The sequence below is a fragment of the Pseudomonas sp. JC1203 genome, from assembly GCF_056175065.1.
Genome location: NZ_JBWCAM010000002.1, coordinates 61,821 through 117,721 on the forward strand (window position 1 = coordinate 61,821; position 55,901 = coordinate 117,721).

The 55,901-nt window shown below is 65.9% G+C and carries 49 protein-coding genes; 30 read left to right on the top strand and 19 right to left on the bottom strand.

All coding sequences use genetic code 11. The annotated features are described in order from the left end of the window. Window positions 1-178 precede the first annotated feature (178 nt). Window positions 179-2,293 (bottom strand): cytochrome-c peroxidase, encoded by a 2,115-nt coding sequence (locus AC0SZ7_RS03515; RefSeq protein ID WP_475503040.1) that lies wholly within the window; start codon window positions 2,291-2,293, stop codon window positions 179-181. Window positions 2,294-2,501: 208 nt separating this feature from the next. Next, the gene (locus AC0SZ7_RS03520) at window positions 2,502-2,672 is read right to left on the bottom strand and encodes a hypothetical protein (RefSeq protein ID WP_475503041.1); all 171 of its coding nucleotides are present in this window, start codon (window positions 2,670-2,672) and stop codon (window positions 2,502-2,504) included. Window positions 2,673-2,704: 32 nt separating this feature from the next. Here AC0SZ7_RS03520 and AC0SZ7_RS03525 point away from each other — a divergent pair, with 32 nt between their 5' ends. The 4 genes from AC0SZ7_RS03525 to AC0SZ7_RS03540 all read left to right on the top strand — a co-directional run bounded on the left by AC0SZ7_RS03525 (window position 2,705) and on the right by AC0SZ7_RS03540 (window position 6,106). Further along, window positions 2,705-3,361 (top strand): ABC transporter ATP-binding protein, encoded by a 657-nt coding sequence (locus tag AC0SZ7_RS03525; protein WP_475503042.1) that lies wholly within the window; start codon window positions 2,705-2,707, stop codon window positions 3,359-3,361. Next, a complete protein-coding gene (locus tag AC0SZ7_RS03530) occupies window positions 3,358-4,152 on the top strand; it encodes an ABC transporter permease (protein WP_475503043.1) in 795 nt (264 codons plus the stop codon). Before AC0SZ7_RS03525 ends, AC0SZ7_RS03530 begins: the two co-directional genes overlap by 4 nt. A gap of 556 nt (window positions 4,153-4,708) precedes the next feature. After that, window positions 4,709-5,038, top strand: a complete 330-nt coding sequence (locus AC0SZ7_RS03535) for a hypothetical protein (protein ID WP_475503044.1) — start codon at window positions 4,709-4,711, stop codon at window positions 5,036-5,038. Between the two features lie 48 nt (window positions 5,039-5,086). Next, window positions 5,087-6,106 carry a class I fructose-bisphosphate aldolase gene (locus AC0SZ7_RS03540; RefSeq protein ID WP_475503045.1) on the top strand — a complete coding sequence of 340 codons (1,020 nt, stop codon included), beginning with the start codon at window positions 5,087-5,089 and terminating at the stop codon, window positions 6,104-6,106. Here AC0SZ7_RS03540 and AC0SZ7_RS03545 read toward each other — a convergent pair whose 3' ends face one another. The 4 genes from AC0SZ7_RS03545 to AC0SZ7_RS03560 all read right to left on the bottom strand — a co-directional run bounded on the left by AC0SZ7_RS03545 (window position 6,107) and on the right by AC0SZ7_RS03560 (window position 9,888). After that, window positions 6,107-6,850 carry a PRC-barrel domain-containing protein gene (locus AC0SZ7_RS03545; RefSeq protein ID WP_475503046.1) on the bottom strand — a complete coding sequence of 248 codons (744 nt, stop codon included), beginning with the start codon at window positions 6,848-6,850 and terminating at the stop codon, window positions 6,107-6,109. 75 nt (window positions 6,851-6,925) lie between these two features. Then, on the bottom strand, window positions 6,926-7,387 hold the full coding sequence (locus AC0SZ7_RS03550; protein WP_475503047.1) for a YbaK/EbsC family protein: 462 nt from the start codon (window positions 7,385-7,387) through the stop codon (window positions 6,926-6,928). Further along, window positions 7,326-8,735 carry a dicarboxylate/amino acid:cation symporter gene (locus tag AC0SZ7_RS03555; RefSeq protein WP_475503048.1) on the bottom strand — a complete coding sequence of 470 codons (1,410 nt, stop codon included), beginning with the start codon at window positions 8,733-8,735 and terminating at the stop codon, window positions 7,326-7,328. The genes AC0SZ7_RS03550 and AC0SZ7_RS03555 overlap by 62 nt, the downstream gene beginning before the upstream one ends. 94 nt (window positions 8,736-8,829) lie before the next feature. Beyond that, window positions 8,830-9,888, bottom strand: a complete 1,059-nt coding sequence (locus tag AC0SZ7_RS03560; RefSeq protein ID WP_475503049.1) for a tartrate dehydrogenase — start codon at window positions 9,886-9,888, stop codon at window positions 8,830-8,832. Between the two features lie 123 nt (window positions 9,889-10,011). Between AC0SZ7_RS03560 and AC0SZ7_RS03565 the strand changes: the two genes are divergently transcribed. Continuing rightward, a complete protein-coding gene (locus tag AC0SZ7_RS03565; RefSeq protein WP_475503050.1) occupies window positions 10,012-10,911 on the top strand; it encodes a LysR family transcriptional regulator in 900 nt (299 codons plus the stop codon). Between the two features lie 61 nt (window positions 10,912-10,972). Here the strand turns inward: AC0SZ7_RS03565 and AC0SZ7_RS03570 are convergent, their stop codons facing one another. From AC0SZ7_RS03570 to AC0SZ7_RS03585, 4 genes are all read right to left on the bottom strand, one after another. Next, entirely contained in the window at window positions 10,973-11,431 is a 459-nt protein-coding gene (locus tag AC0SZ7_RS03570; protein WP_475503051.1) for a DUF1842 domain-containing protein, read from the bottom strand. Between the two features lie 15 nt (window positions 11,432-11,446). Continuing rightward, window positions 11,447-12,046 carry a DUF1842 domain-containing protein gene (locus AC0SZ7_RS03575; protein WP_475503052.1) on the bottom strand — a complete coding sequence of 200 codons (600 nt, stop codon included), beginning with the start codon at window positions 12,044-12,046 and terminating at the stop codon, window positions 11,447-11,449. A gap of 788 nt (window positions 12,047-12,834) precedes the next feature. Then, window positions 12,835-13,572, bottom strand: a complete 738-nt coding sequence (locus tag AC0SZ7_RS03580) for a response regulator transcription factor (RefSeq protein ID WP_475503053.1) — start codon at window positions 13,570-13,572, stop codon at window positions 12,835-12,837. Between the two features lie 16 nt (window positions 13,573-13,588). Continuing rightward, window positions 13,589-14,824: a GAF domain-containing sensor histidine kinase gene (locus AC0SZ7_RS03585; protein ID WP_475503054.1), complete on the bottom strand. Its 1,236-nt coding sequence runs from the start codon at window positions 14,822-14,824 to the stop codon at window positions 13,589-13,591. Between the two features lie 241 nt (window positions 14,825-15,065). Here AC0SZ7_RS03585 and AC0SZ7_RS03590 point away from each other — a divergent pair, with 241 nt between their 5' ends. The 5 genes from AC0SZ7_RS03590 to AC0SZ7_RS03610 are packed head-to-tail and all read left to right on the top strand — an operon-like array spanning window position 15,066 to window position 20,425. Further along, window positions 15,066-16,088: a substrate-binding domain-containing protein gene (locus AC0SZ7_RS03590; protein WP_475503055.1), complete on the top strand. Its 1,023-nt coding sequence runs from the start codon at window positions 15,066-15,068 to the stop codon at window positions 16,086-16,088. An 11-nt stretch (window positions 16,089-16,099) separates the two neighbouring features. Next, window positions 16,100-17,551 (top strand): sugar ABC transporter ATP-binding protein, encoded by a 1,452-nt coding sequence (locus AC0SZ7_RS03595; protein ID WP_475503056.1) that lies wholly within the window; start codon window positions 16,100-16,102, stop codon window positions 17,549-17,551. After that, complete coding sequence (locus tag AC0SZ7_RS03600; protein ID WP_475503057.1) at window positions 17,548-18,546, top strand: ABC transporter permease; 999 nt, start codon at window positions 17,548-17,550, stop codon at window positions 18,544-18,546. The genes AC0SZ7_RS03595 and AC0SZ7_RS03600 overlap by 4 nt, the downstream gene beginning before the upstream one ends. Next, window positions 18,543-19,499: an ABC transporter permease gene (locus tag AC0SZ7_RS03605; protein WP_475503058.1), complete on the top strand. Its 957-nt coding sequence runs from the start codon at window positions 18,543-18,545 to the stop codon at window positions 19,497-19,499. Before AC0SZ7_RS03600 ends, AC0SZ7_RS03605 begins: the two co-directional genes overlap by 4 nt. Window positions 19,500-19,513: 14 nt before the next feature. Further along, entirely contained in the window at window positions 19,514-20,425 is a 912-nt protein-coding gene (locus AC0SZ7_RS03610; RefSeq protein WP_475503059.1) for an SMP-30/gluconolactonase/LRE family protein, read from the top strand. A gap of 98 nt (window positions 20,426-20,523) precedes the next feature. On the opposite strand, the gene AC0SZ7_RS03615 is transcribed toward AC0SZ7_RS03610, so the two are convergent. Next, on the bottom strand, window positions 20,524-21,450 hold the full coding sequence (locus AC0SZ7_RS03615) for a LysR family transcriptional regulator (RefSeq protein WP_475503060.1): 927 nt from the start codon (window positions 21,448-21,450) through the stop codon (window positions 20,524-20,526). A gap of 129 nt (window positions 21,451-21,579) precedes the next feature. Here AC0SZ7_RS03615 and araD1 point away from each other — a divergent pair, with 129 nt between their 5' ends. From araD1 to AC0SZ7_RS03635, 4 genes are all read left to right on the top strand, one after another. Continuing rightward, window positions 21,580-22,578 (top strand): AraD1 family protein, encoded by a 999-nt coding sequence (gene araD1, locus AC0SZ7_RS03620; protein WP_475503061.1) that lies wholly within the window; start codon window positions 21,580-21,582, stop codon window positions 22,576-22,578. A 72-nt stretch (window positions 22,579-22,650) separates the two neighbouring features. Then, window positions 22,651-23,964, top strand: a complete 1,314-nt coding sequence (locus AC0SZ7_RS03625; protein WP_475503062.1) for an MFS transporter — start codon at window positions 22,651-22,653, stop codon at window positions 23,962-23,964. 29 nt (window positions 23,965-23,993) lie between these two features. After that, a complete protein-coding gene (locus tag AC0SZ7_RS03630) occupies window positions 23,994-25,547 on the top strand; it encodes a UxaA family hydrolase (RefSeq protein ID WP_475503063.1) in 1,554 nt (517 codons plus the stop codon). A 33-nt stretch (window positions 25,548-25,580) separates the two neighbouring features. Next, the gene (locus AC0SZ7_RS03635; RefSeq protein WP_475503064.1) at window positions 25,581-27,158 is read left to right on the top strand and encodes an aldehyde dehydrogenase (NADP(+)); all 1,578 of its coding nucleotides are present in this window, start codon (window positions 25,581-25,583) and stop codon (window positions 27,156-27,158) included. A 61-nt stretch (window positions 27,159-27,219) separates the two neighbouring features. On the opposite strand, the gene AC0SZ7_RS03640 is transcribed toward AC0SZ7_RS03635, so the two are convergent. Beyond that, window positions 27,220-30,282, bottom strand: a complete 3,063-nt coding sequence (locus tag AC0SZ7_RS03640) for a PAS domain-containing hybrid sensor histidine kinase/response regulator (RefSeq protein WP_475503065.1) — start codon at window positions 30,280-30,282, stop codon at window positions 27,220-27,222. A 61-nt stretch (window positions 30,283-30,343) separates the two neighbouring features. Continuing rightward, a complete protein-coding gene (locus AC0SZ7_RS03645; protein ID WP_475503066.1) occupies window positions 30,344-31,243 on the bottom strand; it encodes a LysR substrate-binding domain-containing protein in 900 nt (299 codons plus the stop codon). Between the two features lie 118 nt (window positions 31,244-31,361). On the opposite strand from AC0SZ7_RS03645, the gene AC0SZ7_RS03650 reads away from it, so the two are divergent. Both AC0SZ7_RS03650 and AC0SZ7_RS03655 read left to right on the top strand, forming a co-directional pair. After that, on the top strand, window positions 31,362-31,832 hold the full coding sequence (locus AC0SZ7_RS03650; RefSeq protein WP_475503067.1) for a CidA/LrgA family protein: 471 nt from the start codon (window positions 31,362-31,364) through the stop codon (window positions 31,830-31,832). After that, on the top strand, window positions 31,832-32,521 hold the full coding sequence (locus AC0SZ7_RS03655) for an LrgB family protein (protein ID WP_475503068.1): 690 nt from the start codon (window positions 31,832-31,834) through the stop codon (window positions 32,519-32,521). Before AC0SZ7_RS03650 ends, AC0SZ7_RS03655 begins: the two co-directional genes overlap by 1 nt. A gap of 6 nt (window positions 32,522-32,527) precedes the next feature. Here the strand turns inward: AC0SZ7_RS03655 and AC0SZ7_RS03660 are convergent, their stop codons facing one another. The 4 genes from AC0SZ7_RS03660 to AC0SZ7_RS03675 form a co-directional block, all read right to left on the bottom strand. Next, window positions 32,528-34,246 (bottom strand): thiamine pyrophosphate-dependent enzyme, encoded by a 1,719-nt coding sequence (locus tag AC0SZ7_RS03660; RefSeq protein ID WP_475503069.1) that lies wholly within the window; start codon window positions 34,244-34,246, stop codon window positions 32,528-32,530. Window positions 34,247-34,310: 64 nt separating this feature from the next. Further along, window positions 34,311-35,693, bottom strand: coding sequence for an AdeC/AdeK/OprM family multidrug efflux complex outer membrane factor (gene adeC / locus AC0SZ7_RS03665; RefSeq protein WP_475503070.1), 1,383 nt, complete (start codon window positions 35,691-35,693; stop codon window positions 34,311-34,313). Further along, complete coding sequence (locus AC0SZ7_RS03670; protein WP_475503071.1) at window positions 35,693-38,845, bottom strand: efflux RND transporter permease subunit; 3,153 nt, start codon at window positions 38,843-38,845, stop codon at window positions 35,693-35,695. The genes adeC and AC0SZ7_RS03670 overlap by 1 nt, the downstream gene beginning before the upstream one ends. 3 nt (window positions 38,846-38,848) lie before the next feature. Further along, window positions 38,849-39,988, bottom strand: coding sequence for an efflux RND transporter periplasmic adaptor subunit (locus AC0SZ7_RS03675; RefSeq protein ID WP_475503072.1), 1,140 nt, complete (start codon window positions 39,986-39,988; stop codon window positions 38,849-38,851). 305 nt (window positions 39,989-40,293) lie between these two features. Between AC0SZ7_RS03675 and AC0SZ7_RS03680 the strand changes: the two genes are divergently transcribed. Further along, complete coding sequence (locus AC0SZ7_RS03680) at window positions 40,294-41,208, top strand: LysR family transcriptional regulator (RefSeq protein WP_475503382.1); 915 nt, start codon at window positions 40,294-40,296, stop codon at window positions 41,206-41,208. Here the strand turns inward: AC0SZ7_RS03680 and AC0SZ7_RS03685 are convergent. After that, entirely contained in the window at window positions 41,205-42,029 is an 825-nt protein-coding gene (locus AC0SZ7_RS03685) for an SDR family oxidoreductase (protein ID WP_475503073.1), read from the bottom strand. The genes AC0SZ7_RS03680 and AC0SZ7_RS03685 overlap by 4 nt on opposite strands. Window positions 42,030-42,205: 176 nt before the next feature. On the opposite strand from AC0SZ7_RS03685, the gene AC0SZ7_RS03690 reads away from it, so the two are divergent. From AC0SZ7_RS03690 to AC0SZ7_RS03745, 12 genes are all read left to right on the top strand, one after another. Beyond that, entirely contained in the window at window positions 42,206-42,742 is a 537-nt protein-coding gene (locus tag AC0SZ7_RS03690) for a sigma-70 family RNA polymerase sigma factor (RefSeq protein ID WP_475503074.1), read from the top strand. After that, entirely contained in the window at window positions 42,739-43,683 is a 945-nt protein-coding gene (locus AC0SZ7_RS03695) for a DUF4880 domain-containing protein (RefSeq protein ID WP_475503075.1), read from the top strand. The genes AC0SZ7_RS03690 and AC0SZ7_RS03695 overlap by 4 nt, the downstream gene beginning before the upstream one ends. 115 nt (window positions 43,684-43,798) lie before the next feature. Further along, window positions 43,799-46,210: a TonB-dependent siderophore receptor gene (locus AC0SZ7_RS03700; protein ID WP_475503076.1), complete on the top strand. Its 2,412-nt coding sequence runs from the start codon at window positions 43,799-43,801 to the stop codon at window positions 46,208-46,210. A 3-nt stretch (window positions 46,211-46,213) separates the two neighbouring features. Then, the gene (locus tag AC0SZ7_RS03705) at window positions 46,214-47,263 is read left to right on the top strand and encodes a YncE family protein (protein ID WP_475503077.1); all 1,050 of its coding nucleotides are present in this window, start codon (window positions 46,214-46,216) and stop codon (window positions 47,261-47,263) included. An 82-nt stretch (window positions 47,264-47,345) separates the two neighbouring features. Then, window positions 47,346-47,813, top strand: coding sequence for an Lrp/AsnC family transcriptional regulator (locus AC0SZ7_RS03710; RefSeq protein ID WP_475503078.1), 468 nt, complete (start codon window positions 47,346-47,348; stop codon window positions 47,811-47,813). Window positions 47,814-48,126: 313 nt separating this feature from the next. After that, window positions 48,127-49,563 carry an APC family permease gene (locus AC0SZ7_RS03715; protein ID WP_475503079.1) on the top strand — a complete coding sequence of 479 codons (1,437 nt, stop codon included), beginning with the start codon at window positions 48,127-48,129 and terminating at the stop codon, window positions 49,561-49,563. Window positions 49,564-49,638: 75 nt separating this feature from the next. Further along, complete coding sequence (locus AC0SZ7_RS03720; protein ID WP_475503080.1) at window positions 49,639-50,475, top strand: polysaccharide deacetylase family protein; 837 nt, start codon at window positions 49,639-49,641, stop codon at window positions 50,473-50,475. Then, on the top strand, window positions 50,472-51,533 hold the full coding sequence (locus AC0SZ7_RS03725; protein ID WP_475503081.1) for a C45 family autoproteolytic acyltransferase/hydolase: 1,062 nt from the start codon (window positions 50,472-50,474) through the stop codon (window positions 51,531-51,533). The genes AC0SZ7_RS03720 and AC0SZ7_RS03725 overlap by 4 nt, the downstream gene beginning before the upstream one ends. Before the next feature lie 24 nt (window positions 51,534-51,557). Beyond that, window positions 51,558-51,971, top strand: coding sequence for a VOC family protein (locus AC0SZ7_RS03730; protein WP_416424303.1), 414 nt, complete (start codon window positions 51,558-51,560; stop codon window positions 51,969-51,971). Between the two features lie 27 nt (window positions 51,972-51,998). Further along, window positions 51,999-52,814 carry an SDR family NAD(P)-dependent oxidoreductase gene (locus tag AC0SZ7_RS03735; RefSeq protein WP_475503082.1) on the top strand — a complete coding sequence of 272 codons (816 nt, stop codon included), beginning with the start codon at window positions 51,999-52,001 and terminating at the stop codon, window positions 52,812-52,814. A 24-nt stretch (window positions 52,815-52,838) separates the two neighbouring features. After that, complete coding sequence (locus AC0SZ7_RS03740; RefSeq protein WP_475503083.1) at window positions 52,839-53,843, top strand: Rieske 2Fe-2S domain-containing protein; 1,005 nt, start codon at window positions 52,839-52,841, stop codon at window positions 53,841-53,843. Further along, window positions 53,840-54,802 carry a PDR/VanB family oxidoreductase gene (locus AC0SZ7_RS03745; RefSeq protein WP_475503084.1) on the top strand — a complete coding sequence of 321 codons (963 nt, stop codon included), beginning with the start codon at window positions 53,840-53,842 and terminating at the stop codon, window positions 54,800-54,802. The genes AC0SZ7_RS03740 and AC0SZ7_RS03745 overlap by 4 nt, the downstream gene beginning before the upstream one ends. A gap of 141 nt (window positions 54,803-54,943) precedes the next feature. Here AC0SZ7_RS03745 and AC0SZ7_RS03750 read toward each other — a convergent pair whose 3' ends face one another. Further along, the gene (locus tag AC0SZ7_RS03750; RefSeq protein ID WP_475503085.1) at window positions 54,944-55,243 is read right to left on the bottom strand and encodes a hypothetical protein; all 300 of its coding nucleotides are present in this window, start codon (window positions 55,241-55,243) and stop codon (window positions 54,944-54,946) included. Window positions 55,244-55,435: 192 nt separating this feature from the next. On the opposite strand from AC0SZ7_RS03750, the gene AC0SZ7_RS03755 reads away from it, so the two are divergent. Then, window positions 55,436-55,696: a hypothetical protein gene (locus tag AC0SZ7_RS03755; RefSeq protein WP_475503086.1), complete on the top strand. Its 261-nt coding sequence runs from the start codon at window positions 55,436-55,438 to the stop codon at window positions 55,694-55,696. Window positions 55,697-55,901 lie beyond the last annotated feature (205 nt).

The window sequence follows — 55,901 nt, forward strand, 5'->3', positions numbered from 1 at the left end:
TTTGTGGGTTGGGGGGTTCCCCCGCCTTTTTTCACCCCCACACCCGCGCGCGGCCACCCCAGCTCCCACAAGATGTAGCAGCAGCCGAAGGCTGCGTCCGGCCTTGACGCGGTTCTGCGGGAGCACCGCAGCGCCTGCGGACGCGGCCTGTGGCCGCTGCTACAGGAGCCGCAGCGTCCTACAGGTCGTTGACGAACGGCTGCAGCGGGCCTTCGCTGGCCTTGCGGCCTTCGGCGCCTACTTCGCGCAGCGGCAGCAGCGCATCCTGGGCCCGAGGCGTGGTTACGCCAGCGTCCACAGGCCGCGCGGTCACGCTGTTTTCGTTGCCCGTCTCACCCTGGGGTATGACCAGCGAAGGGTGGTCGAACGGCGCCCGTTCCCACGCCACGCGCGGGTCGGTCAGGCCCACTTCCATGAACTTGACCAGGGCGTCCTCTTCATCCGGGGTCAGGTTCAGGTTGGTCATGTCGGCGTCCAGGTTCGAGCCGTTGTGCTGGTTAACCGTTGGGTGGTCGAAGCCGCTGGTGTTACTGGCCTCGCTGCCCCGGCGGTCGCCACCGCGGTTGTAAAACTCCATCACCTGCTTGAGCGTGGAACGGCTGCCGTTGTGGAAGTACGGCCCAGTGAGGGCGATGTTGCGCAGGGTGGGCGTCTTGAAGGCGCCGTCCGTTGCATCGCGGAAGCCTACTGAGGGCTTGGCCGTGGCGTCGCAAGGGATGGCGGCGGTCAGCGGCACCTCGAACTTGCACACGTCCACTTCGAACGGGTCAGGCACGTTGCTGCCCTGCAGCACGCTGTTGTACTGGCGGGTAAACGACAGCGGGTTGCCCCAAGGGTCGGTGCCGCCCACGGCCAGGTCCTCGGCGGTGGGGCGCACGCCGGTGTTGTAGAAGCCGTTGTCGTAGAGGGTGGTGAGGTTGTCGGCCATCAGCATGCGTTCGATGCGCTCGCGCGGTTCGAAGCGCAGGCGGCTGCCGGCGTTGGTCAGTTCCGGGCCGCCGTGGCAGTTGACGCACTTGCCCTTGCCCAGGAACAGGTTCATGCCCTGGATTTGCTGGGCGTTCATGGCCTGGGTGTTGCCTTGCAGGTAGGCGTCCAGCGGCGTCTGGTCCGACACCAGGGTGGCTTCGTACAGCTGGATGGCCAGGCCGAAGAACAGCGGGAAGTTGGCCTCTATCTGGGTGTAGTTGGCACCGCCCAGGGACACCGGCTGCGTGGCGTTCCACAGGCGCGGCTGGAAGGCCGCCTTGACCATGTCGCGGTAGGTGGGCCGGCGCGGCCCGGACATGGCTGCCAGCACCGAGTCGGTGGCGGCGATTTTCTGCCGGCTGAGGATCAGGTTGTCGAGAATGCGCCGGCCAATGTCGGCGAAGGTACGGCCGCCGCAGGACATCTCCACCGGGCTGCCGGGTGGGCCCACGGCCTGGGACGCCGCCGAGGCATCATTGAGTGCCAGGCGCACCTTGGTGGCCACGGGGCTGCGGTCGGCGGTGACGAAGATGCCGGCGTCCGGGTCGCGGTTGCCGAACGGCGAGAAGCCGTTGAACACGTTGTTGGCCCGGCCGTCCCAGAAGTTGCGCACGTTGAACACCGCATTGATGGTGGTCGGCGCATTGCGCCCGGTGCTGCGGCGCACGTTGATGTTGTTGACCTGGAAGATGCCGTCCGGCTGTTGCGTGCACTTGTCGAACCGCGACTGACGGGGCTTGGTGTAGTTGGCATCGAACACGCCCTGGGAACCCACCACGTCATCGCTGGTATAAATGATGGGCGAGTTGCGGTCCAGCGGGTCGGCCAGCACGTGGGTGGGGAAATCGCTGCGCTTCAAGGTGTAGTTGGGGCCGCCCTTGCCACCGGAGAGCGTGGCGTAGGAGGGCACGTCGCCGGGAATGTCGCCCACCGCAAATGGCTTGTTGAACAACGACGCGACGTTGGCGCTGGTATTGGCCTGGCCGGGGTTGAGCTGGTTGGTGATGCGGTGGTCCACGCCGGCGTGGTAATGGCACGAGGCGCAGGCGGTGGTGCCGTCGCTGCCCACGTCCATGTCCCAGAACAGCGCCTTGCCCAGGCGCACGGCGGCGTCGCGGTTCAGCACATAGTCGGTCATCAGGTCCACCTTGCGCCCGCCCTCGGTGCCGGACGGGTCGGGCGGCAGCACGCCTTTCAGTGTCTGCAGGGTGGGGGCGTCGGCCACGGGGGCCACCGGCTCGGTGGCCGCCAGGGTTGCCGCCATGGGCAACCAGCACGCCAGGCCCAGTGGCGGAATCAGGCTACGGTAGGGGAGTGTGCGCATGTCAGTGCTCGCTATGGTTGGGTCGGTCCTTTTTTATTGTTCGTTTCCCTGGCGATTATTCTTTTGAGCGCACGGCGGCAGCCCCGTGATATCGGGACTGATAAGAAGCGCCAAGTTGCCTGATTGAAACTATAGCGAGTTTCGAGTCGGTAGTTGCAAGTTTTTTACAGGGTTTAATTGATAAGCAACAAGTTGGGGCTCTTTGCCATTATGTGGGGAATTTGCCCCTAAAGTGGCGTTGCAGAAGGGTTTGTGCTGTGCAGTAGGCGCGCATTACAGGCGTTTTATTAGTTGGCATGGTTATCGCTACTTGCTGTTTGTTTATGATCTTTATATATTCATGTTGGCGCACTTGCTGGGCATTGATGGCATCGTGCATGATGTTCGTCCGCCTGCCTGGATATACTTAATTTGAAACCCTTGATTACCGCCGTCGGTGTTTCGCGCACCGATGACCGCACTGGCACGTTGCTGCTGCAGCCCCTGCAGCTCACCCTGGCCGCAGGCGACCGGCTGGCCATCACCGGGCCCTCCGGTTCGGGCAAGAGCGTGTTGCTGCGCACCCTGGCGTTGCTCGATGCCCCCCATGCCGGCGAGGTTCACTGGCAGGGTGCGGCCGTCACGGCGGCGCACATCACCGCCTACCGCAGCCAGGTGTGCTACATCGCGCAAAAACCAGCGTTGCTGGACGGCAACGTCGAATACAACCTGCGTTACCCGTATTCGTTGAAAGTGCACGCCAACGCGCGTTTCCAGCGTGATGCAGCGCTGCAACTGCTGGCCAAGGCCGGTAAACCTGCCGGCTTCCTCGACAAGCAGGCCAGCGAATTGTCTGGCGGCGAAAGCCAGGTGCTGGCGCTGGTGCGGGCGCTGCAGCTGAACCCGCAGGTGTTGCTGCTGGACGAGCCCACCGCGGCGCTGGACCCCGACTCGGCGCGCCAGGTAGAAGCGCTGGTGGACGCCTGGTTTGATGCGAGCCGGGCGTTGATCTGGGTGTCCCACGACCCGGCCCAGGCGCAGCGGGTCAGCAACCGTCAGTCAGTGATGAAGGCGGGGAGCCTGACATGAATTACCAGAGCCTTTCCAACCTGGACATCGCCATTGCCGCGGCCTTGATCCTGATCAACGGCGTGCTCTCGGTGTGCCTGAACCTGGGCCTGGGCCGGCAGCTGCTGATTGCGTCGATACGTACCGTAGTACAGTTGCTGGCAATCGGTTATGTACTGACCTGGATCTTCGCCAATGCGCAGTGGTACGTGGTGTTGCCGGTGATGTGCCTGATGACCCTGATCGCCGGCCTGTCCGCCGCCGGGCGCGGCAAGCGCACCTACGCCGGCCGGCGTGCCGACAGCGTGTTGTCGATCTGGGTGAGCAGCTGGCTGGTGGCGGCGGTGGGGCTGTTCGCGGTAATCCGCATCCATCCCTGGTACGAGCCGCAATACGCCATCCCCATTTTGGGCATGATCCTGGGCAATACCCTGACGGGCGTGTCGCTGGGCATCGAGCGCATGATCCAGGAGCTGACCGCTGGCCGCGGCCAGGTCGAAATGACCCTGGCCCTGGGCGGCACCCGCTGGGAGGCGGCGCAACTGGCCGCCCGCCAGGCGGTGCGGGCGGGCATGATCCCCACCTTGAACCAGATGTCGGTCGTGGGGCTGGTGAGCCTGCCAGGCATGATGACTGGCCAGGTGCTGGCCGGTGAAAGTCCTTTGCAGGCAGTGCGTTACCAGATAGTCATCATGTTCCTTATAGCTGCGGCTTCGGCGTTGGGTACGGTGGGGGCGGTGCTGTTGACCTACCGTAGGTTGTTTTCGCCGCAGCATCGGTTTTTGCCAGCGAAGCTGATCACACGTGACTGAGCGCGCCGTGCGATCAGGCGGTTGATCTGCTTGTGATCTGCTTGTGATCTGGCTTTTGATCTTGATGGTATGCCCCGTAAAGCGCCCGGGCCGACTGGAGGCGTCGATCAACGGGCTGCCCGAAGGGCCGAGGCCGCAGGCCGAAGAGACGGTAACCCGCAGGCTTCTATAGCGGGTGCCGTCTGCCCGTTGAGCGGCGCCGGAAGGAGGGGACCCGTAGCGCAGCGGAGGGCCCAAGCAGGGGCAAGCGTTTTTTGCTTACTTTTTTTGGCGTCTGAAAAAAAGTGAGTCGGCGTAAGGCCGAAACGGTCGGTGGTCGCACCGCGAAAATGGATATGTCCGAAATCGCCGAAGCGGGCTACGCCGTGGACCGCTCGGCCAACGCCTCCAGTCGGCCCTGGCGCTTTATGGGGCACACAATCAAGATCAAAGGCCGCACGGGATCAAGATCAAAGGCGGTTTGTGCAACACTTAAAAGGAGGCGAAATGCTGGCCCCCAAGCCTTTTACTTCCAGCCAAAATCACTTCAATTTCAGGTGGTTGGGGCAGGGATTAAATGCGCAATGTGATCATCACGCTAGCAGGCGTTGCACTCACCGGGGCCACACTGTGCGCCCAGGCCCGGGACATCCGGCCCGATGACCGCTTCATGTGCGCCTGGGGCGCCGGCACCGCCGCCCGTGCCCAGGAATTGAAGCTGGCCGGGGTGTCGCGCTACGCCGCGCGGGAGAAGATCCACACCATGAAATTCAGCAAGGGCTGGATGCGCATGATGGCCCTGGGCATCACCGAACAAACCTACGACAGTGCCACCCGCGCCAAGCCCGCCGTGGTGCATGACACCTTCTACGAAGGCTGCATCCACTACAAGCTGGCGCGCAAGTAGCGCTGATCGCGCCTATCCTTGGCCATTCAGCCAAGGCAGAGGTGAATTATGACCGATCATTCCAATTCCCTGATCGACACGGCCCGGGCGTTGATGGCGGCAGGCAAAGGCCTGCTGGCCATGGACGAGAGCCTGGGCACCTGTAACCGCCGCTTCGCGCCGCTGGGCATCGCCCAGACCGAGGAGAACCGTCGCCGCTACCGCGAACTGCTGGTGACCACGCCGCAGCTGGCGGACTACATCAGCGGCGCCATTCTGTTCGAGGAAACCCTGTACCAGCAGGCGCAGGACGGCACGCCCTTTGTGGACATCCTCAAGGCGGCCGGCATCGTGGTGGGCATCAAGGTCGACGCCGGCGCGCAGCCATTGGCCGGTTTCCCCGGTGAGCGCATCACCGAGGGCCTGGACGGCCTGCGCGAGCGTTTGAACCACTACGCCGCCCAGGGCGCACGGTTCGCCAAGTGGCGCGCGGTGCTGGGCATCGCCGCGCAGGCCCCCAGCCGTACCGCCCTGGAAGCCAATGCCCACGCCCTGGCGCGTTATGCCGCGCTGTGCCAGGAGGCAGGCCTGGTGCCCATCGTCGAGCCCGAAGTGTTGATGGACGGCGACCACGACCTGGCGCGCTGCCAGGCGGTGACCAGCGACGCGCTGGATGCCGTGTTCGAACAACTGCACCGCCATGGCGTGCTGCTGGAAGGCATGTTGCTGAAACCCAACATGGTGCTGCCGGGCGAGGCGGGGCCGCAGGCTTCGGTGCAGGCCGTGGCCCAGGCCACTGTCGCCACGCTGCGGCGCAAGGTGCCGGCAGCGGTGGGCGGCATTGCCTTTCTGTCGGGCGGGCAGTCATCGGCACTGGCCACCAAGCACCTGAATGCCATGCACCAGGGTGCGCGCTTGCCGTGGCCGTTGACCTTCTCCTACGGCCGCGCGCTGCAGGACGATGCCCTGCGCCTGTGGGCCGGTGCCGACGCCAATGTGCAACGTGCCCAGCAGGCATTGCTGCTGCGCGCGCGCTGCAACGGTGCCGCCGCGCTGGGTGAGTACAGCGCGGCGCTGGAAGGGCGCTGATTACTCGCGCGGGTCGCCGTGGGTTTCGATCGACCAGTACACCGAGCGCTGATAGTGGGTGTACAGCACCGTCTCGTGCTCACGGCTCAGGGGCGCCGTCTCGTCATAGGGCGGCGATGCCTGCACCGTGGCGCGGTCGATGTCGAGGAACACTTTCTGCTCTTCCCAGGAAACGGAGTCGATCCATTCCGGGGCAATCAGCACCTTGTGGCCCACCCACCAGTTGCTGGTGTTGATGACCAGGTATTGCACCGCCCAGGAATCCTCGTTCACCAGCAAGGTGTCGACATGGCCGATGTCGCCGTCGCTGGCGTGGATGTGGTAACCGCTCACTTCTTCGCCACTGCGCAGGCGTACGTCGTCCCTGGGTTCAGGCGCCGGCGCCGCGGGTGCGCTGGCCGTGTCCCAGACACCGCCGGTGCCCCAGTAGAAGGGCAGGCCGTAATAGCCCAGGTGGTCCATTTCGTGCTGGCGTGACACCGGCTTGGCAGTGTCGACATCCGGGCTGGCCTTGACCTGCTCGCGGGTGATATTGACGGTGAGGCGGTGGCTGTTCCAGTCGCAATGCTGGACAGACGCAGGGGAGATCAGCACTTTGCGGCTGGCGAGCCATGAGCCGGTTTCCACCACCAGGTAGCGGACCACCCAGGTGGCGTCGTCGAAGTAGACGTCCTTGACCTTGCCGATATCGCCGTCGGTGGCCGCCAGGGTGTAGTGTTCCAGGTCGTGCATGTTTCTTAACATGGGGAATGTCCTGTCGCAGGGGGCAGTACAAGAGTAGGCCTTGCCCCCGACTACAAGTTCCCGGCCTGACGGGCGTCAGGCCTGGGCGACGTCCACCCACTGCGCGTTCACCAGCGTGGCCATGCGCTGCGGGCACAAACGCACGGCAGCGTTGGTGGCGCCACCGGCCGGCAGCACTTCGGCGAAGGCCTGCAACGACACGTCGCAGTACACCGCCACCGCCTGGGGCAAGCCGAACGGGCACACGCCGCCCACCGGGTGGCTGGTGTGGGCCTGCACCTCGGCGGCGTCGAGCATCTTCGCCTTCACCCCGAAACGCGCCTTGAACTTCTTGTTGTCCAGGCGCGCATCGCCACGCGTGACAATCAGAATGACCTGGTCGTTGACCCGCAACGACAGCGACTTGGCAATCTGCCCCGGTTCGACGTTGTGCGCGCTGGCGGCCAGGGCCACGGTGGCGGTGCTTTCGGCCAACTCAATGACCGAGAGGTCCGGGGCGTTCGCCGCCAGGAAGGATTTGACGGTTTCCAGACTCATTGCTGCTCCTTGGTTCGCGGGCCAAAACGGTCCATACCTTACCATAGCGCTGCAGCACCGGGGTCAGCCGGGGCACCGTGACCACGGGCGCAGGCACCGCTTCGCCGTCCATTGCCCGGCGCAGTTTGTCGCTGTCCAGCGCGCCCACCCACTTGGCGATGGCCAGGGTGCCGACGCCGTTGCCGATGGTGTTGGTGATGGCCCGCGCTTCAGACATGAACCGGTCCACGCCCAGCAACAGCACCATGCCCGACACCGGGATGGTGCCCAGCGAGGCCAGGGTGGCCGCGAGTATGATGAAGCCCGAACCGCTGACCCCCGCAGAGCCCTTGGAGGTAAACATCAGCACCGCCAGCACAATCAATTGGTCGCTCAGGGTCAGCGGCGTGTTGGTGGCCTGGGCGATGAAAATCGCCGCAATGGTGTAGTAGATCGCCTGGCCGTCGGGGTTGAAGCTCAAGCCCGCCGGAATCATCATGCCGGCCACCGGCTTGGAGCAGCCGGCCTGTTCCATGCGGGTGATCATGCGTGGCAGCACCGATTCGGAACTGCTGGTGCCCAGCACGGTGAACAGCTCTTCCTTGATGAAGCGCAGGAATTTCCACAGGCTGAAGCCGGTGTAGCGGCAGATCGGCCCCAGTACCAGCACCACGAACAAAATGCAGGTCAGGTACACGCAGGCCATCAGCTTGCCCAGGGCGAACATCGAACCGAAGCTGTATTTGCCGATGGTGAAGGCAATGGCGCCGAACGCGCCGATGGGGGCCAGGCGCATGACCATGTTGACGATGTTGAACATGCCCTTCATCAGGCTGTCGACCACGTCGATGAACACCTTGGCGCGCGGGCCGGCGTTGGCCAGCGCTACCCCCAGCAGAATCGAGAACATCAATATCTGCAGGACGTTGCCCTTGGCGAAGGCGTCGACGATGGTATCGGGGATGATGCCCAGCAGGAAATCCATGAACGAGGCATGGGGGGCTGCGGCGGTGTAGGTGGCGATGCTGGAGGTGTCCAGCGCCTTGGGGTCGATGTTCATGCCGGCGCCGGGCTTGAACAGGTTCACCACCACCAGGCCCAGGCCCAGCGCCAGGGTCGAGACCACCTCGAAGTACAGCAGGGCGCGCACGCCCACGCGACCCAGTTCCTTCATGTTTTCCATGCGCGCGATGCCGCTGACCACGGTGAGGAAGATCACCGGCGCCAGCAGCATCTTGATCAATTTGATAAAACCGTCGCCAATGGGCTTGAGCGCCGTTCCCGTGTCGGGCCACAGCACGCCCACCAGGGCGCCGAGGACAACAGCGATGAGTACCTGTACATAAAGTTTGCCGAGTATGCGTTTCATGACGGACCCTGATTGTTGTTTTTGTCAGGTGGCGCCCCGGCGCGCGCAGCAATGCGCGCCGCGCCGGGGCAGCGGTATGGCCTGCGTCGGGGAATCAGCGTTGCAGCAGTTCAATCACCGCGGCGGTCACCTGGCGGGTAGTCGCCGTGCCGCCCAGGTCGGGGGTGTGCACGCCGGCTTCGGTGACGGCCTCGATGGCGGCCATCAACAGCCGCGCCGCAGCGGCTTCGCCCAGGTGTTCGAGCATCATGGCAGCGGTCCAGAAGGTAGCGATGGGGTTGGCCACGCCCTTGCCGGTAATGTCGAAGGCCGAGCCGTGGATGGGTTCGAACATCGACGGGAAGCGGCGGTTGGGGTTGAGGTTGGCGGTGGGGGCTATGCCCAGGCTGCCGGACAACGCCGCCGCCAGGTCGGAGAGAATGTCGGCGTGCAGGTTGGTGGCCACGATCACATCGAGGCTGGCAGGTTTGAGCACCATGCGCGTGGTGACCGCATCAACCAGCTCCTTGTCGGTTACCACGTCGGGGAAGTCCTTGGCCACTTCCTGGAAAATCTCGTCCCACAGCACCATGCCGTGGCGCTGGGCATTGGACTTGGTCACCAGGGTCAGGTGCTTGCGCGGCCGGGTGCGTGCCAGTTCGAAGGCAAACCGGTGGATGCGCTCGACGCCGGCGCGGGTGAACACCGACACCTCGGTGGCCACTTCCTCGGGCAGCCCGCGGTGCACGCGGCCACCGTTGCCGGAATACTCACCCTCGGAGTTTTCGCGAATCACCACCCAGTCGATCTCGTGGCCGTTGTGCAGCGGGCTCTTCACCCCGGGCAGCACGCGGGCCGGGCGCACGTTGGCGTATTGGTCGAAGCCCTGGCAGATGGGCAGGCGCAGGCCCCACAGCGACACATGGTCGGGCACATTCAGCGCACCCACGGCGCCGAAGAAAATCGCGTCGAAGGTTTTCAGTTCCGCCAGGCCGCCTTCGGGAATGTAATGCCCGCGCTTGAGGAAATTTTCCGAATTCCAGTCGAAGTGCTTGAACTGCAAGGCGAAGGTGCCGCTGCGACGTGCCAGCGCGTTGAGCACTTCAACGCCGGCTTCGATCACCTCCACACCAATTCCGTCACCAGGCACGGCAGCAATGTTGTAGGTCTTCATGGCTTACTCCAGGGTTTGTTGTTGTGCGCCGGCACTGGGCTGCGGCGGGTGACTGGAGTATATGTAGTGAACAAAAGCGTTTGGTTAACCACAAATCACTACATAATTAACCTGGAGTTATGAATGAGTCAGGCCCAGGACCTGTCCTTTTTTCACCTGCTGGCCAAGCAAGGCAGCCTGGTGGCCACCGCTCGCGAGCTGGGGGTGACGCCGCCCGCCGTGAGCAAGCGCCTGGCGGCGCTGGAGGCTCGCCTGGGCGTGCGCCTGGTCAACCGCACCACGCGCTCCATGAGCCTGACGCCGGAAGGCGAGCTGTACTTCGCCCACGTGGCGCGCATCCTGGCGCAGATCGACGAGGCCGAGCAGCTGGTGAGCAGCAGCCGCGCCACGCCCAAGGGCCTGATCCGGGTGAACGCCTCGCTGGGCTTTGGCCGCCGGCACATCGGGCCGGCCCTGGCAGCCTTCTTCAGCCTGTACCCCGAAGTCGAGATCCAGCTGGAGATCAGCGACCACCCGCTGGACCTGGCCACCCATGGCTTCGACCTCGGCATACGCTTCGGCAGCCTGCCGGACGCGGCGTTGCATGCCCGCAAGATCGCCTCCAACCGGCGTTTGCTGTGTGCCTCGCCGTTGTACCTGGAAAAGCACGGCACGCCATTGAAACTGGCGGACCTGTCGCGGCACAACTGCATTTTCATCCGCCAGAACGAGTCGCCCTATGGCGTGTGGAGTTTCAACCACGGCGGCCGCACCGAAAACATCAAGGTGCATGGCGCCCTGGGCTGCAATGACGGTGAGGTGGCGCTGAACTGGGCGTTGGAAGGCTACGGCATTTTGCTGCGTGCCGAATGGGACATCGCCCGCTACGTGCGCAGCGGCCGCCTGCGCCTGGTGCTGGAAGACCAGACCCCGACCCGCGCAGACGTGTATGCGGTGTACCCGCAGCAGCTGCACCTGTCGGCGCGGGTGCGCAGCCTGATCGATTTCCTGATCGAGCGGTTCCGGCATATCGATGGCTTGTGACGCGGCCTCCGGCCGCTGCTACGAGAACCGCGTAGCAGCTGCCGCAGGCTGCGTCCGGGCCCTACGCCGATTCCAGCTGGCGAATCACTTCATGCAAGCGCGCGTTGCCGGCATTTTGCAGGGTGATGTCCGGCGCCTGGCGCACCGGCACGCTGGCCAGGTTGGTCCAGTGCCCGTTGTCGAAGAACCGATAACTGGCATTGCCCTGGCCCCAATCCGCCACCAGCAAGGCCTGCAAGTGGAAGGTCTCGGCCAGCTCGCTGGTGCGGCCACTGGGGTTGCCATCCAGGCGCAGGCTGATCTGCTCAAGGCCACCCTGGCCAAACGGCAGCGCGGCAAACTCGCCCCACACGTCGGCGTGGAACTCCCGGATCGGGTGGGTGGGCTGGGTAATGAACGCGCTGCCAGAGACCTGGCGGTTGACGGTGTTCACCAGCAAATCAAGGGTCAGCTCGGGCGCCCCCAGGATGGGCAAGCGCACGTTCAGGCGGGTGTGAAACAGACCGGTAATGATAGCCATGTCAGTGCTCCTTGCTCAGGCTTTGGCGGATTTGGCAGGTTTGCCGGCAGCGGCCTTGTTCTGCTCGATGGCGCTGTGCAGCGCGGCCCCCGCAGTGCTCCCGGCCAGGCGCTTGAGTTGCACCAGGTCGCCGCCGGCAATGGCGGCTTCCACGGTAGCCTGGTGGAAGCGCGCGGCGTGGTCGACGTTGCCGTGTTCCTGAATGCGCTTGGCGTCCACTTTCACTGGCACGTTCTCCACGCTGTGCCACTGGCCGTTGATTTCATACGAGTAGCTGGCGACGCCCACCTGCCAGTCCTGCTCCAGCACCAGCTGCGCCTTGAAAACCACCGGCGCCGCCGGGCCCTGGCCGGCCTTTCGGCCTTGCAGGGTGACCAGGATGCGCGCGTCGGTCGGCGGAATCAGGCCCAGGAAGGTGTATTCGCCAGCCACCTGCAGCTGCAGGTCGAGCGGCGGGTTGATGGCCTGGGTCACGCTGGCGGTGCCGCTTAGCGTGCGGCGCGGGGTATTGACCAGCAGGTCCAGCTGCAATTGCTGAGCCCCTGGCTTGTGGTTGCCCACAACAAAGGAAACGGGAAAAAGCCCAACGACGGTGTGCAGGTTCGATTCAGACATTGTTGCCTCCAATGCAATCAATGGTTGAGGATCACGTTGCGTCAGTCACAAGGCAGACAGCTGATGAAGCGGGAAACCCGCAGGGTTGTCTCCGTTCGCCTGGGCGTGTGGCGTTTAGGGGTAAACCCAATAATGGTGGGGGTGTCCGGCTTCGCATCTTGGGGTGCAAGTAGTGCCACCTGCCTGGTGGCTTCCTCAGTTAAGCACTGGTTTTGGGGTGTGAAGATGAAATCGGGAGAGGGCCGACAGATGGTTGATTATTGCAATAATAAGAATAACCTTATGCAATTCCATGGCCCCCGACCACCGACAAGGCCGGCCTGATCCAGCCTTTGATCTGGCTTTTGATCTGGCTTTTGATCTGGCTTTTGATCTGGGTTTTGATCTTGATTGTATGCCCCGTAAAGCGCCCGGGCCGACTGGAGGCGTCGATCAACGGGCTGCCCGAAGGGCCGAGGCCGCAGGCCGAAGAGACGGTAACCCGCAGGCTTCTATAGCGGGTGCCGTCTGCCCGTTGAGCGGCGCCGGAAGGAGGGGACCCGTAGCGCAGCGTAGGGCCCAAGCAGGGGCAAGCGTTTTTTGCTTACTTTTTTTGGCGTCTGAAAAAAAGTGAGTCGGCGTAAGGCCGAAACGGTCGGTGGCCGCACCGCGAAAATGGATATGTCTGAAATCGCCGAAGCGGGCTGCGCCAGGGACCGCTTGGCCAACGCCTCCAGTCGGCCCTGGCGCTTTATGGGGCACACAATCAAGATCAAGGGCCGACCGCGGTGTAGCGGCAGACAGCTCTGTCACCGATACCCATGCCTCGGATCCTTCAACCACCCCTGCAACTCTATCTCCGCCTGCTCCAATGCCGTACGGTTAAGCAGCTTGCGCAGCAACGCCACATGCACCGCACGTGCCCGCAGGTTGAAGGCCGGCTGGCTGTCGATATCATCGGTGGGCTGGCGCACGCCCAGCTTTTCGTACAACTGCTGCAAACGGTTCTGCACGCTGCGCAGCGACAGGTTGCGGCGCTGGCCGATGATGCGGTCGGTGAGGCCCAGGGCGATGTCCTGCAGCACCTCGTACTCGGCATCGGTGAGGCCCAGCACATGGTTCTGGCTTTTCTGCTGCACGCCGCGCACTTCGCGGTCTATCACGCACTGTTGTTCGATGAACAGGCTGCGCAGCGCCAGGCGCAAGCGGTCTTCGGAGGCGGTCTTGAGGATGTAGCCGTAGGCGGCGCCTTCGGGGACGATGCGCGAGATGCCGCGCACGTAGGCTTCGTCGGCGTAGTTGGACCAGAACATGATCGAGGTTTCCGGGCGCTCGCGCCAGATCGAGCGGGCGGCTTCCACGCCGGTGCAGCGCGGCATCTGCAGGTCCATCACCACCGAGGTGATGGCGAACTCGCCAGCCAGCCGCTCGCCCACGTGGCCGTCCTCGGCCTCCATCAGCCGCGAGCATTCGGGCAGCGCCACCTCGATCACTTCCTTGAGAAAGGCGCGGTGCACCGGGTCGTCTTCTATCAGCAGAATATCCATGGGGCAGGGCTCCTGTTCAGGCGTGGGCCGGCAGCGGCAGGCTGATTTTCACGCAGGTGCCCTTGTTGCCCGGGCCCTTGCCGATGTGCACCTGGGCGCTGAGCAGTTGCGCCCGCACCTGCATGTTTTTCAAACCGCTGCTCTCCAGCGGGCCGGCGCCGTCCAGGCCCAGGCCATCGTCGAGGATGGTCAGGTGCAGGTGGCTGTCGGTGGTGGTGATGTCGACGGCGATGGACTGCGGCGCGGCGTGCTTGATGGCGTTGTTCAAGGCTTCCTGGATGATGCGGAACAGGGCGATCTGCTGCGGCTCGGCCAGGCGGTTGGCGAGGCCGTCGGTGCTGTCGCGCAGGTGGGTGGCAATGTCCAGGCCGCTGTTGCGCACACTGCGCAGCAGCAGGTCTTCCAGGCCCTCCTCAAAGCCGAACAGCTGCAGCACCGTGGGCTTCACCGCGTCGATGATCGAGCGCAGCTCCTGCATGCTGTCCTGCAGCGCGCCGCCCAGTTGCGCCAGCTCGGCGCCGCTGGCAGTACCGTGCAGTTGCAGGCGGCCGATGCGCCGGTACAGGCGGGTCATGTCGGCCAGGGTCTGGTCGTGCAGGTCCATGCCGATGCGCTGGCGTTCGTTCTCCAGTTCTTCAGTCAGGCGTAGCACGCCCAGGCGCAGGCCTTCCTCGCGGGCGCGAACCTGCGCCTCGGTGATCGCCAGCTGCTTGGCCTGCTCGGTCTGGTGCAGGGCGTACAGGTAGGACGCCAGCAGGTCAGCCACGTGCTGGGTGTGGCGCACGTCGTCGAGGGTGTAGAAGTTGGCGGTGTGCGTCGAGCAACTGAGCGCGCCAATCACCTCGCCGCGCGCGCGCAACGGCACGTGCAGGCGGCTGCGCAGGCGCGCGTCGAAGATCGGGTGGTTGATGGCGCCGGGAAACTGAAAGCGCGCGTCGTTCATGGCGTCGTCGCTGAGGATGTAGGTCTCGTCGCCGCGCAGCAGCGCGCGAATCGGGCTTTGGGCGATGGGCAGCGGGTGGTTGGCGAAGTCGCCCCAGGCGGTGTGCACGCCGGTCTCGTAGGCGGACAGGTGGCTGTGGTTGTCCAGCAGCAGGCTCACGTCCAGGTGGTCGTGGGGCAGGATGTGGCGGATTTCCTCGGAAACGGCATCGATCATCGACTGGAAGTCCAGGCGCCCGGCCAGGGCCCGGGAGATGCCAAGGAAGTGATGCAGCACGTTTTCGGCGGCAATGGGAGCGCGTGGCGCCATGGTGGTCGGCCTTTGTTGTTATGGGAGCCTTGGCTGAGTATGACTGAAAGTGGCCTGCAGGCTTGCGCCAACCTTTTGCGGGATCCCGCAAGTAATGTGCGAACAAAGGGTGTCAAGTATGCAGCAACGCCCCCGGACAGGCCCTGGTACCCAGCGCAGACTGGGGGCGCAGTTTCAGTAATACCGGCACGACCGAAGCATTCGGCGGCCTGATGCCCACAACAATAACAAGGGTAAAATCATGAAACGTCACCCGCTGCGCTCCGCGCTGCTGTCCACTGCATTGCTGATTACGCCGTTCATGCTTGCACAGGCCGCCACGGCCGATAAAACCATCGCCTTGTCCAACAACTACGCCGGCAACTCCTGGCGCCAGGGCATGCTCGCCAGTTGGCAGCAAACCACCGAACAGGCGGTGAAAGCCGGCACCATTGCCGGCGCAGACTCGTTCACCACCGGCGAGAACCAGGCCACCGAACAGGCCGCGCAAATCCAGAACCTGATCCTGCAGGGCTACAGCGCCATCGTCATCGACGCCGCGTCGCCCACCGCGCTCAATGGCGCGGTCAAGCAGGCCTGCGACGCCGGCATCATCGTCGTCTCGTTCGACGGCGTGGTCACCGAGCCCTGCGCCTACCGCATTTCCATGGACTTCAAGCAAAGCGGCCAGCAGGCCATGGACTACCTGGCCAAGCGCTTCCCGCAGGGCGCCAACGTGCTGGAAGTGCGCGGCCTGGCCGGGGTGTCGGTGGACGAGCTGATTCATTCGGGCATCAGCGCCGGCGCCGCTCAGTACCCGCAACTGAAGATCATCGGCTCGGTGAACGGCAACTGGTCGCAGACCGCTGCGCAGAAGGCCGTGGCCGGCATCTTGCCGAGCCTGCCGAAAATCGATGCGGTAGTCACCCAGGGTGATGACGGCTTTGGCGTCGCCCAGGCGTTCAGCGCGGCCGGGCGCCCGGCGCCGGTGATTATCTTCGGCAACCGCGAGGAAGAGTTGTCGTGGTGGAAGAAACAGAAGGACGCCAACGGCTACGAAAGCTTCTCGATTTCCAGCGCCCCGAGCATCAGCAGCCTGGCGTTCTGGGTGGCCCAGCAGCTGCTGGACGGCAAGCAGTTGCCCCATGACCTGCTGTCGCCGGCGTTGAGCGTCACGCAGGGCACGCTGGAGTCTTCGCTCAAGGGCGTGGAGAAGGGCGGCATTGTCAGCCAGGCCTACAGCGTCGGCGACGTCGCCAAGTTGACCAGCCCGACTGCCCAGTAAGGAGACCTGCGATGCAAGCCAATCAAGCAGCCCTGGTCAGCCTGCAGGGCGTGGGCAAGACCTTCGGCGCGGTGCGCGCGCTGAGCAACGTGGACCTGCAGTTCCACCCCGGTGAGTGCCTGGGCCTGATTGGCCACAACGGCGCCGGCAAAAGCACCCTGATGCAAGTGCTGGCCGGCACCCTGGCGGCCGATGCCGGCGCCTTGCACATGGCCGGCCAGGACGTGCGCACCGGCTATTGCGTGCAGGTGGCCCGCCAGCACGGCATTCGCTGCGTGTTCCAGGAACTGTCGCTGTGCCCCAACCTGAGCGTGGCGGAAAACACCCGGCTGATGTGCCCCGGCCTGCGGGGCTTTGGCTGGCGGCGCAAGGCGGCGGCGTTGATTGGCGCCAGCCTGGACAACATCTTCCCCGGCCATGGCATTGCCGCCGACGAGGTGGTGGCCGACTTGCCCATCGGCCAGCGGCAGATGGTGGAAATCGCCCGTGCCTTCTGCGTGGCGGGCGAGCACCTGGCGCTGGTGATACTCGACGAGCCCACCTCATCGCTGGACGTGCGGGTGGCCGGGCAGTTGCTGGCCCACGTGCGCCGCTACGTGGCGAGTGGCGGCTGCGTGGTATTGATCAGTCACATTCTTGGCGAGATGCTCGCCACCTGCGACCGTATCGCGGTGATGAGCGACGGCCAGGTAGTGGAGGTGCGCGCTGCCAGTGCCTTCGACCATGCCTCGCTGGTCGAGTGCATGGGCAGCACCGGCAAGGCCCATGCTGGCGCAGGCTCGTTCGTCTCCAAGCGCGGGCAGGCGGCGGTGGTCAATCAGCAGCCGCAGCGCCAAACCGATACCCGCCACGTGGCCGCCCATGCCGGTGAGATCGTCGGGCTGGCCGGCCTGGCCGGGCAGGGGCAAAGCCAGTTGCTGATCCAGGTGCTGCGCCAGCGTGTCGCGCAAGGCCTGCCGGTGGCCCTGGTAGCCGGCGACCGCCAGACCGATGGCGTATTCCCGCTGTGGTCGATTGGCCAGAACATCACCATCAGTTCGCTGGCGGCGCTCAAGCGCGGCGTGCTGCTGGACCCGCAGGCCGAGCAGGCCATGGCCGCCCGCTGGCAGCAACGCATGGGCATCCGCACGCCGGACATGGCCAACCCGATTCTGTCGCTGTCCGGCGGCAACCAGCAAAAGGCGCTGTTTGCCCGGGCGCTGGCGTCCGACAGTGCCCTGATTCTGATGGACGACCCCATGCGCGGCGTCGACGTGGGCACCAAGCGCGAGGTGTATGCCATCGTGCAGGAGGAGGCCGCGCGCGGCCGCACCTTCATCTGGTACACCACCGAGCTTGAAGAGCTGGACTATTGCGACCACATCTATGTGTTCCGCGACGGCCAGGCAGTGGCGGACTTCCCCCGCGATGAATTGAGCGAGGCGCAGGTGTTGCGCAGCTCGTTCCAGGAGGCCGTGGCATGAATGCGCCCCATCCCTTGCCCTTGAAAGGCCACGCCGTGCAGGCACCGGCAGCGCCCGCCGCCGTGAACCGCGCACGGCTGTTGCGCAGCGCCTTGCCGGGGCTGTCGCTGGTGGTGCTGCTGGCCACCATTTTCATCATGCAGCCGCGGGCCATGAGCTACATGGGCATGAACCTGATGCTCAACCTGGCGGTGCCGATTGCCCTGGCCACCATCGCGCAAATGCTGATCATCACGGTCAACGACCTCGACCTGTCGCTGGGCAGCTTCATCAGCTTCGTCGCCTGCGTGGCCGCCACCTTGCTCAACCAGCATCCGCTGCTCGGTTGCCTGGCGCTGGTGGCGTGCGTGGTGGTGTATGCGTTGCTGGGGGCGCTGGTGCATATCCGTCAGTTGCCTGCAATCGTCGTCACCCTGGGCATGTCGTTCATCTGGGGCGGCGCGGCGGTGTTGCTGCTGCCCGCGCCAGGCGGCAGCGCGCCGCAATGGCTGCAGACGCTGGTGAAGATCCGCACGCCGCTGGTGCCGTTCGCCATCATCGTCTGCGCGGTGCTGGCGGTGGCGGTGCATGCGTTCCTGGTGCGCTCCACCCTCGGCGTGGTGCTGCGCGGCGCCGGCGGCAACCCCCTGGCCATCGCCAAGGCCGGGTGGTCGCTGTTGCGCATCAAGGTCACCCTGTATGCGCTGGCGGGTAGCTTCGGCGTGCTGTCGGGCCTGTTCCTGGTGGGCCTGACCACCTCGGCCGATGCCAGCATGGCGCTGCGCTACACCTTGCTGTCGATTGCCGGGGTGATTCTGGGCGGCGGCGAGTTCGTCGGCGGCCGGGTGTCGCCGATCGGCGCGGTAATGGGCGCGCTGACGTTGGTGCTGGCCGGATCGTTGCTGTCGTTCATTCGCATTTCCCCCGATTGGCAGATCGGCGCCCAGGGCGCGATCCTGATCCTGGTGCTGGCCCTGCGCACCGCCGTCAACCGCCTGGAGGCTCGCCCCGCATGACTACCGCCACTGGTTTCAATCGGCTGCTGGGCAAGCCCTGGCTGTGGGCGTTCCTGGCCGCGCTGCTGGTGTGGCTCGCCACCCTGGCGTTTACCCGCGGCGAAGGCGCTGGCGCGCTGGTGTCGGGGGCATTGAGCTTCTCGGCGTTCTTCGTGATTGTCGGCCTGGGGCAGATGTTCGTGATCACCACGGGGCCAGGCAACATCGACCTGTCGATCCCGGCCAACATTGCCTTGAGCGGCGCCGTGGGCATGAAGTTGATGGCCGGGCAGGACCTGTACATTGCCCTGGGCATCGCCGGGGTGCTGGCGCTGGGCGTGCTGGTGGGCTGCGCCAATTACGCGCTGATCCGCGTGCTGCGCATTCCGCCGATCATTGCCACGCTGTCGGCCAGTTTCCTCCTGCAATCGCTGGCCATTGCCTACGGGCGCAGCGTGCGCATCGCGCCGCCGGACGGCTTCTATCAATTCACCACCGGGCATGTGCTGGGGGTGCCGTACCTGGCGATGTTCGTGGTGCTGCTGGCGGTGCTGGGCGGCTATTTGCTGACCCGTACCCGGTACGGCCGCTGGACCCTGGCCATCGGCCAGAACGCCCGCGCCGCTGAACTGGCGGGGGTGCGGGTGGAGCGCGTGCGCTTTGCCACCTACGTGCTGAGCGCGGTGTTCGCCAGCCTGTGCGGGCTGCTGCTGGCAGGCTTTTCCGGCGGCGCGTCGCTGAGCATGGGCGACGAGTACCTGCTGGCCTCGATTGCCGTGGTGGTGATCGGCGGCACCTCGGTGGCCGGCGGTTTCTCCAACGTGCCGGGGCTATGGGGCGCGGCGCTGTTCCTGTATTTGCTGGTGAGCATGCTCAACACCTTCGGCGCCAGCGCCGGGGTCCGCATGATTCTTACCGGCCTGATCATTATCGCGGTGATTGCCGCCGTCAGCGGCCGCAAGCGCGCCCTGTGACCAAGGATTGCAGAATGATTGAAGACATCTACGAATACGCCGACCCGCGCTTTCGCACCCTGACCCTGCCCAACACCCAGCTGGAGCGCCTGTATGACGGCTGCCGCTGGGCCGAGGGGCCGGTGTGGTTCAACGATGGCGGCTACCTGCTGTGGAGCGACATTCCCAACCAGCGGATTCTGCGCTGGACACCGGAGCAGGGGGTGTCGGTGTACCGCGCGGCCTCCAACTTCGCCAACGGCAACACCCGCGACCAGCAGGGCCGCCTGGTGACCTGCGAGCACGGCACCCGCCGCGTCACCCGCACCGAGCCGGACGGCTCGATCACGGTGCTGGCGGATGCCTTCGATGGCAAGCGCCTGAACTCGCCCAACGACGTGGTGGTGCACCGCGACGGCGGGGTGTGGTTCACCGACCCCACCTACGGCATTCTCAGCGACTACGAGGGCTACCAAGCCGAGCCCGAGCAGGCCGGGCGCAACGTCTACCGCATCGACCCGCACAGCGGCGAGGTGGTGTGCGTGGCCGACGATTTCGTGCAGCCCAACGGCCTGGCGTTCGCGCCGGACGGCAAGACCCTGTACATCGCCGATTCGGCGCGCACCCACGACCCCGCAGCGCCGCATCATATCCGCGCCATGGAGGTGGTGGACGGGCGCTGGCTGGGCAAGTCGCGGGTGCTGGCGCAGATCGAACCGGGCATTCCTGACGGCCTGCGGGTGGACGTGCAGGGCAACATCTGGACCAGTGCCGGCGACGGCATTCAGTGTTTCGATGCCCAGGGCACGTTGCTGGGCAAGATCCTGCTGCCCGAGAAGGTCGCCAACCTGACCTTCGGCGGGCCGCGGCGCAACCGGCTGTTCATCACCGCCAATACGTCGCTGTACCTGATTCACGTAGCCGTGGCCGGCGCGCAATACCCCTGACACCACGCCAAACTTATTTGTGGGAGCTGGCTTGCCAGCGAGTTTTTAAAGCTTCCAAAACTCGCTGGCAAGCCAGCTCCCACAGAAGACCGTCGTGGTTAAGTGGCTGCTTGAGTCAACTCTTCGATCAACAACCGCGCCGGGGCGGGCAGGCCCACGCCGTGGCGGGTAACGATCTCATACGGCTCGCTGCGCGAGGTCAGCGCATAAGGCAGGTGCACCAGCATGCCGAAGTCCACGGCCATCTGCGCCACGTCCTCGGGCATCACTGCCACAAGGTTGGGGTCCTGCAGCAACAACGACAGGGTGGTGAAGGTGGATGACGTCTCGATGGAGTAGGTCGGGAAGGCCAGGCCCGCTTCGCGGAATTCACGCTCCAGGGTCAGGCGCATGGGCATGTTCACCGGGAACACCACCCAGCGTGACGCCGCCAGCTCATCCAGGCTGACAGTGTCGCGCGTGGCAAACGCGTGTGCGGGGTTGGCCACCACAATCAGCGGCTCCTGCTCGCGTGACCGGCAGTCATACAGCGCCGGGTTCTTGCTGACGCTGGTACGGCACAGCGCCATGTCCAGGCGGCCTTCATCGAGCAACGACAGTAGCCGCGCGCTGGTGTCCTCGACGATTTCCACCGACAGCTGCGGCTGGCGCGCCCGCAGGCGTGCCAGCGACTCCACCAACGCCGGCACCGCGCCCATGATCACGCCCACCGACAGGCGCCCGCCGTGGCCCTGCATGATGCCCAGCAGCTCTTCGCGCAGGTGGGCCACGTCGGTATGAATCAGCCGCGCGTAGCGAATCACGCAGCGCCCCAGGTCATTGGGCTCCAGGCCCTTGCTGGTGCGCTCGAACAGTGGCGTGCCGAGGGTGGACTCGATTTCGTGCAGCGCCTTGGTGGCGCCCGGCTGGGTGATGGCCACCGCTTCCGCGGCCTTGTGCAGCGAGCCATAGTCATCCAGCGCAATCAGCAGCCGAAGCTGCTTGAGGCGCAGGCGTGAATTGATGGTGGCAAGGGACGGCAGCATGGTGGGGATCACTAAAAGTTATCGGTGGATCAACAGCTCTCATTAGGCAACAACCTGCAGCGAAATTAAAGTGATGCCTAACGAGGGGCAGAACGCACCCACCATAACAACAACAGCGGAGACCACAGCATGCGGCTGATTCAATTCGAAACCGGACACGGCCAGCGCTTCGTCGGGGTGATCGAAGGGGACTCGATCCAGGTAGTACGCAACACCCCCACCACCCGCGAACTGGCGCTGGACGCCATCGCCCATGGCCGCAGCCTGGTGGCAGAAGTGCACGCCCGTGGCACCGACGCCTCGCCGCACAGCTACACGCAGCTGTTGGCAGAGCGGCGCGTGTTGCCGCCCCTGGACCACGCAGACCCGGCGCACTGCCTGGTCAGCGGCACCGGGCTCACCCACCTGGGCAGCGCCTCGACGCGCGACAAGATGCACCAGCAGAACATCCAGGACGAAGCCGCGCTGACCGACACCGCGCGCATCTTCCAGTGGGGCATCGACGGTGGGCGCCCGGCCCCTGGCACGGCCGGCGTGCAGCCGGAGTGGTTCTACAAGGGCGACGGCTCGATTGTGGTACGCCCTGGCGAGGCGTTCAGCAAACCACCGTTCGCCGAGGACGCCGGCGAGGAACCCGAGCTGACGGGCCTGTACGTGGTGGGCGCCGACGGCAAGCCATACCGCGTGGGCTTCGCCCTGGGCAACGAGTTCTCCGACCACGTGATGGAACGCCGCAACTACCTGTACCTGGCCCATTCCAAACTGCGCAACTGCAGCTACGGCCCGGAGCTGCGGGTAGGCGAGCTGCCGGCCCACCTCACCGGCACCAGCCGCATTCGGCGCAATGGTCAGGTGCTGTGGGAGAAAGAGTTCCTCAGCGGCGAGGACAACATGTGCCACAGCCTGGAAAACCTTGAGTACCACCACTTCAAGTACGCGCAGTTCCTGCGCCCGGGCGATGTGCACGTGCACTTCTTCGGCACCGCGACGCTGTCGGTGGCCGATAACGTGCACACCCAGGTAGGGGATGAATTCGAGATCAGCATGGGCGAATTCGGACGGCCGTTGGTCAATGGAATACAAGCCGGTGAGCGCGAGCTGGCCGCCGGCACTGTCACTGCGCTCTAGAAGTTCTCGCGGGTCGCCTGCACCGGGCGGCCCCATTGCTGCCTGATAACAATCATAAAAAGCGAGAAGCGTATGAACACCAAGACCGAACGGGTATTGCCGTTGCAAGCGGCCGCTACCCCCACTGGCGCCACCACCGTGCGCTGGCGCATTTTCCTGATTCTGTTGCTGCTGTCGGCCATCAACTACATCGACCGCGCGTCGCTATCGGTGGCGATGCCGCTGATTTCCACCGAGTTCGAGATGACCCCGGCCCTGGAAGGCCTGATGCTCAGCGCCTTCTTCTGGTCGTACGCGCTGATGCAGATCCCCGGCGGCATGCTGCTGGACCGCTTCCAGGTGCGCAATATCGTTGGCGTCGCCACCGTGGGCTGGGGCTTCTTCCAGGCCATCGCCGGCGGCGCCCACAGCTGGATGATGCTGCTGGCCACGCGCATCGGCCTGGGCGTGGCCGAGTCGCCGATCATGCCCGCCGGCGCCAAGCTCAACGGCGCCTGGCTGACCCCCAATGAACGGGGCCGCGGCGCCACCCTGGTGGACGGCGGCGCGCCCTTGGGCACGGCGCTGGGCGCCATCATCATTGCCGCGCTGATCACCTGGTTCGAGTCCTGGCGCATCGCCTTCTTCATCGCCGGCGTCGGCACCATGGTGGTGGGCGTCTGGGCCTGGTGGTACATCCGCAACAGCCCGGCCGAGCACCCCAAGGTCAACGACGCGGAACTGGCCTACATCACCGACGCCAACGCGCAGGCCAAGCGCACCCACGGCGAACGTGCCGCGGTGCTCAAGGAACTGCTGAAAAGCCGTTCGGTGCTGGCCATGTTCGCTGGCTACGCCTGCTACAACAGCGTGTTCTACGGGTTGCTGACCTGGATGCCGAGCTACCTGCACAAGGTGCATAACCTGGACATCAAGGCCATGGGCGGCGCCACTTTCCTGATCTTCATGTGCGGCTTCATTGGCGAGCTGTTCGGCGGCTGGCTGGCCGACAAGTGGAAGAGCGCCGGCGGCGAGCCCAACCGCGTCATGCGCACGCTGTTCGGCAGCGCCGCGGCGGTCACCGCCCTGTGCATCCTGCTGGTGGCCTACATTCCCGACGCGGGCACGGTCATCACCCTGCTGTGCGTGGCGCTGTTCTTCCTGCGCTGGTGCGGCATGTACTGGTGCCTGCCGGCCATTCTGGGCGGCAAGTCCAAGGCGGGCGTGCTGGGCGGCAGCATGAACTTCTGCGGCAACATGGTCGGGGTGATCGTGCCCATCCTGATCGGCCTGATCGTGCAGTTCACCGGCTCGTATTTCCTGGCCCTGATCTTCTTCGTGGTGATGGCCATGGGCTTGATGCTGTTCTCCGCCATCATCGACTATCGCGAACGTGGTTTCGCTTGAATTCGCCGTTACCTGGAAGGTTAAACACCATGGAACTCATAACAAAAACAGGCAACAGCGTTGCCAATGCCGTGATTCGCCTGAACCCGCTGGACGATGTACTGATTGCCCGCCAGCCGCTGCCCCTGGGCCTTGAACTGGCGGTGGAAGGCCTGGTGGTGAAGCAGCCGATTCCCGCCGGGCACAAGATTGCCGCCCGCGACATAGCGGCCGGCCAGCCGCTGCGCCGCTACGGCCAGATCATCGGCTTCGCCAGCCAGCCGATCAGCGCCGGCCAGCACGTGCACGTGCACAACCTGGCCATGGGTGACTTTTCCCGCGACTACGCCTTCGGCGTCGACGCCCTGGGCGTTGGCGAACGCCGCGAAGACACTTTCATGGGCATCGTGCGCGAGGACGGCCGCGTGGCCACGCGCAACTACATCGGCATCCTGACCTCGGTAAACTGCTCGGCCACCGTCGCCAAGGCCATCGCCGACCATTTCCGCCGCGACATTCACCCCGAGGCGCTGGCCGCCTACCCGAACGTCGACGGCGTGGTGGCGCTGACCCACAGTTTCGGCTGCGCCGTGGACCCGGGCGGCGAGGCGCTGGCCATGCTGCGCCGCACCCTGGGCGGCTATGCCATTCACCCCAATTTCGCCGCTGTGCTGATGATTGGCCTGGGTTGTGAAACCAACCAGATCCCCGACCTGCTGGCCGCCCAGGGGCTGGAGCGCACCAACACCTTGCGCACATTTACTATCCAAGGCACCGGCGGCACCTCGAAGACCATTGCCAGCGGGATCGAGCAGGTCAAGTCGCTGCTGGCCGAGGCCAACCGTGTGGCGCGCGAGCCAGTCAGCACCAAACACCTGATCATCGGCCTGCAGTGCGGCGGCTCCGACGGCTATTCGGGCATCACTGCCAACCCGGCGCTGGGCAATGCCGTCGACCGCCTGGTGGCCGCCGGCGGCACCGCGATTCTCTCCGAGACCCCGGAGGTGTACGGCGCTGAGCACCTGCTGACCCGTCGCGCCGTGAGCCGCGCGGTGGGCGAAAAGCTCATCCAGCGCATTCACTGGTGGGAAGCCTACTGCGAGCGCATGAACGCGCAACTGAACAACAACCCCTCGGCCGGCAACAAGGCCGGCGGCCTGACCACCATCCTGGAGAAGTCCCTGGGCGCGGTGGCCAAGGCCGGCTCCTCGGACCTGGTGGACGTGTACGAGTACGCGCAAACCGTCACCGCCCATGGCCTGGTGTTCATGGACACCCCCGGCTACGACCCGATCTCGGCCACTGGCCAGGTAGCGGGCGGCGCCAACCTGATTGCCTTTACCACCGGGCGCGGCTCGGCCTACGGCTGCGCGCCGTCGCCGTCGATCAAGCTGGCCACCAACACGCGGCTGTGGGAAACCCAGGAAGAGGACATGGACGTCAATTGCGGCGGCATTGCCGACGGCAGCATGACCATCGAGGAACGCGGCGAGCATATCTACCGGCTGATGCTGCGCATCGCCTCCGGCGAGCGCAGCAAAAGCGAGCAGCACGGCTATGGCCAGAACGAATTCGTGCCGTGGCAGATCGGCGCCATCACCTGAACCCGCTGCCAGCCTATTCAAGGAACCCGCACCATGACCCAGATTACCGGCCACAGCTTTATCGGCGGCCAGCGCAGCCAGCAGGGCGGCACGCCGCTGCAGAGCCTGGACGCCCGCACGGGCGAGCCGTTGCCTTACCGTTTTTTCCAGAGCACCGAGGCCGAGGTGGACGCCGCCGCGCAAGCCGCCGCGGCAGCCTTCATGCCTTACCGGCAGTTGCCGGCCGAGCGCCGCGCCCAGTTTCTCGACGCCATCGCCAACGAGCTGGACGCGCTGGGCGAGGATTTCATCGCCCTGGTGTGCCGCGAGACCGCGCTGCCAGCCGCGCGCATCCAGGGTGAGCGCGCCCGTACCAGCGGCCAGTTGCGGCTGTTCGCCAACGTACTGCGGCGCGGCGATTTTTATGGCGCCCGCATCGACGACGCCTTGCCCGAGCGCCAACCGCTGCCGCGTGTGGACCTGCGTCAGTGCCGCATGGGCGTGGGCCCGGTGGCGGTGTTCGGCGCCAGCAACTTCCCCTTGGCATTCTCCACCGCAGGCGGCGACACCGCAGCGGCGCTGGCCGCTGGCTGCCCGGTGGTGTTCAAGGCCCACGGCGGGCACATGGCGACCGCCGAGTGCGTGGCGCTGGCCATTATTCGCGCCGCTGAACACACCGCCATGCCGGCGGGGGTGTTCAACATGATCTATGGCGCCGGCGTCGGCGCCGCGTTGGTCAAGCACCCAGCCATTCAGGCGGTCGGTTTCACCGGCTCGCTGGCCGGCGGCCGCGCCTTGTGCGACATGGCGGCGGCGCGCCCGCAACCGATCCCGGTGTTCGCCGAGATGTCGAGCATCAACCCCGTGGTGGTGCTGCCCCAGGCCCTGGTAGTGCGGGGCGCAAGCATTGCCCGGGAACTGGGCGCCTCGGTGATGCTGGGCGCGGGGCAGTTCTGCACCAGCCCCGGCCTGGTGGTGGGTATCCGCGCCCCGGCGTTTAGCGCTTTCACTGCGGCGCTTGCGCAGTTCTTTTCCGAGCAAACGCCGCAGACCCTGCTCAATGCCGGCGGCCTGGACAGCTACCGCCACGGCATCGAACGCCTCACGGGCACGCCTGGCGTGACCCTGCTGGCAGGCGAGCCGCAGGCCGGGCGCCAGGCTGGGCCGCGTCTGTTCAAGGCTGACGTGGAGCTGTTGCTGAACCAGGCCCCCGTGCTGCAGGAAGAGGTGTTCGGGCCGGCCACGGTGGTGCTGGAAGTGGCCGACGAGGCGCAACTGGCGCTGGCGCTCAACCACTTGCAGGGGCAACTGACGGCCACGCTGATTGCCGAGCCGGCAGACCTTGCGCGGTTCGCAGCGCTGGTGCCGGTGCTGGAGCAGAAGGCCGGGCGGCTGCTGGTCAATGGCTACCCGACGGGCGTCGAGGTGTGTGACGCCATGGTGCATGGCGGCCCGTATCCGGCGACCTCGGATGCGCGGGGCACCTCGGTGGGCACAGCGGCAATTGACCGCTTCCTGCGGCCGGTGTGCTACCAGAACTACCCGGACCATCTGCTGCCGGATGCGTTGAAGGATGCCAACCCCCTGGGCATTCGGCGCCTGGTGAACGGCCAGCCTTGCGGGGGTGCATGACGCGGCCTGCGGCCGCTGCTACAGGAACCGCGTAGCAGCTGCCGAAGGCTGCGTCCGGGGGTTAGCGGAACCTCCGGATAACTTCCACCAGCCGCTCCAGGTTGATCGGCTTGCCCACATGTTCATTCATGCCCGCCGCCAGGCACTGTTCGCGGTCCTGTTCGGAGACGTTGGCGGTCATGGCGATGATGGGCAACTGGTCGGCAGCAATCGCCTGTCGGATGCGGCGGGTGGCTTCCTGGCCGTCGATGTCGGGCATGCGCAGGTCCATCAGCACCAGGTCATAGGGTGGCTGCGCCTGCAGGGCCCGCTCCACGCCGGCCATGCCGCAATCGGCGAGGTCGACGCTGGCGCCTTCGGCCTTCAGCAGGCCGGCGGCGACCATCTGGTTCACCGCGTTGTCTTCCACCAGCAGCAGCCTTAGCCCGGCCAGGCGCTTGGGCCGTGCGGGGGCGGCGGCAGGTTTTGCCGGGGCCTGGCTGCGGGCGGGGCGCAGGTCGGCGAGGTGCCGGGCCAGCTGGCGCGGGGTCAGCGGCTTGGTCAGCAGCAGCGGTGGCGGCAGCCCGGCGGCGTGCAGCGCCTGGGTGGCGGCGTCGCGGCTGAAGGCCGTCACCAGCACGACCAACTGTTCGATGGCGTTCAGTGGGCCCAGGGCCTGCGGCGTTTGCGCCTCAAGCAGGCGCCAATCCACCACCAGTACGTCGAACGACTGCGCAAACGCCTGGTCCAGGCGGGTGATGCGCTCGGCGGTCCAGCCCAGGCCCTCCAGGTTGCGCTTGAGAATCGCGCCCGCCAGGGGGTTGTCGTCGACGATCAGCACCCTCGAAGGCGGCAATGGGCTGGCAGGCAGTTGCGCCGGGTCGATGGCCAGGCCCAGTTGAAACCAGAACCGGCTGCCCAGGCCCACTTCGCTTTCCACCCGCAGGTCGCTGCCCATCAGGTCGGTCAGGCGCTTGCAAATCAGCAGGCCCAGCCCCGAGCCGCCGAACTTGCGCGCGGTGGAGGCGTCGCCCTGGCTGAACGCCTGGAAGATGCGCGCCAGTTGCTCGGCGTCCATGCCGATGCCGCTGTCGGCCACCGCGAATTCGATGCCCACGCGCCCGGCACTGCGCGTCACCTGGCGCACACTGATGACCACCTGGCCTGCCGAGGTGAACTTCAGCGCGTTGCCGGCCAGGTTGATCAGCACCTGTTGCAGCCGCAGGCTGTCGCCGATCAAGCCCTGGGGCAGTTGCGGGTCGATGTCGAACATCAGCTCGACGTTGTTGTGCGGCTGGTTGCCGGACAGCACCACGCCCAGGTCGCGCAGCAGCTCTTCGAGGTTGAACGGGTGTTCGTCGACCTGCAGCTTGCCGGCCTCGATCTTGGAATAGTCGAGGATGTCGTTGAGCAGGCCCAGCAGCAGCGTGGCGGCGGTCTGGGCGCGGCTGACGAAGTCCTGCTGGTCGGCGTTCAGGCCCGACTGTGCGGCCAGTTGCAGCATGCCCAGCACGGCGTTCATGGGCGTGCGGATCTCGTGGCTCATGCTGGCTAGGAATGCGGACTTGGCCATGTTGGCCTTGTCGGCCTCGACCTTGGCCTTCTGCAGGTTGAGCTCCAGTTCACGCTGGGCGCTGACGTCGATGGCAAAGCCCAGGTAGCCGGTAATGGCCTGGGTGTGGTCGCGCATCACCGTGACCACCAGGTGCACCAGCAGGTAGCTGCCGTCCTTGCGCCGGTAATGGCACTGGAACACCGAGGGCTCGGCCTGGTTGCGGGTTTGCGCCACGTAGCCGTCGATGCCGCTGAACTCGCCGCCGTAGCGGGCGGCCATCTGCTGGTTCTGCGCCTGCAGCTCGTCGGGGTCGTGCATCAGTTCCGGGGTGAAGCGGCCGATGACTTCCTCGGCGCTGTAGCCCAGCATGCGCTCGGCGCCGCGGTTGAACACGCGGATGATGCGGTTGGGGTCGGTGGCGATGATGGACACGCCGGTGGCGGCGTCGAGGATGTTCTTCAGCAGCAGGTCCAGGCTTTGCAGGGCCTGGGTGCGTTGGTTGACTTCGCTTTCCAGCACCTGGGCCAGCTGCTGCGCACGGGCATTGCTGGCTTTCTGCGCGGTAATGTCGCGCAGCAGGCGTTGCCGCAGCAACTGCACCAGCAGGGCCAGCAACAGGCTGCTGAGCAGGCCCAGCGCCAGGATCAGCCCGGGCGGGGTAGGGTGCAGCTGCCGCGCGAACGCCGGGAACACAGTGAGGGTGATGTGCCAGGTACGCCCGAACAGTTGCCGCTCGATGCTGGAACTGCCCACGCCCTTCGCGTCTTCCGGCCTGCGCGCCTGCACATAGAAGGGCGTGGCCGTTGGCGCATCGGTGATGTCGGCGATTTCCAGCTGGGTGCCGGTGCTGTGCCAGTTGAGGTCCTTGAGCACGTCCTTGATCAGCAGCGACACGTAGGTCCAGCCAACGCCCTGCGCGGTGCGCAGGGCATAACCGTCGGGCGGGGTGGGCGTGTGGTACACCGGCATCACCATCAGAAAGCCGCGGCGCACCTCGCCCTCGCTTTGCACCAGGGTGACGGGGCCGGTGAGCTGCGGCTCGCCGGTCAGCAGCGCGTCGTCGGCGGCCTTGCGGCGGTTGGGCTCGGAGGCAATGTCCAGGCCCTGGGCAACGTTGCGCGGGCCCGGCGGTTGCACGTAGCGAATCACGTAGACGTCGCCGTCGTGGGGCGCGAAGCCGTGCACGGTGAAGAAGGTTTCGCCTTCCTGCACGGCCTGGCGGGTGAAGTCTGCGACCTGCGCAGCGGAAATCCTGCGCACGATGCCAAAGCTCAGGGCGCCGGGAAACTCCAGCACCACGTTGCGCGTGGCGTTGTAGGTGGCGAACTGCGCCGGGGTCAGGCTATCGACGCCCACCGTGTGCCACAGCCCGCGCAGCGAGCGCAGCCCGTACTGGTACAGGGTCAGGCGTTCCACCACGCGGTCGGCGATCTGGTTGGCTTGCAGGGCGACGGCCTCGTCAAGCTCCTGCTGGTTGGTGTCCAGGCGCTGCCACACCGCCAGCGCGGTCAATACCAAGCCCAGCACCAGGGCGGCAATCGCCCAGCCGGGGTTGGCCCGCAGCCTGGCGGCACTGGTGTGTTCGGCCATCGTTGGCCCCTTGCGCGGCTGCAATCGTTGTTATCAATGTAGCAGTGGCCGGCAGGCCGCGTCAGGCGCGCTGGGGGAGCAGGGTTCTGGCGAGCTGCAGCCATGCCTGGGCCGCGAAGGACAATTGCCCGTGGCGCCGCCAGGCCAGCACCAGTTTCCAGATCAGCGCCGGCGAGCGCACCGGCACGATAGTGAACTGCTCGGGCCGCAAGGTCTGGCAGTACATCTGCGGCAGCAGCGCCACGCCCACGCCCAGGCCTACCAGCGAGGCGATGAAGTCCCACTGGCCGCTGCGGCCGCTGATGCGCGGTACAAAGCCGGCCTCGGCGCAGGCGTCGGTGACCAGGTCATTGAGGGCGAAGGCGTCGCCGTAGAAGATGAAGTCGCAGTCGGCCAGCTCCCGCAGTTCCACGAAGTCGCGGCCCTGCCACACGGACTGCGCCGGGGCTAGCAGGCACAAGGGCGACTCGAACAACGGCAGCGAGTCGAACTCGGCCCAGATATCGGCCACCCGCGGAAAATCCAGCAAGGTGCCCAGTTCCAGGGCGCCTTCGCGCAGGTCGGCAACGGTGGCGTTGCTGCCGATTTCGAACAGCTTCAGCTCGATTTTCGGGTGGTTGGCGTGGTACGCCGCCAACACCGGGGCCAGCACCGTGTGGGTAAAGGGCGACAGGCCCATGCGCAGCACGCCGCGCTCGATTTGCTGCAGGTCGCGCACTTCCACCTTCATGGCGTCATGCAGGGCGATGATCTCGCGGGCCCGCTGCAGCACCACCTGGCCGGCGTCGGTGATCTGGAAGCGCTTGCCGTCGCGGGCCAGCAGGGCAACGCCAAAGCTCTGCTCCAGCTGCTGCACCATCTTGCTCACCGTAGGCTGGGTGACGTGCAGGCGCGTGGCGGCGCGGGTGAAGCTCTGCTGGTCGACCACTTCCACGTAATAGCGCAGGGCACGGATGTCCATGGTGCATTCCAGATTGGCATGATTTTGATGAAGTTAATTCATTATATCTTTCAAGGTCAACTGGCTAGCATGGCGCCACTCACACCTGATTCATTGCGCTTTCCCGGAACTACCGCTCATGTCGACTCAACCCCTTGCCCCTTCAACCCCCGCCAGGACAGCGCTGCGCTGGCTGCAGGTGATCGGGCAGATATTTTTCCTGGTGCTGGTCTGGTCCCTGGCCGACCGGGTCGCCACGCAGGCCCACCTGCCGGTGTCCGGCGGCATCCTCGGGCTGCTGCTCCTGGTGGCCTTGCTGCTCAGCGGCGTGGTGAAACCAACGATGTTCGAGCAAGGCGCCGAGCTGCTGCTGGCGAACATGCTGCTGTACTTCATTCCGCTGGTGGTGTCGGTGGTGCAGTACACCAGCCTGTTCGAAAGCGAGGGCCTGAAACTGCTGGCCGCCATCGGCGCGGGCTTCATTTCGGTGTTGGTGGCCACGGCCTTCACGGTTGAATGGCTGTGCGCCTGGACCCGCAAGCGCCACCTGCAACGGCTGCTGCAACAACGAAGCGACCGCCCATTGGCGGCCCGCCAGGAGCTGGTGTAATGCAAGCCTCGCTGATTTCCCTGCTGTTTTTGCTGGTGACCGTGGTGCTGTTCTACGGCAACCAGGCCCTTTACAAGCGCTACAAGCGCGTGTGGCTGATGCCAGCCATCGTCACCTCGCTGCTGCTGATTGCATTGGTGCAAGTCACCGCCACGCCGTACCCGCTGTACTTCCAGGATGCCCATTGGCTGGTGTGGCTGCTGGGCCCGGCGACCGTCGCGTTTGCGCTGCCGATCTACCAGAACCGCCGCCTGATCCAGAAATACTGGCTGGCGCTGTGCGTGGGTAGCGTGGCGGGCATCGTGGTGTCCATCGCCACCACCGAGCTGCTGGTCAAGGCCCTGCACATCGACCCGCAAGTTGCCCGCAGCCTGCTGGCACGCTCGGTGTCCACGCCGTTCGCGGTGGAAGCCACGGCCCACCTGGGCGGCACGGCGCAGCTCACCGGCCTGTTCGTGATCATTACCGGGCTGTTCGGGATTGTGCTGGGCGAGGTGGTGCTGGCGTTGCTGCCGCTGCGTTCGCGGGTGGCCAAGGGCGCACCGTTTGGCGCAGCGGCCCATGGCTTTGGCCTGAGCGTGGCCCGCGCCCTGGGCCCGGAGGAAGGCGCGGTGGCCAGCCTGACGATGATTTTCAGCGGCGTGCTGACGGTGATGCTGTCGCCGCTGATCGCGATGCTGCTGGGCTGATCGGCATCACTTCAGGAAGTTGTTCACCAGCAGGTCCTTCACATCCCCGCCGCGCCCGCCCAGCACCGCCTTGGCCGAGTACAGCGCCATGCCGGCCACCTGGGCGAATTCGACCTTGGCCGGCATCACCAGCTCCTCGGGGTTGACCTTGACGTCGAGCAGCGCCGGGCCGGGCTGGGCCAGGAAAGCCTGCACGGCTTCTTCAAGCTCGGCACCCTCGCTGACCTGGCGCCCCCACAAGCCCATGGCCCGCGCTACCTCGGCAAAGTCCGGGTTGTGCAGGTCGGTGTAGTTGTCCAGCAGGCCCTCGACCTTCTGCTCGATCTGCACGAAGTTCAGCGACGCGTTGTTGTACACCACCACCTTGATCGGCAGCTTTTCCTGCACCGCAGTCAGCAAATCCCCCAGCAGCATCGCCAGCCCGCCGTCGCCTGACAGCGAGATAACCTGCCGGTCCGGGTAGGCCTTCTGCAACCCCAGTGCCTGGGGCATGGCGTTGGCCATGGTGCCGTGGCGCAGGCTGGTGAGGGTACGGCGGGCGCCGTTGACATTGATATGGCGCAGCACCCACACCATGGGCGAGCCGCCGTCGGCGGTGAACAGCGCGTCGCTGCTGGCGTGCTGGTCCAGCAGGTGGGTCAGGTACTGCGGGTGAATCAGCTCGCCGTCGGTATGGCGCTGGTCGTGGGCCAGGGTCTTCAAGGTGTCCTGGCGATGCTTGAGGCAGTCCTCCAGCCAGGCCACGGTGGTTTTCTCCTCGATCAGCGGCAGCAGTGCGCGCAACGTCGGCAGCACATCGCCGACCACGCCCAGGTCCACCGGGTGGCGCCGCCCCAGGTGCGCGCCCTTGCGGTCCACCTGGATGACCTTGGCCTTCTGCGGGTAGAACTGCTTCCAGGCAAAGTCGGCGCCCAGCAACAGCAGGGTGTCGCACTCCATCATGGCGTGGTAGCCGGACTCGACGCCGAACACGCCGGTCATGCCCATGTTGTAGGGGTTGTCGTACTCGACGAAATCCTTGGCCCGCGAGGTGTGGGCGATAGGCGCCTTGAGCAGCCGCGCCAGTTCCAGCAGCTCGTCGTGGGCACCGGCACAGCCGAACCCGGCATAGATGGAGACCTTCTTGCCAGCGGCCAGCAACGCCGCCACCTGCGCCAGCTCGTCGGGGTTGGGCTGGCTAAGTGGGCGAGGGTGATGCGCGGCGAAGGGCAGGTCGTCCTTGACCTCGGCCATGCTGATGTCCGACGGCAGGATAATCACCGCCACGCCGCCTTCGTTCAGCGCGGTCTGGGCGGCGAGGGCGGTGACCCGCCGGGCCTGGCCGGGCGTGTAGACCTGCTCGCAGAACACCGTGCACGGGCCGTAAATAGCCTTGAAATCCACTTCCTGGGGGAAATCCATGCCCAGCTCGCTGGTGATCACCTGGCTTGCGATCAGCACCATCGGCGCGCCGTTGCGCTGCGCTTCGAACACACCGTTGATGAAATGCAGCCCGCCAGGCCCGCACGAACCGGCGCAGGCGGTGAGCCGCCCGCTGATGAACGACTCGGCGCCGGCGGCGAAGGCGGCGACTTCCTCGTGGCGCATGTGCACCCACTGAATGTCGCTGCGGTGAATGGCATCGGTGACGTGGTTGAGGGTGTCGCCGACAATGCCATAGCAATGGCGGACCCCGGCGGCCTGGAGCGTTTCGATGACCACGTCGGCGACTTTTTTGCTGGGCATGGGGGCTTCCTCGGTTTAGGGGCACAGGAGGTTAGTCACCATGCCCCGCCGGGGAGTTCAGGTTTTAGCCCATGCCGCCACCCAGGGCGCGGTACAGGTTGACCTGGGCCTGCAACTGCGCCAGCCGGTCGCTGATCAACGCCTGCTGGTTGCTGAACAGCGAACGCTGGGCATCAAGCAGGGTGAGGTGGTTGTCGATGCCAATGCGATAGCGCCGGTCCGCCAGGCGATAGTAGTCCTGGCTGGCGGCCACCAGGTCCTGCTGCGCCTGCAGCTGTTGCTGGTAGGCCTGGCGCGCGGCCAGCCCGTCGGCCACCTCGCGGAACGCAGTCTGGATGGCCTTTTCATAGCTGGCGACGCCAATGTCCTTCTGCAGCTTCGCGTAGTCCAGGCTTGCCTTCAACGCGCCGCCGTTGAAGATCGGCAGGTTGATGGCGGGCGCGAACGTCCAGGCCCCGGCGCCGCCCTTGAACAGCCCGCCCAGGCTGGCACTGGCGGTGCCGGCGCTGGCGGTCAGGCTGATGCTGGGGAAGAACGCCGCCCGCGCTGCGCCGATGTCGGCGTTCGCGGCCTTGAGCGCGTATTCGGCCTGCAGCACATCGGGGCGGCGGGCCAGCAGGTCCGACGGCAGCCCCTCGGGCACCTCTTCCAGCAGGGTGGCGCTCAGCGGCTGCGGCGCCGGCAGGTCGGCCGGCAGCTGCGCGCCCAGTAGCAACACCAGCGCGTTCTCATCCTCGGCCACCTGGCGCTGGTAGCTCGCCAGGCTGGCCCGGGCGCTTTCCACCGCGGTGCGCGCCTGGGCCACGTCCAGCGCCGAGGCCACGCCGGTGTCGCTGCTACGCCGCGTCAGGTGCAGGCTTTGCTCGTAGGCCGCCAGCGTGTCCTGGGTGAGCCCCAGCAGCTCGCGGTCGGCCTGCCAGGTGAGGTAGGCATTGGCCACGCTGGCCACCAGGCTGATCTGCGCGGCGCGGCGGGCCTGATCCTGGGCGAAATAGTTCTGCAGCGCCGCGTCACTCAAGCTGCGCACGCGGCCGAACAGGTCCAGCTCGTAGGCGCTGACGCCCAGGTTCACCCCGTACTGGCCGGCGACGCTGGTCGCGCCGCTTTGTGACAGGTCGGCCGGGGTGCGCGCGCGGGTCGCCGTGGCGTTGGCGCTGACCGCCGGCAGCAGGTCGGCGCGCTGGATGCGGTACTGCGCGCGGTAGGCCTCGACGTTGAGGACCGCCACTTTCAGGTCGCGGTTGTTGTCCAGGGCGCGTTGCACCAGCAGGCGCAACGCCGGGTCATGGAAGAAACTGCGCCAGCCCTGCGGGGTGGCCGCCGCAGTGGCGGCCCCCTGCGGGTACTGCGTCGGCACCGGCGCCGCCGGGCGCTGGTACGCGGGGATCAGCGAGCAGCCGTCGAGCACGGTCACGGCTACCGCCAGGGCAATCAAGGTCTTTCTCATCAGGCAGTCTCATTCTTGATAGAGGCGGCGGGCTTGTTCTTGCGCGCGCCCTTGAACAGCGTCGATACGCTGACGAAGAACAGCGGTACCCAGAACACCGCCAGCACGGTAGCGGTGATCATGCCGCCAATCACACCGGTGCCAATGGCGTGCTGGCTGCCTGAGCCGGCGCCGGTGGAAATGGTCAAGGGCACCACGCCGAGGATGAACGCCAGCGACGTCATGACGATGGGTCGCAAGCGCATGCGACAGGCTTGCGTGGCCGCCTCGAACAGGCTCAGGCCTTGCTCGTGCAACTCCTTGGCAAACTCGACGATGAGGATGGCGTTCTTCGCCGCCAGGCCCACGGTGACCAACAGGCCCACCTGGAAGAACACGTCGTTGGACAGGCCGCGCAGGCTGGTGGCCACCAGCGCACCGATCACGCCCAGCGGCACCACGAGGATGACCGCGATAGGGATAGACCAGCTTTCATATAGCGCCGCCAGGCACAGGAACACCACCAGGATCGAGATGGCGTACAGGGCGGGCGCCTGGGAGCCGGACAGGCGCTCCTCGTAGGACAGGCCAGTGAACGAGATGTCCACGCCCGACGGCAGCTCCCCGGCAATGCGCTCGACTTCGGCCATGGCTTCACCGGAGCTGTGGCCAGGGGCCGGGGCACCGAGAATTTCGGTAGAGGACACGCCGTTGTAGCGCTCAAGCTTGGGCGAACCATAGACCCACTGGCCGCTGGCGAAGGCCGAGAACGGCACCATCTGCCCGCTGCTGTTGCGCACGAACCACTTGTCCAGGTCCTCGGCGTGCATGCGCGAATCGGGCTGGCCCTGCACGTACACCTTCTTCACCCGGCCTCGGTCGATGAAGTCATTGACGTAGCTGCTGCCGTAGGCCACCGACAAGGTGGTGTTGATGTCCGTCAGCGACAGGCCCAGGGCGCGCGCGCGCTCGTCGTCGATGGTCAGGTGGTACTGCGGCTCGTCGGGCAGGCCGTTGGGGCGCACGCCGGCGAGGATCGGGCTCTTGGCGGCCAGCTCCAGGAATTTATTGCGTGCTTCCATCAGCTTGGCGTGGCCGACGCCGGCCTCGTCCTGCAGGTAGAAGTCGAAGCCGGTGGCGTTGCCCAGTTCCAGTACCGACGGCGGCACCACGGCATACACCAGCGCATCACGGTACTTGAAGAACTCCTGCTGCGCGCGGGCGGCAATCTTGAACACCGAGTTGTCGGCGTTGCGTTCATCCCACGGCTTGAGCAGCACGAAGGCGATACCGGAGTTCTGGCCACGGCCGGCAAAGTTGAAGCCGTTGACGGTGAATACCGAACTGACGGCATTGCCTTCACCGTGCTCCTTGTCCAGCAGGTAGCTGGACATGCGGTCGAGCACCTTCTGGGTCTGCTCGGCGGAGGTGTTGGGCGGGGTCTGCACCTGGGTGAAGATCACGCCCTGGTCTTCCTCGGGCAGGAACGAGGTGGGGATGCGGGTGAACATCCACATCATGCCGACCACCAGCAGCGCGTAGGCCATGAACGCAGGCAGCTTGTGGCGGATCACACGCCCCACACTGCGTTCGTAGCTGGCGGTGGCCGCATCGAACTGGCGGTTGAACCAGCCGAAGAACCCGCGCTTGGGCTGGCCGTGAGCGTGCTCGTCAATGGGCTTGAGGAAGGTGGCGCACAGCGCCGGGGTGAACACCAGCGCCACGAACACCGACAAGGCCATGGCCGAGACAATGGTGATGGAGAACTGGCGGTAGATTACACCGGTGGAGCCACCGAAGAAGGCCATGGGCAGCAATACCGCCGACAGCACCAGGGCGATGCCCACCAGTGCACCCTGGATCTGCTGCATGGATTTGCGCGTCGCCTCCTTGGGCGACAGGTGCTCTTCGGCCATCACCCGCTCGACGTTTTCCACCACCACGATGGCGTCGTCCACCAGCAGGCCGATGGCCAGGATCATGCCGAACATGGTCAGGGTGTTGATGGTGAAACCGGTGGCGGCGAGGATGCCAAAGGTGCCGAGCAGCACAACCGGTACGGTCAGTGTGGTGATAATCGTGGCCCGCAGGTTTTGCAGGAACAGCAGCATCACCAGGAACACCAGCACGATGGCTTCGCCCAGGGTGTGGGCCACGCCCTTGAGCGACTCGGTGACCACCGGGGTGGTGTCATACGGGTAGATCGCCTTCACGCCTGGCGGGAAGAACGGCTTGAGTTTGTCCACGGTGGCGCGGATGGCCTTGGCGGTGTCCAGGGCGTTGGCGCCGGTGGCCAGGCGGATGGCGATACCGGAGGCCGGGGCGCCGTTGGACTGGGCGTTGACGCTGTAGTTTTCACCGCCCAGGCCCAGGGTGGCGACGTCCTTGAGGCGCACCTGGGAACCGTCGGGGTTTACCTTGAGCAGGATCTGGGCGAACTGCTCGGAAGTCTGCAGGCGGGTCTTGCCAATGATAGTGGCGTCGAACACCGTGCCTTTAACCGCCGGCAGGCCGCCGATCATGCCGGAGGAAATCTGCACGTTCTGCGCCTGGATGGCCTCGGTCACGTCCACCGGGGTCAGCTGGTACTGGTTGAGCTTGGCCGGGTCGATCCACACGCGCATGGCGTACTGGGTGCCCCACACCTGGAAGTCGCCCACGCCGGGAGTGCGCGAGATCGGGTCCTGCATGTTGGAGACGATGTAGTTGGCCAGGTCTTCCTTGCTCGACTTGCCGTCGGTGGACACCAGGCCCACGAACATCATGAAGTTCTGCTGGTACTTGGTCACGCGCAGGCCTTGCTGTTGCACCTCTTGCGGCAACAGCGGGGTGGCCAGGCTCAGCTTGTTCTGCACCTGCACCTGGGCGATATCGGGGCTGGTGCCCTGGTCGAAGGTGACGATGATCTGCATGCTGCCGTCGGCGTTGCTGGCCGAGGAGATATAGCGCAGGTGGTCGATGCCGTTCATCTGCTGCTCGATGACCTGCACCACGGTGTCCTGCACGGTCTGCGCCGAGGCACCGGGGTAGCTGACCTGGATGGCGATGGCCGGCGGGGCGATGTTGGGGTATTGGTTGATCGGCAGCTTGAGGATGGCCAGGCCACCCACCAGCATGATCACCAGCGCCAGGACCCAGGCAAAAATGGGCCGGTCAATAAAGAACTTGGACATGAATTACTCCGGTTTCGAGCCAGGGGTGGTGGCGTCGCTCACGAGGGTTTCCTTGACCTCGTGGGGGATGACGTCGGCGCCCGGCTTGACGAACTGCAGGCCCTCGACGATGACCTTGTCGCCGGCCGTAAGGCCGCTTTCCACCAGCAACTGGGTGCCGATGGTGCGGTTGGCCGTCAGCTCGCGCAGCTCGACCTTGTTGTCGGGGGTCACCACCAGCGCGGTGGAATGGCCCTTGAGGTCGCGGGTGATGCCCAACTGCGGCGCCAGGATGGCGTGCTGGGCGGTACCGGTAGGGATCTGCGCGTGCACGAACATGCCCGGCAGCAACAGGCGGTCGGGGTTGGGGAATACCGCGCGCAGGGTCACCGAGCCGGTGCTGGGGTCTACCGACACTTCGGAGAATTCCAGGGTGCCTTGCTGCGGGTAAAGCCGGCCGTCTTCCAGGGTCAGGCTGACCTTGGCCTTGGTGCCGCCCTGGGTCTGCAACTGGCCTGCGTCCAGCGCCCGGCGCAGCTTGAGCATGTCGGCCGAGGACTGGGTGACGTCGACGTAGATGGGGTCCAATTGCTGGATCGTGGCCAGGGCAGTGGTTTGCCCATTGGCCACCAGCGCGCCCTCGGTGACCTCGGAACGCCCGATGCGCCCGCTGATGGGCGCCAGCACCTTGGTGTAGCGCAGGTTGATCTGGGCGCTGCGCACCTGCGCCTCGGCCTGCAGCTGCTGGGCGCGGGCGTTGTCGTAGTCCTGCTTGCTGACGGCCTGCTCGTCGATCAGCTGCCGGTAGCGGGTGGCCAGCGCGCGGTACTGCTCAAGGCTGGCCTGCACGTTGGCCAGCGTGGCCTCGTAGGTGGCCGGGTCGATCTGGTACAGCTGCTGGCCTGCCTTGATGTCGCTGCCTTCCTGGAACAGGCGCTTGAGCACGATGCCATCGACCTGCGGGCGCACTTCGGCCACCCGGTAGGCGCTGGTGCGCCCCGGCAGGTCCTGGGACAGGTTGACGGTGCCAGGCTGCAGCGTCACCACCCCGACCTCCGGCACCTGGGCCTTGGCGGGAGCCGGCTGTTCCTTGTTGCACCCACTGAGCAGCGTGGCGATGGCAATCGCCGAGGCGAGTGCGGGGGCTATTGGTTTGAGTTGCATGTAAACCTCGAAACGGGCCCGGACAGCAGGCAGTGCTGTCAGGAGCAATAAAAAGTTGGGCAGGACCAAAAAAAGGAAAAAAGCGTGTGTCGTTGTGGTTGGGGCAAGCGGGCGCCGTTGCGGCGCGCAATGTCAGGGAGGGCGGTGCGTTGTCAGTCGAGGCGCATGTTACCAGCGGGTATTGAGTTGAATAATGCCGATATCGTGAATGAAGATGTGAGCTGTGCTCATCAATGGCCGCCTTCGCAATCAGCGGCGCGACGGATACACTGCAGGTCAATTGGACGGTGTGGGCGCAGTCGCTGATGATTCGAACAGGGCTCCCGGAGTTGACGGCATTCGTGGCCATTGCCCAGCAACGCAGCTTCAGCGGTGCGGCGCGTACGCTGGGCGTCTCCGCGTCGGCGCTGAGCCATGCCATGCGTGGGCTGGAGGCCCGACTGGAGCTGCGGCTGTTCAACCGCACCACGCGCTCGGTGGCCCTGACCGAAGCCGGCGAGCAGCTGTTCCAGCGCGTGCAGCCGCTGCTGGACGACCTGGAGGGCGCGGTCAACGAGGTGACCTCGGCACGCAACACGCCCTCCGGCTCCATCCGCCTCAGCGCCTCGGAATCGTCCTTCACGTTATTGGTGCGGCATGTGATGCCGCAGTTCCTGCAGGCGCATCCCAACATCCATATCGAGTGCGTCGCCGACAGCCGCCTGGTGGACATCGTCGCCGAGGGCTTCGACGCCGGCATCCGCCTGTTCGACGATGTGCCCAAGGACATGATCGCCGTGCGCTTCGGCCCGGATGTACGCTTTGCTGCCGTGGCCTCGCCCGACTACCTGGCCCGGCACCCGGCGCCCCTGGCGCCCGAAGACCTCAAGGCCCACCGCTGCATTCGCTTTCGCTTCGCCAGCGGCGCGCTGCTGCGCTGGGACCTGGACCACCTTGGCCGCGGCGCCAGCCTCGATGTGGACGGGCCCATGACCATGGACAACCTCAACCTGATGACCGAGGCGGCGCTGGCGGGCATCGGCATCGCCTGGCTGCCGCACCAGCAGGTCGAGGAGCACCTGCGGCACGGGCGGCTGGTGCACCTGCTGCCCGACTGGGGCCCGCATTACCCCGGCGCCTGCCTTTACTACCCGGCCAACCGCCATCCGCCCCTGGCGTTGCGGTTGTTTGCCGAGGCGCTGCGCGACTGGGTGCGCACCCAAGGGCAGGGGCTGCCTTAACGGGCGGCGTCGCCGTACCAATAGTGCGCCGTTACCCCGCCGTCCATGAGCAGGTCGCTGCCGGTGATGAAGGTGCCTTCAGGGCCCATCAACAAGGCCGCGGCCGCGCCCACCTCGTCGGGCGTCCCACCGCGCTGCGCCGGGCTGGCGGCGATCATGGCACGGTAGCCGGCGCCGCGCGGGCCGTCGAGCTCGTCCCGGGCCAGTGGGGTGAAGATGATGCCCGGGCTGATGGTATTCACCCGCGCACCGCGCTTGCCCCAGCGCAGGGCCTGGGCCGCCACCCGCAGCGAGTTGCCGCGCTTGGACAGCTGGTAGGCGTTGAGCGGGTCGGTGACCTGGTCGGGCTGCAGCATGGGCAACGCCAGCAGTTCGTCCGTCGGGGTCAGGGCCAGCGCTCGGTTCTGTTCCTGCGACAACGCGGGCAGGCGGTGGCCCGACTGCGAGGCGATGACGACGGCGCTGCCGCCTTTGGCGATCACCTCGCCGAACAGCTCCAGCACCAGCGCGGTGCCATACAGGTCCACGGCCAGGATAGTGGCGGGCGGCGCCTGGGAAGGGGAGACGCCAGCGGCATGCACCACCCCGGTGATATCGCCGAGCGCCGCGGCGGTGGCTACCAGGGCTTGCACCGAGGCCCGGGAGGCCACGTCGACCACCGTCGTGCTGACCGCAAACCCGGCGTCGGCCAGCACCTTGGCCGCCGCGTCGGCGTTGGCCTGGCGCAGGTCCGCCAACAGCACGTGCTTGCCGGCGCTGACGCGGCGGGCGATGGCCTGGCCGATGGAGCCGGCGCCGATTACCACGGTTACTTCTGTCATGAGTGCCTCCTGAACGTTATGCCGACACTATAGGGCGACAGGCCGATGACGATTAGATAGCCAGCGCCGCGTACCCTTGTGAAGGCTATTCAGCAGTGGGGGCAGGCAGCCGTCGACAGCCTTTATGAGAGTGGTTATTATCCGCACCTTCATTCGCGCCCCTGGTTGATCCTTCCTTGTCCACGCCAAGCCCCTGCGCCCCGTCTGCTGACGACGTCGGCAACCTCTATGTCGATCATGGTGGGTGGCTGCAGCACTGGCTGAGCCGGCGTTTTGGCCATTCCTTCAATGCCGCGGACGTGGCCGACCTGACCCACGACACCTTCGTGCGCCTGCTGCTCAAGCCGCGCCAGTTCGCTGGCAGCGGCGATGCGCGGGCGTTCCTGTGCACCGTGGCGCGGGGCTTGTGCATCGACCAATGGCGGCGCCAGCGCATCGAGCGTGCCTGGCTTGAGGCGCTGGCCGCGCAGCCGGAGTTTGTCGAGCCGTCGCTGGAATACCGCGCGCTGGTGCTGGAGGCCCTGGAGGAGATCGACGCCATGCTGCGGCGCCTGCCGGGCAAGGCGCGCGAGGCGTTCCTGCTGGCGCAGCTGTATGGCCTGGGCTACCGCGAAATTGCCGCGCGGGTGCAGGTGTCGGAGCGCATGGTGAAGAAATACATGGCCCAGGCGATGTTCCAGTGCCTGTTGCTGGAAGCGGGGCTGGCGCCATGAGCCATTCCCAGCACCAGGTGCTGCAGCAGGCCGCGGCCTGGTACGCGTTGCTGCGCTCGGAACGGGCCAGCGAGCAGGACCAGGCCAAATGGCGCCACTGGCACGACCAGCATCCCGAGCACCGCCACGCCTGGAGCCTGGTGGAGCGGGTGGGCGGGCGCTTCGGCCAGTTTGGCGACAGCGCGGAGAAGCATGGCGCCCTGGCAGCGCTGCGGGCAGGCGGTAGCGCTGGCATCAGCCGGCGGCGCACCCTGCTGTCGCTGGGCGGCCTGGGGCTGGCGTCCTGGCTGGGCTGGCGCACGCTGGACGCGGGCGGCACCGGTTGGTTTGCCGATTACGCCACGCGCACTGGCGAGCATCGCCATGTGGCACTGGCCGGGGGAGGGCAGCTGTGGCTGAACACCCTGAGTGCCGTGGACCTGCAGCGCGACGGCGGCCTCACGTTGATCAGCGGCGAGATCCTGCTGGATGACCGCCAGCGCCGGGGCGAAGCGCTGCGCATTGCCACGCCAATGGCTGAGCTGACGTCGCGGGAAGGGCTGTTCAACCTGCGCCTGGCCGACGCCGGCCTGTGCCTGGACGTGTATGCCGGTGTGGTGGAGGTGGCCTGCAATGGCCGCAGCCAGCGCGTGCAGCAAGGTCAGCAGTTGCGCGTCAGCCATCAAGGTATGGGCCCACTGCTGCCGGCCAACGACGGGCACCGCGCCTGGGTCAACGGGGTGATGGTGGCCGACGGCACGCCGCTGGGCCAGGTGGTGGCGGAGCTGGCGCGCTACCGCCACGGCTATCTGGGCTGCGACCCACGGGTGGAGCAGCTGCCGGTGGTGGGTACGTTCTCTATCCGTGATACCGACCGTGCGCTGGCGTCGCTGGCCAGCGCCTTGCCAGTGCGGGTCAGCCGCGTGCTGCCCTGGTGGGTCAGCCTGGAAGCGCGCGCCTGAGCCACGGGCGCGCCCGCCAAAACTTTTTTCAACACGCGGTTCCCTTTTCGAGGGCCTCGTTCGGTGTCATGGAAAGCACGCCATTTCACCTACCCAACGTTGCGGAACCGGCCACATGTCTTCGAACCACACGCGCACCCGTCGATTCAACCTTTCGCCCCTGGCCATGCTCATTCCCCTGGCGTTCGGCAGCGTCGCCGCCCTGGGCATGAACACTGCCCAGGCTGCCCAGGGGGTGCAGACGTTCCACGTGCCTGCGGGCAACCTCACCCTGCAGCTGGCGCGCTTCGCCCAGCAGGCCGGCATCGAGCTTGCCGGCAACGCCCAGCTCACCGATGGCCGCACCGGGCCGACCCTGGAAGGCGACTACAGTGTCGACGGCGCCCTTGCCGTGCTGCTCGGCGGCGCCGGCCTGACCGCGCAGAAACAGGCCAATGGCGCCTACGTGCTGGTGGCCAGCGGCGACCTGCAGCTGAGCGCCACCGAAATCGACTCCAGCACCGACATCAACACCAGCTACCAGCCGGCGCCGCCCACCTCAAGCTCGATCCTGCACAGCGACAAGCCCACATTCACTACCCCGCAGGTGGTGAACGTGGTCACCAGCCAGGTGCTGCGCGACCAGAAGCCGCGCAACCTCGACGACGCCCTGGCCAACGTCAGCGGCATCACCCAGGGCAACACCCTGGCCTCTACCCAGGACACCATCATGAAGCGCGGTTTCGGTGGCAACCGCGACGGCTCGATCATGCACAACGGCATGCCGCTGGTGCAGGGCCGCGGCTACAACGCCGCCGCCGATAGCGTCGAGGTACTCAAGGGGCCGTCGTCGCTGCTGTACGGCATCATGGACCCCGGCGGCGTGGTCAATGTGGTCAGCAAGCGCCCGTCGCTGCAGGCCTACAACGCCATCACCGCGCGCGCTTCCGGCTACGCCCACGGCCGTGACGGCAGCGGCGGCACCCTGGACAGCACCGGGCCCATCGGCGACACGCCGCTGGCCTACCGCCTGGTGGTGGACTATGAGGATGAAGACTACTGGCGTAACTTCGGCACCCACCGCGAATCGCTGGTGGCACCGTCGCTGGCCTGGTACGGCGACGACACCCAGGCGGTGCTGTCGTACGAGCACCGCGAATACCTGACGCCCTTCGACCGCGGCACGGCGCTGGGCAGCAACGGCAAGATCCTCGACATCCCGCGTACCGAGCGCCTGGACGACAAGTTCAACACCATGGAAGGCCGCTCGGACCTGACCCAATTGCTGATCGACCACCAGTTCGACGACAACTGGAAAGGCCACCTGGGCTACAGCTGGAACCGTGAGACCTACGACGCCAACCAGCTGCGCATCTCGAAGATCGCCGCCGACGGCACCGCCACCCGCAGCAATGACGCCACCCACGGCGCGGTGAGCACTGACAGCTACGTGATTGCCTCGATGGAAGGCAGCGTCGGCGTGGCCGGTTTCCAGAACGACCTGCAGTTCGGCGCCGACAACGAGAAGCGCAAGATCTACCGCGCCGACCTGCTGCGCGAGACGCCCACCAGCGGCTTCAACGTCTACGACCCGGTGTACGGCCAGCTCAGCCCGTCTTCCACCGTTTCGGCCAGCGACAGCGACCAGACCGACAAGCTGCGCGCCCAGTCGCTGTTCCTGCAGGACGCCGTGCACCTCACCGACCAGTGGACCCTGGTGCTCGGTGGCCGCTACCAGATGTATGACCAACTGGCCGGCAAGGGCCGCCCGTTCAAGGCCAACACCGACATTAACGGCCAGAAGTTCCTGCCCCGCGCCGGCCTGGTGTATCAGTACAACGACATGCTGTCGTTCTACGGCAGCTACACCGAATCGCTGAAGCCGACCTCCAGCATCGCCCAGCTGTCCACCGGCGTGACCATCGATTCCTCGGTGCTGCCCGAGCACGCCAAGGCCTATGAGATCGGCGCCAAGCTGGAGATACCAGGGCGCATCACCGGTACCCTGGCGCTGTTCGACATCGACAAGAAGAACGTGCTGGTGTCGCAGTACAACAGCGCCACCGCCACCACCGATTGGCGCACCAGCGGCGCCGCCCGTTCGCGTGGCGTGGAGCTGGACGTGAGCGGCGAAATCAGCGATGCCTGGAGCCTGATCGGCAGCTACGCCTACCTCGACGCCATCACCACCAAGGACCAGCTGTACGAGGGCAACCGCCTGTGGAACACCGCGCGTCAAACCGCGTCGTTGTCTGCGGTGTACGACTTCGGCAACATCTTGGGCGGTGACCGCCTGCGGGTCGGCAGCGGTGCGCACTACGTGGGCGAACGCCCGGGGGACTCGGCCAACAGCTTCTACTTGCCGTCCTATACCACGGTGGATGCCTTTGCCTCGTATGACACGCACTGGGATGGCCACAAGGTGAACCTGTCGCTGAACGTCAAGAATCTGTTCGACCGCACCTACTACACCTCCAGCGTCAACCAGTACTTCATCTCCATGGGCGATGTGCGCCAGTTCATCCTGTCCTCGACGTTGGAGTTCTGAGCCATGCGCGCATTGAAAACGATGGCCCTGGCCCTGGCGTTGCTGGGCAGCCAGGCCCAGGCCGACGATGGCCTGCTGTACCGCACCAGCGCCGTGCGTACCTTGCCCGGCAGCGGCCACAGCTGGGGCTTCGCCGCGCTGGACCCAACCCGGCCGCTGCTGCTGATTGCCCGGCGCGAGAACGGCCTGACGGCGTTCGACGTCGACAAGCAGCAAGCACTGCCGACGCTCGCCAATACTGGCGGCGCCAACGCCGTGGCGTTCGTGCCCCGGCACAACCGCGCCTATGTGGCCAACATGGACGGCACCCTGGGCATCCTCGACCTTGCGCAGTTGAAGGTGCTCCAGCGCCTGCCGGTGGACAGCGGCAACCTCAACAACCTGCTGTATGACGCGCACAGTGACCGGGTGATCATCACCAGCGGCCGTCGCGGCGACCACTCGACGCTGTACCTGCTGGACCCGGCCACCGACCGGCTGGTGGGCCAGCGCGATATTGCCGCGCGCAAGCTCGACGGCCCCATCGGCCTCAGCGATGGCCGCTTCGTCGTGCCGCTGCGCGACGAAGACCAGGTGGCCGTGCTCAGCGGCCCGTTGCTGGCGCAACAGCGCTTGCTCAGCTTCCCCGGTTGCCGCCAGCCCAGCGCGCTGGCGGCGGACGAGCAGGGCGGCCGGCTGTTCATTGCCTGCCGCGGTGGCCAGCCGCAACTGGTGATCGCTGACCTTGCCAGCGGCGCGCAGTTGCAGACGCTGCCTATTGGCCGTGCCGTCAACGCACTGGCGTTCGACGCCGCGCGCCAGCAGCTGCTGATTCCCAGCGGCGCCGATGCCACCCTGACCGTGCTGGGCAAGGCCGCCGATGGCAGCTTCCGCCTGCTGGGCAGCGTGGGCACGCGGCCGTGGGCGCACAACATGGTGTTCGATGCGGCCCGGGCCAGCGTCTACCTGCTGGCGATGGACTTCACCCAGCCGGCGGCCAGCGCTGCGGTGCCCAAGCCTGACCCGCAGTTCCACGCGGACACCTTCAGTGTGCTGACCCTGAAGGCGCAGTAAGGGTGAACGGGGCGTTTCGGCGCCCCATGCAGTCTGATAGCCTGCAGATCGGTTCCCCGTACGCAGCCTTTGAGACCTCATTATGCCGATGTCAAAACTCGACGCCCTCGACTCGGACATTGTCCGCGAGTTGCAGGAAGACGGTCGTCGCCCGTTCCGTGAAGTGGCCCGCAACCTGTCGGTGCCCGAAGCCACCGTGCGCACCCGGGTCAAGCGCCTGCAGGACCAGGGCATCCTGCAGATCCTGGCGTTCACCAACCCGGCCAAGCTGGGCGACGCCAAGCTGGCGCTGATGTTCGTCAACGTTGCGCCGCAGGACCACGAACGGGTGGTGGACACCCTGGGGCGCTGGACAGAAGTCAGCTACCTGTCCACCACCATGGGCACCGCCGATATCTGCGTGCAGGTGCTGTGCCGCGACAACGACAGCCTGTGGGCGCTGAAGCAGCGCATTCGCGCCTTGCCGGGCGTGGAGGAAGTACGCCTGATGCAGGAAGTGAAGGTGCACAAGATCCGCTTCACCATTCCTGCCGCCGAGATCGAGCTGTAACCCCGATTTGACGTTTGCGCACAACTTCATGGTTTTTTAACCGCATTGCGCAAAATTTCATTTATCTGATTGCGACATGCATCGGTGCCCCGACCTGGGGCATCGCGTCCCCGGCTGTCCGTTGCAAGCCGTCTGCGGCCTGCGCGCCGTATTGGTGCAGCTATAATCATAAAAGTTTGTGCGTATCTAATAGCGACACAAGCTGCGCAATGCGCAGCTCTAAGGCAACAAAAGCGTGCTAATGCGCAGAAAAGATGATTATTATTGACCCATCACAAGCTGTTACAAAAATAGCGAATGAGGGTGAAACACCATGCACGACAACACCGACGGCCACGTGCCGCAGCAAGGTTTCGAGAAGACGATTCGCTGGTGGGATGGCGTGGCCATCACCCTCAGCCTGCCCGCGGCGCTGTTCGTGGGCCTAGGCTATTCCATGGGCGCCATCGGTGCCTGGGCCGCGGTGGCGCTGTGGGCCACCATCGCCGCCGTGGCTGCCCTGCACAACTGGGTGTACTCGGAAATGGGCGCCATGTTCAGCCACAAGTCTGGCGGCATCGCGCTGTACGCCAACGAGGCGTGGAGCCGGCGCTTGCCCGCGCTGGGTCCGCTGGCCACCTACGCCTACTGGTTCGCCTGGGCCACGGCGCCGGCCATCTGGGGGCTGGCGGTGGCGCAGATCCTCACCGAGCAGTTCTGGCCCAACGCTACCTACAGCCTTGACCTGGGCCTGATGCAGCTGGACCTGCCCAAGCTGATCGCCCTGGGCGTGGCGCTGCTGTCGTGGGCGCTGAGCATGATCGAGCTGCGCTTCACCATGATCCTCATCACCCTGGCGGGGGTGCTGTTGATGATCCCGGTAGTCATCTTCGGCAGCGGCGCCTTCGCCTCGCACCTGTGGAGCACCGCCAGCTTCACCTGGCGCATTCCCGCTGGCCTGGAAGGCGCGCGTACGGTGCTGGCGTGGCTGTTCGTGATGGCCTGGTCGGCGTACGCGGTGGAGGCGGCGGCGTCGTTCATTCCCGAGTACCGCGACACTGTTCGCGACACCCGCAAGGCCCTGCGCGTGTCGGCGCTGATCCTGCTGCTGGTGTTCACCCTCACGCCGCTGGGCCTGGCCGGCCTGCTGGGCGAGCAGACCCTGGCCAACCAGCCCAACGGTTTCCTGCAAGCGGGCGCCGTGGCCTTGCTGGGGGGAGGGGCGGCGGCCATTACCCTGGTGCTTATTGCTGGCATCCTGGTGCTGTCGGTGATGGGCACGGCAGACGCGGCGCGGGCTTTGTACCAGAGCTCGCGGGACGGCCTCACCGTGCGCCAGTTCGGCGTGCTCAACCGCAACGGCGTGCCCGCCCGGGCGGTGACGGTGCAGCTGCTGATCAACGTGGCGCTGGTGCTGTTCGTGGGCAACGCGCTGGCGGTGATCGTCGCGGGCAACGTCGGTTATGTGCTGGCGCATCTGTTGGCGGTGGCCGGGTTCGTGGTGCTGCGCAAGGACCAGCCCGACACGCCACGGCCGATCCGCCTGCCACGGCGCTGGCTCGGCATTGCCGCGGCGCTGGCGCTGTTCGATGGGCTGATTCTGCTGGTGGGCATTACCAGCAGCGCCATCACCGGCTACGGCGGCTACAAGGAAGTGGCCATCGCCATCGCGGTGCTGGCGGTTTCACAGGTCATGTACCGCTGGCGCCAGTGGCAGGACCGCACACCCGGTAGCAGCGGCCGTGAGGCCGCGTCCCCGCCGCCACGCTGAATCGCGCCTACCGCGTGTATCGCTGACGCCGCCTGGCGGCAGCTGCTACGGACTTTTTCTTCAAGGAACTTCGCCATGAGCATTGATCACTCATTCGGCCCCGTGTGGCCGAACCGCAGCCCCGTGGCTGTGTCCCTGACCTTCGACGTCGACGCCGAGGCCGGCCTGCTGGGCGACAGCCCCAGCTTTGCCCGGCGCCTGACCGCGTTGTCCGAAGGGCGCTTCGGCGTGACCCGTGGCGTGCCGCGCATCCTCGACCTGCTGGCGCGGCACCACATCAAGGCTTCGTTCTTCGTACCCGGCCACACCGCTGACAGCCACCCCGGCCTGGTCGAGCAACTGCTCAAGGCCGGCCACGAAGTGGGCCACCACGGCCACCTGCACCTGCGCAGCGACAAGGTGTCCGTCCAGGAACAGCAGGACGAAATGCACCGCGGCCTGGAAGCGCTGCAACGCGCTGGCGCACCGAAGCCCGCCGGCTATCGCTCGTCGTCGTGGGAGCTGACCCCCGAGACCTTCGAGATGATTGTCGAGCACGGCTTCCAGTACGACTCCAGCTGCATGGGCGACGACCGCCCGTACTACGAGCACTGCAACGGCCAGCAGATCCTCGAGCTGCCGGTGCACTGGTCGCTTGACGACTGGCCCATGTTCGGCTGGGGCATCGACAACGGCGGCAACTTCACCCACCCGCGCACCCTCACCGACGTGTGGCTGGCCGAGTACGAGTCGGCGCGCCGCGACGGCCGCCACACCACCTTCACCATGCACCCGGAAGTGATCGGCCGCGCCGCGCGCTTCGAACAGCTGGAGCGCTTCGTCGAGCGCCTGGTCAGCGATGGCGACGTGTGGTTCGCGCGCCTGGATGAAGTGGCCGCCCAGGTGGCGCCTCAGTTGGAGCGCGCACGATGACCTACGTGTTCCGTTCCACCGTCAGCGACCCGCACGGCCGCGGCCGCGAGTTTGGCGAATGTCATGCCGCGCAGATCAAGGCGTCGGTGCAGGTTTACCGTGGCCTGTTCGAACGCACGGCACAACGCCCCTTGGACGTGCTGGAGCTGGGCGCCCAGGCGCTGGAGAAAATCGCCGCCTTCGCGCCACCGCTGCACGCCGAAATCCTCGGCATGGCCGAAGGGGCAGGGCTGGACCCTCGCGAGCTGGGCGCCATCAACGCCCGCACCGAGATCCTCGCCTACGCCGGTGCCGTGCTGCGCGGTGAGTGTTCGACGGTGGTTCACCTCGCCCCGCAGTCGCCCATGCCCATCTCGGTGCAGACTTGGGACTGGTACGCGCAATTCGCCCCGCAGTGGCTGGTGTGGGAGATCCCCCATGGCGATGGGCGCATGACCACCACGGTCACTGAGTACGGCATCGTCGGCAAGATCGGCGTCAACCGCCAGGGCCTGGGCGTGCACTTCAACATTCTCCACCACGCCACCGATGGCCAGGGCATCGGCGTGCCGGTGCACGTGGCGTCGCGCTGGCTGCTGGACAGCACCGCCGACTTCAACGACGCCCTGCAGCTGCTGACCGCCACCCGCTTCTCGGCGTCCAGCGTACTCACCGTGGTCACCGCCCAGGGCGGGGAGAGCAGCGCGGTGTCGGTGGAGCTGTACCCCGACGGCCCGGCCTTCGTGTTCCCTGGCGCCGACGGCCTGCTGGTGCACACCAACCATTTCCTCGATGCCCGCGCCAAGGCTCGCGACACCGAGTGGGCCACGTACCCCGACACCCTGGTGCGCCACGACCTGCTCACCCGGCGCCTGGCCAACCGCCGCGACCTCACGGCCGGCCAGATCATCGCCGCCATGAACAGCCACCTGGGCAGCACCGGTGCCGTGTGCTGCCACCCCGACCCCGGCAGCCGCGCCGACCAGTACCAGACCCTGGTCACGGTGGTGCTCGACGTGCCCGCCGGCACCCTGCAAGCCCTGGCGGGCGGGCCCTGCGCCCACGCCAACCATTCCTGACCGATACGCAACGGAGAACCGCGCATGCTCAAGCTCAAACGCATCGACAACATGGACATCCTCACCCACGACGTGCAGCGCCTGGTGGACTTCTACCACGGCACCCTGGGCCTGGGCTTCTTCCTGCCCTACGTGGCCGAGGAACGCTGGGCCGCTATCGAGACCGGCAACCTGACGCTGTACCTGTTCCACACCGACAACCCGGCCCGCGTGGCTCGCCGCACTGCCGTGAACGTGGAAGACCAGCCCGGCTTCGACTCCTTCGCCTTCGAGGTGGAGAACCTGGACGAGGCCATCGCCTACCTGGACGGCAAGGTGCAATGGGTGACCGACCAGCCCATCGCCTGGCAGCACCCCAGCGGCACCCACTACCGCTACCGGCCAATGTTCGACCCCGACGGCAACATGCTCTACATCACCGAACCACACAAAGCCTGAACCCCTGGCCACCTGGAGAACAATAAAATGACAGCGACTGTATCCGGCCAAGCCGCCAGGCTCGCCCCCCAGCCCGTGCTGGACCTGGCCCCCGAAGCACAGAAATTCACCGGCCGCGTGGCCCTGGTCACCGGCGCCGGCCGCGGTGCCGGCCGTGCCCACGCACGGCTGCTGGCCGCCCGTGGCGCAGCGGTGGTGGTCAACGACATCGACGCCGACGTGGCCCAGGCCACCGCGGCCGAGATCAATGAAGCGGGCGGCACCGCCATCGCCCTGGCCTGCGACATCACCACTCGCGCCAACGCCGAGCGCCTGATCGCCCAGGCCGTGGAGCACTTCGGCCAGTTGGACATCCTGGTGCACAACGCCGGGATGATGTACTCGCTCACCGGCCTTGAAGCCACCGACGACGCCAACTTCGACCAACTGCTGGCCATCAACGTGCACGCGCCGCTGTACCTGACCCGCGCGGCGCTGCCGGCGTTGCGCAACAGCCGCGCGCCACGGGTAATTTTCATCAACTCGCAGTGGGGCCAGGTGCCGGACGGGCATTCCTACGCCTACATGGTCTCGAAGACCGCGCAGTTGGGCCTGATGAAAACCATGGCCAAGGAGTTCGTGGGGCAGGGGATTCTGGTCAACGCCATTACCCCGGGCGCGATCCTGACGCGCATGGTGCCGGAGGAGTACGTGGAAGGCGAAAAAGCCAACATCCCGCTGGGCCGCCTGGTGCACCCCGAGGAGATTGCCGCCGCCGTGGCGTTCCTGGCCAGTGACGAGGCGGCGTTCATCAGCGGCCAGGTGCTGGCGGTGAACGGTGGCGCGCTGGTGGTGGGTATCTGACCAAGGCCTGATGAGGAGACGAACATGACTACAACCATCACCCAACGCCAACGCGCCGAAGCCGCCATGCGCCGCCAGTGGTTCCCGGTGGCCCGCAGCGCCGACCTGGCCACCCCGCAATCGGCCACCTTGCTGGGCCAGCGCCTGGTGGTGTACCGCACTGCCGCAGGCAAGGCCGTGGTGCAGGACGCCCGCTGCCCGCACCGCGGCGCCGACTTCGCCCTGGGCCAGGTGCACGGCGAGAACATCGCCTGCCCGTACCACGGCTGGCAGTTCGCGGCCGCCGACGGCAAGTGCAGCCACGTGCCGTCGCTGGAGGACCAGTGCAAGATCCCGCCCCAGGCGAAGATCGCCACCTACCGCGTAATCGAGCGCTTCGCCCACGTGTGGACGGTGCTGGAAGACCCGGTCGAAGACCTTTACGACCCCCAGCAGTGGAAAGGCGTGGACCTGCAATGGCTGGCCGCCGAGCCGCTGCATTCGCCCACCGGCGTAGCCGTGGCCATCGAGAACTTCCGCGACGTGGCGCATTTCCCCTTCGTGCACTTTGTCTCCATGGGCCCCAGCAAGCATGTGGTGGAGCCGCTGAAGGTGCGCCGCGACGGCCTCGACATCGTCATGGAGCGGCCGCTGGACGCCGGTGACGGCGAGTGGGCCAACGACGGCGATTGCATGATGTATTACCACTGCGCCGCCCCCGGCCTTGCCACCATCACCTACGACTACGAGCGCCTGGGCAAGCGCGTGGTCGCCGGCTTCCCATGCCCGGTGGCCTACGACGAGGTGAAAATCTTCTGGGGCGTGGCCAACGCCGTCGACTTCAAGGGCGCCAGCCTTGAAGAAAACCTGCGCATCGAAGAGATGGTCTACCTGGAGGACATGCCCATCGCCGCCGGCATCTTCCCGCGCGAAATCGACTGGGACGGCATGTTCGTCGAGCACTCGGTGCCCGCCGACCTGTTCACCCTCAACTACCGCCGCGCGTTCCGCGAGTTCATCGACCGCGCAGTGCCGGAAGGTGCGGCATGAACCGCCCGGCCCAGGACCGGGAGGTGCTGATCAGCGCCATGCGCCTGGAGGCCGAGGGCGTGATGGCCCTGGAACTGCGGGCGCAGGCCGGTGACGAATTGCCCACGTGGCAGGCGGGCGCGCACATCGACGTGCGCCTGCCGTCGGGCACCGTGCGCCAGTATTCGCTGTGCGGCGACCCTTTGGACCGCCGCCACCTGCACATTGCCGTGCTGCGCGAGGCCAAGGGGCGTGGCGGCTCGCGGGAAATCCACGACGAGCTGCGCGTGGGACAAACGCTGGCCATCAGCGCGCCGCGCAACGCCTTCGCCCTGGCGCCGGCGGCGGCCTACCAGTTCGTCGCCGGTGGCATAGGCATCACCCCGATTTTGCCGATGATCCTCGCAGCCGAGCGGGCAGGGGTGCCGTGGCACCTGGTGTACGGGGGGCGATCGCGGGCCTCGATGGCGTTCCTTGAACGCCTGCTGCCCCATGCCGGCGCGCACCTGCAGATCCTGCCGGCCGACGAGTTCGGCCTGCTGGACCTGGATGCCATCGCCGCGCGCGCGGCAGCCGGCGCCGAAACCTACAGCTGCGGCCCAGGCGTGCTGCTGGACGCCTTGACCGAGCGCTTTCAGGCGCAGGAGCTGGGGCAGCGCCTGCACCTGGAACGCTTCAGCGCGGCGCCATTGCCAGCGCCGACGGGCGAGGGCGGTGACCTGAAGGTGATCCTGGCGCGCAGCGGGCTGGAAGTGGATGTGCCGGCCGACCGCTCCATCATGCATGCGCTGCGCGAGGTGGGCATCGACGTGCCGTCGTCCTGCGAGCAGGGCGTGTGCGGGATGTGCGAAACGCGGGTGCTGGATGGCGTGCCAGACCATCGCGACATGCTGCTGACGGATCGCGAGCGGGCGCGTAATAACGTGATGATGGTGTGCTGCTCGCGGGCGAAGACCGCCACGCTGTTGCTGGATTTGTAGGGGCAGAGGCGGCCTTATCATGCCGGTAGCAGTAGCCAGAAGGCCGCGTCACGGATCACGACAAATAACTCAACTAAATAGTTCTTTAGTTGAGTTAACTCTCAAGGCGCGGAAAAGCGATGAGGGAGGGGTGGCTACATCCTACAACCCTTTCATGCAATTGCGCACGTCATCGTCAATCAGGTTGCCCGGCTTGATGCAGTCCTGCAGCGTGCGCCGATCCGGTTGCCGGGCAAAATCCTGCTGCGCCTGCCGTAAACACGTACGTTGAATCGCCTTGCCCGTGGGACCCGTGTCGCGGGCAAACAAGCTGCACGTCAACGCGTGCGAGGCCTGGGCAACGCCGTCTGCCACGCTGCCCACCATATCCGCTGCCTGTACTGGGCCAACAGCTGCCACGGCAAGCAACATCATTACCGGCCACTTCACCTGGTTGAACATCAAACGACCGCTCCTTGGTTCAAATTCTCGATGTTGAAGCGCGTTTCTACGTGAAATCTGCGGCCGTTACCCCTGCGGGCATGCTCAGATTTTACGTAGGAGCGCGCTTTTTAGGCTGCAATGCTTTGAATTTCAAGGATAAATCGGCATCCCTCGGTGATTCTTTAGCTGCGTAGTCGTTCGGATAGGGAAATGGATCGACTCGATATTTCGTTGAGCAAGCCGGCGCGATGGTTCGTGCATCGTTGTATGGCATTTGGGTTTACCAACGCATCGCGCCAGCGCGCGGCTGAGGAATGCGTGCACGTTTCATCTGAGCTGTTCGAACTACGCGTTGTTGGCGATCTAGAAGCACCGCGTGTTGAGCGGCTGGAGATTGGCGTGGAAACGGATCGGTCGGTGCAGGTTTCCGAATGGTGGTGTTTATTATCCCTGAGGGCGAGTTTGGGCTAGATTCGGCTTTTGAAAAGCGCCACACCTGACCCAGACCATCGCATACGACACTACGCATAATGTATATTATGTTAAATCTTGTATTGGGTTGTGGGTCGAGTTGCCAGGCTCCGGTCTTGTGACCGCCATCTATTAAATGGAAATCAGCTGGCCATCCTATCCTACTGATATCACGAGCTTTTCCTGCTTGGGTCGGTCGCCATGA

Bases quoted from the DNA above. Each gene is read 5' to 3' on its own strand.
- AC0SZ7_RS03730 (WP_416424303.1), top strand. From the start codon at position 51,558: ATGCTCAAGCTCAAACGCATCGACAACATGGACATCCTCACCCACGAC.
- AC0SZ7_RS03750 (WP_475503085.1), bottom strand. From the start codon at position 55,243: ATGTTCAACCAGGTGAAGTGGCCGGTAATGATGTTGCTTGCCGTGGCA.
- AC0SZ7_RS03695 (WP_475503075.1), top strand. From the start codon at position 42,739: ATGAGCCATTCCCAGCACCAGGTGCTGCAGCAGGCCGCGGCCTGGTAC.
- AC0SZ7_RS03555 (WP_475503048.1), bottom strand. From the start codon at position 8,735: ATGAAACGCATACTCGGCAAACTTTATGTACAGGTACTCATCGCTGTT.
- AC0SZ7_RS03520 (WP_475503041.1), bottom strand. From the start codon at position 2,672: ATGCACGATGCCATCAATGCCCAGCAAGTGCGCCAACATGAATATATA.
- AC0SZ7_RS03580 (WP_475503053.1), bottom strand. From the start codon at position 13,572: ATGGATATTCTGCTGATAGAAGACGACCCGGTGCACCGCGCCTTTCTC.
- AC0SZ7_RS03735 (WP_475503082.1), top strand. From the start codon at position 51,999: ATGACAGCGACTGTATCCGGCCAAGCCGCCAGGCTCGCCCCCCAGCCC.
- AC0SZ7_RS03575 (WP_475503052.1), bottom strand. From the start codon at position 12,046: ATGTCTGAATCGAACCTGCACACCGTCGTTGGGCTTTTTCCCGTTTCC.
- AC0SZ7_RS03595 (WP_475503056.1), top strand. From the start codon at position 16,100: ATGCAAGCCAATCAAGCAGCCCTGGTCAGCCTGCAGGGCGTGGGCAAG.
- AC0SZ7_RS03530 (WP_475503043.1), top strand. From the start codon at position 3,358: ATGAATTACCAGAGCCTTTCCAACCTGGACATCGCCATTGCCGCGGCC.
- AC0SZ7_RS03565 (WP_475503050.1), top strand. From the start codon at position 10,012: ATGAGTCAGGCCCAGGACCTGTCCTTTTTTCACCTGCTGGCCAAGCAA.
- AC0SZ7_RS03680 (WP_475503382.1), top strand. From the start codon at position 40,294: ATGATTCGAACAGGGCTCCCGGAGTTGACGGCATTCGTGGCCATTGCC.
- AC0SZ7_RS03535 (WP_475503044.1), top strand. From the start codon at position 4,709: ATGCGCAATGTGATCATCACGCTAGCAGGCGTTGCACTCACCGGGGCC.
- AC0SZ7_RS03545 (WP_475503046.1), bottom strand. From the start codon at position 6,850: ATGTTAAGAAACATGCACGACCTGGAACACTACACCCTGGCGGCCACC.
- AC0SZ7_RS03625 (WP_475503062.1), top strand. From the start codon at position 22,651: ATGAACACCAAGACCGAACGGGTATTGCCGTTGCAAGCGGCCGCTACC.
- AC0SZ7_RS03590 (WP_475503055.1), top strand. From the start codon at position 15,066: ATGAAACGTCACCCGCTGCGCTCCGCGCTGCTGTCCACTGCATTGCTG.
- AC0SZ7_RS03675 (WP_475503072.1), bottom strand. From the start codon at position 39,988: ATGCAACTCAAACCAATAGCCCCCGCACTCGCCTCGGCGATTGCCATC.
- adeC (WP_475503070.1), bottom strand. From the start codon at position 35,693: ATGAGAAAGACCTTGATTGCCCTGGCGGTAGCCGTGACCGTGCTCGAC.
- AC0SZ7_RS03720 (WP_475503080.1), top strand. From the start codon at position 49,639: ATGAGCATTGATCACTCATTCGGCCCCGTGTGGCCGAACCGCAGCCCC.
- AC0SZ7_RS03630 (WP_475503063.1), top strand. From the start codon at position 23,994: ATGGAACTCATAACAAAAACAGGCAACAGCGTTGCCAATGCCGTGATT.
- AC0SZ7_RS03685 (WP_475503073.1), bottom strand. From the start codon at position 42,029: ATGACAGAAGTAACCGTGGTAATCGGCGCCGGCTCCATCGGCCAGGCC.
- AC0SZ7_RS03635 (WP_475503064.1), top strand. From the start codon at position 25,581: ATGACCCAGATTACCGGCCACAGCTTTATCGGCGGCCAGCGCAGCCAG.
- AC0SZ7_RS03645 (WP_475503066.1), bottom strand. From the start codon at position 31,243: ATGGACATCCGTGCCCTGCGCTATTACGTGGAAGTGGTCGACCAGCAG.
- AC0SZ7_RS03745 (WP_475503084.1), top strand. From the start codon at position 53,840: ATGAACCGCCCGGCCCAGGACCGGGAGGTGCTGATCAGCGCCATGCGC.
- AC0SZ7_RS03700 (WP_475503076.1), top strand. From the start codon at position 43,799: ATGTCTTCGAACCACACGCGCACCCGTCGATTCAACCTTTCGCCCCTG.
- AC0SZ7_RS03515 (WP_475503040.1), bottom strand. From the start codon at position 2,293: ATGCGCACACTCCCCTACCGTAGCCTGATTCCGCCACTGGGCCTGGCG.
- AC0SZ7_RS03605 (WP_475503058.1), top strand. From the start codon at position 18,543: ATGACTACCGCCACTGGTTTCAATCGGCTGCTGGGCAAGCCCTGGCTG.
- AC0SZ7_RS03570 (WP_475503051.1), bottom strand. From the start codon at position 11,431: ATGGCTATCATTACCGGTCTGTTTCACACCCGCCTGAACGTGCGCTTG.
- AC0SZ7_RS03560 (WP_475503049.1), bottom strand. From the start codon at position 9,888: ATGAAGACCTACAACATTGCTGCCGTGCCTGGTGACGGAATTGGTGTG.
- AC0SZ7_RS03660 (WP_475503069.1), bottom strand. From the start codon at position 34,246: ATGCCCAGCAAAAAAGTCGCCGACGTGGTCATCGAAACGCTCCAGGCC.
- AC0SZ7_RS03715 (WP_475503079.1), top strand. From the start codon at position 48,127: ATGCACGACAACACCGACGGCCACGTGCCGCAGCAAGGTTTCGAGAAG.
- AC0SZ7_RS03640 (WP_475503065.1), bottom strand. From the start codon at position 30,282: ATGGCCGAACACACCAGTGCCGCCAGGCTGCGGGCCAACCCCGGCTGG.
- AC0SZ7_RS03725 (WP_475503081.1), top strand. From the start codon at position 50,472: ATGACCTACGTGTTCCGTTCCACCGTCAGCGACCCGCACGGCCGCGGC.
- AC0SZ7_RS03655 (WP_475503068.1), top strand. From the start codon at position 31,832: ATGCAAGCCTCGCTGATTTCCCTGCTGTTTTTGCTGGTGACCGTGGTG.
- AC0SZ7_RS03585 (WP_475503054.1), bottom strand. From the start codon at position 14,824: ATGGCGCCACGCGCTCCCATTGCCGCCGAAAACGTGCTGCATCACTTC.
- AC0SZ7_RS03550 (WP_475503047.1), bottom strand. From the start codon at position 7,387: ATGAGTCTGGAAACCGTCAAATCCTTCCTGGCGGCGAACGCCCCGGAC.
- araD1 (WP_475503061.1), top strand. From the start codon at position 21,580: ATGCGGCTGATTCAATTCGAAACCGGACACGGCCAGCGCTTCGTCGGG.
- AC0SZ7_RS03610 (WP_475503059.1), top strand. From the start codon at position 19,514: ATGATTGAAGACATCTACGAATACGCCGACCCGCGCTTTCGCACCCTG.
- AC0SZ7_RS03650 (WP_475503067.1), top strand. From the start codon at position 31,362: ATGTCGACTCAACCCCTTGCCCCTTCAACCCCCGCCAGGACAGCGCTG.
- AC0SZ7_RS03600 (WP_475503057.1), top strand. From the start codon at position 17,548: ATGAATGCGCCCCATCCCTTGCCCTTGAAAGGCCACGCCGTGCAGGCA.
- AC0SZ7_RS03740 (WP_475503083.1), top strand. From the start codon at position 52,839: ATGACTACAACCATCACCCAACGCCAACGCGCCGAAGCCGCCATGCGC.
- AC0SZ7_RS03705 (WP_475503077.1), top strand. From the start codon at position 46,214: ATGCGCGCATTGAAAACGATGGCCCTGGCCCTGGCGTTGCTGGGCAGC.
- AC0SZ7_RS03670 (WP_475503071.1), bottom strand. From the start codon at position 38,845: ATGTCCAAGTTCTTTATTGACCGGCCCATTTTTGCCTGGGTCCTGGCG.
- AC0SZ7_RS03540 (WP_475503045.1), top strand. From the start codon at position 5,087: ATGACCGATCATTCCAATTCCCTGATCGACACGGCCCGGGCGTTGATG.
- AC0SZ7_RS03755 (WP_475503086.1), top strand. From the start codon at position 55,436: ATGGATCGACTCGATATTTCGTTGAGCAAGCCGGCGCGATGGTTCGTG.
- AC0SZ7_RS03615 (WP_475503060.1), bottom strand. From the start codon at position 21,450: ATGCTGCCGTCCCTTGCCACCATCAATTCACGCCTGCGCCTCAAGCAG.
- AC0SZ7_RS03710 (WP_475503078.1), top strand. From the start codon at position 47,346: ATGCCGATGTCAAAACTCGACGCCCTCGACTCGGACATTGTCCGCGAG.